This is a genomic window from Arthrobacter sp. NPDC057259 (assembly GCF_042668995.1).
Classification (GTDB): domain Bacteria; phylum Actinomycetota; class Actinomycetes; order Actinomycetales; family Micrococcaceae; genus Arthrobacter.
The window spans coordinates 333243-387036 of record NZ_JBHUYA010000003.1; the positions used below are offsets into that span (position 1 = coordinate 333243).

The 53794-nt window shown below is 69.9% G+C and carries 52 protein-coding genes and 1 pseudogene (1 of these 53 running past the window's edge); 31 read left to right on the forward strand and 22 right to left on the reverse strand.

The annotated features are described in order from the left end of the window. From ACFUCU_RS07495 to ACFUCU_RS07505, 3 genes are all read right to left on the reverse strand, one after another. On the reverse strand, positions 1-650 hold the beginning of the coding sequence (locus ACFUCU_RS07495) for an ABC transporter ATP-binding protein (protein ID WP_377971753.1). The gene continues 1168 nt to the left of window position 1, outside the view; the window shows 650 of its 1818 coding nt (coding positions 1-650); its start codon is at positions 648-650; its stop codon lies beyond the left edge, outside the window. 168 nt (positions 651-818) lie between these two features. Then, positions 819-1757 (reverse strand): metallophosphoesterase, encoded by a 939-nt coding sequence (locus ACFUCU_RS07500; RefSeq protein WP_377971831.1) that lies wholly within the window; start codon positions 1755-1757, stop codon positions 819-821. Between the two features lie 8 nt (positions 1758-1765). Beyond that, complete coding sequence (locus tag ACFUCU_RS07505) at positions 1766-4123, reverse strand: transglycosylase domain-containing protein (protein ID WP_377971754.1); 2358 nt, start codon at positions 4121-4123, stop codon at positions 1766-1768. Positions 4124-4160: 37 nt separating this feature from the next. Here ACFUCU_RS07505 and ACFUCU_RS07510 point away from each other — a divergent pair, with 37 nt between their 5' ends. Genes ACFUCU_RS07510 through ACFUCU_RS07520 form a run of 3 tightly spaced genes read left to right on the forward strand, consistent with a single transcriptional unit; the run spans position 4161 to position 5779 of the window. After that, positions 4161-4316, forward strand: a complete 156-nt coding sequence (locus ACFUCU_RS07510; protein ID WP_003797879.1) for a DUF4177 domain-containing protein — start codon at positions 4161-4163, stop codon at positions 4314-4316. 2 nt (positions 4317-4318) lie between these two features. Further along, positions 4319-4852 (forward strand): RidA family protein, encoded by a 534-nt coding sequence (locus ACFUCU_RS07515; protein WP_377971755.1) that lies wholly within the window; start codon positions 4319-4321, stop codon positions 4850-4852. 15 nt (positions 4853-4867) lie between these two features. Further along, complete coding sequence (locus ACFUCU_RS07520) at positions 4868-5779, forward strand: NUDIX hydrolase (protein ID WP_290256165.1); 912 nt, start codon at positions 4868-4870, stop codon at positions 5777-5779. Positions 5780-5858: 79 nt separating this feature from the next. Here ACFUCU_RS07520 and ACFUCU_RS07525 read toward each other — a convergent pair whose 3' ends face one another. Continuing rightward, on the reverse strand, positions 5859-6536 hold the full coding sequence (locus tag ACFUCU_RS07525) for a Crp/Fnr family transcriptional regulator (RefSeq protein WP_290256164.1): 678 nt from the start codon (positions 6534-6536) through the stop codon (positions 5859-5861). A gap of 227 nt (positions 6537-6763) precedes the next feature. Here ACFUCU_RS07525 and ACFUCU_RS07530 point away from each other — a divergent pair, with 227 nt between their 5' ends. After that, the gene (locus ACFUCU_RS07530; RefSeq protein WP_377971756.1) at positions 6764-7945 is read left to right on the forward strand and encodes a MarP family serine protease; all 1182 of its coding nucleotides are present in this window, start codon (positions 6764-6766) and stop codon (positions 7943-7945) included. Positions 7946-7948: 3 nt separating this feature from the next. Here the strand turns inward: ACFUCU_RS07530 and ACFUCU_RS07535 are convergent, their stop codons facing one another. From ACFUCU_RS07535 to acs, 4 genes are read right to left on the reverse strand one after another with little or no spacing between them, the layout of a single operon-like run. Continuing rightward, positions 7949-8989 (reverse strand): DUF2332 domain-containing protein, encoded by a 1041-nt coding sequence (locus tag ACFUCU_RS07535; RefSeq protein WP_377971758.1) that lies wholly within the window; start codon positions 8987-8989, stop codon positions 7949-7951. Position 8990: 1 nt separating this feature from the next. Beyond that, positions 8991-9491 carry a type II 3-dehydroquinate dehydratase gene (aroQ, locus tag ACFUCU_RS07540; RefSeq protein ID WP_377971760.1) on the reverse strand — a complete coding sequence of 167 codons (501 nt, stop codon included), beginning with the start codon at positions 9489-9491 and terminating at the stop codon, positions 8991-8993. Further along, positions 9488-9994 (reverse strand): SRPBCC family protein, encoded by a 507-nt coding sequence (locus ACFUCU_RS07545; protein WP_377971762.1) that lies wholly within the window; start codon positions 9992-9994, stop codon positions 9488-9490. Before ACFUCU_RS07545 ends, aroQ begins: the two co-directional genes overlap by 4 nt. Then, positions 9991-12018, reverse strand: coding sequence for an acetate--CoA ligase (acs, locus tag ACFUCU_RS07550; protein ID WP_377971764.1), 2028 nt, complete (start codon positions 12016-12018; stop codon positions 9991-9993). Before acs ends, ACFUCU_RS07545 begins: the two co-directional genes overlap by 4 nt. 434 nt (positions 12019-12452) lie before the next feature. On the opposite strand from acs, the gene ACFUCU_RS07555 reads away from it, so the two are divergent. The 3 genes from ACFUCU_RS07555 (at position 12453) to ACFUCU_RS07565 (ending at position 15341) form a co-directional block, all read left to right on the forward strand. Beyond that, the gene (locus tag ACFUCU_RS07555; RefSeq protein ID WP_377971765.1) at positions 12453-13802 is read left to right on the forward strand and encodes a hypothetical protein; all 1350 of its coding nucleotides are present in this window, start codon (positions 12453-12455) and stop codon (positions 13800-13802) included. Positions 13803-13893: 91 nt separating this feature from the next. Then, entirely contained in the window at positions 13894-14664 is a 771-nt protein-coding gene (gene nth, locus ACFUCU_RS07560; protein ID WP_364134673.1) for an endonuclease III, read from the forward strand. Continuing rightward, a complete protein-coding gene (locus ACFUCU_RS07565; protein WP_290256157.1) occupies positions 14661-15341 on the forward strand; it encodes a CoA pyrophosphatase in 681 nt (226 codons plus the stop codon). The genes nth and ACFUCU_RS07565 overlap by 4 nt, the downstream gene beginning before the upstream one ends. Here the strand turns inward: ACFUCU_RS07565 and ACFUCU_RS07570 are convergent. Together ACFUCU_RS07570 and ACFUCU_RS07575 are read right to left on the reverse strand one after the other, a co-directional pair. After that, the gene (locus tag ACFUCU_RS07570) at positions 15338-15529 is read right to left on the reverse strand and encodes a YegP family protein (protein WP_377971767.1); all 192 of its coding nucleotides are present in this window, start codon (positions 15527-15529) and stop codon (positions 15338-15340) included. The two genes, ACFUCU_RS07565 and ACFUCU_RS07570, sit on opposite strands and share 4 nt — an antisense overlap. A gap of 181 nt (positions 15530-15710) precedes the next feature. Continuing rightward, entirely contained in the window at positions 15711-17420 is a 1710-nt protein-coding gene (locus ACFUCU_RS07575) for a bifunctional 3'-5' exonuclease/DNA polymerase (RefSeq protein WP_377971768.1), read from the reverse strand. A 133-nt stretch (positions 17421-17553) separates the two neighbouring features. Between ACFUCU_RS07575 and ssd the strand changes: the two genes are divergently transcribed. The 7 genes from ssd (at position 17554) to ACFUCU_RS07610 (ending at position 22923) form a co-directional block, all read left to right on the forward strand. Then, positions 17554-18741: a septum site-determining protein Ssd gene (gene ssd / locus ACFUCU_RS07580; RefSeq protein WP_377971770.1), complete on the forward strand. Its 1188-nt coding sequence runs from the start codon at positions 17554-17556 to the stop codon at positions 18739-18741. Positions 18742-18827: 86 nt separating this feature from the next. After that, positions 18828-20048: a TadA family conjugal transfer-associated ATPase gene (locus tag ACFUCU_RS07585; RefSeq protein WP_377971833.1), complete on the forward strand. Its 1221-nt coding sequence runs from the start codon at positions 18828-18830 to the stop codon at positions 20046-20048. A gap of 215 nt (positions 20049-20263) precedes the next feature. Then, the gene (locus ACFUCU_RS07590) at positions 20264-20968 is read left to right on the forward strand and encodes a hypothetical protein (protein WP_377971772.1); all 705 of its coding nucleotides are present in this window, start codon (positions 20264-20266) and stop codon (positions 20966-20968) included. Then, positions 20965-21579, forward strand: coding sequence for a type II secretion system F family protein (locus tag ACFUCU_RS07595; RefSeq protein ID WP_377971773.1), 615 nt, complete (start codon positions 20965-20967; stop codon positions 21577-21579). The genes ACFUCU_RS07590 and ACFUCU_RS07595 overlap by 4 nt, the downstream gene beginning before the upstream one ends. 134 nt (positions 21580-21713) lie before the next feature. After that, positions 21714-22013, forward strand: coding sequence for a DUF4244 domain-containing protein (locus tag ACFUCU_RS07600; protein ID WP_377971775.1), 300 nt, complete (start codon positions 21714-21716; stop codon positions 22011-22013). Then, positions 22010-22552, forward strand: coding sequence for a TadE family type IV pilus minor pilin (locus ACFUCU_RS07605; protein ID WP_377971777.1), 543 nt, complete (start codon positions 22010-22012; stop codon positions 22550-22552). The genes ACFUCU_RS07600 and ACFUCU_RS07605 overlap by 4 nt, the downstream gene beginning before the upstream one ends. After that, positions 22549-22923: an Rv3654c family TadE-like protein gene (locus tag ACFUCU_RS07610; RefSeq protein ID WP_377971779.1), complete on the forward strand. Its 375-nt coding sequence runs from the start codon at positions 22549-22551 to the stop codon at positions 22921-22923. The genes ACFUCU_RS07605 and ACFUCU_RS07610 overlap by 4 nt, the downstream gene beginning before the upstream one ends. Positions 22924-22969: 46 nt before the next feature. Here the strand turns inward: ACFUCU_RS07610 and ACFUCU_RS07615 are convergent, their stop codons facing one another. After that, a complete protein-coding gene (locus ACFUCU_RS07615) occupies positions 22970-25408 on the reverse strand; it encodes a DEAD/DEAH box helicase (protein WP_377971780.1) in 2439 nt (812 codons plus the stop codon). A 51-nt stretch (positions 25409-25459) separates the two neighbouring features. Beyond that, the gene (locus tag ACFUCU_RS07620; protein WP_377971782.1) at positions 25460-26152 is read right to left on the reverse strand and encodes a GNAT family N-acetyltransferase; all 693 of its coding nucleotides are present in this window, start codon (positions 26150-26152) and stop codon (positions 25460-25462) included. 324 nt (positions 26153-26476) lie between these two features. Here ACFUCU_RS07620 and ACFUCU_RS07625 point away from each other — a divergent pair, with 324 nt between their 5' ends. Then, positions 26477-27370, forward strand: a complete 894-nt coding sequence (locus ACFUCU_RS07625) for a rhodanese-related sulfurtransferase (RefSeq protein WP_290256146.1) — start codon at positions 26477-26479, stop codon at positions 27368-27370. A gap of 101 nt (positions 27371-27471) precedes the next feature. Here ACFUCU_RS07625 and ACFUCU_RS07630 read toward each other — a convergent pair whose 3' ends face one another. The 5 genes from ACFUCU_RS07630 to ACFUCU_RS07650 form a co-directional block, all read right to left on the reverse strand. After that, positions 27472-28002: a hypothetical protein gene (locus ACFUCU_RS07630; protein ID WP_377971784.1), complete on the reverse strand. Its 531-nt coding sequence runs from the start codon at positions 28000-28002 to the stop codon at positions 27472-27474. Between the two features lie 74 nt (positions 28003-28076). Continuing rightward, entirely contained in the window at positions 28077-29069 is a 993-nt protein-coding gene (locus ACFUCU_RS07635; protein ID WP_377971786.1) for a putative zinc-binding metallopeptidase, read from the reverse strand. A 99-nt stretch (positions 29070-29168) separates the two neighbouring features. After that, positions 29169-30476 carry an ABC transporter permease gene (locus tag ACFUCU_RS07640; protein ID WP_377971787.1) on the reverse strand — a complete coding sequence of 436 codons (1308 nt, stop codon included), beginning with the start codon at positions 30474-30476 and terminating at the stop codon, positions 29169-29171. Next, positions 30473-31414 carry an ABC transporter ATP-binding protein gene (locus ACFUCU_RS07645; protein ID WP_377971789.1) on the reverse strand — a complete coding sequence of 314 codons (942 nt, stop codon included), beginning with the start codon at positions 31412-31414 and terminating at the stop codon, positions 30473-30475. The genes ACFUCU_RS07640 and ACFUCU_RS07645 overlap by 4 nt, the downstream gene beginning before the upstream one ends. Before the next feature lie 111 nt (positions 31415-31525). After that, positions 31526-31981, reverse strand: coding sequence for a hypothetical protein (locus tag ACFUCU_RS07650; RefSeq protein WP_377971791.1), 456 nt, complete (start codon positions 31979-31981; stop codon positions 31526-31528). A gap of 146 nt (positions 31982-32127) precedes the next feature. Here ACFUCU_RS07650 and ACFUCU_RS07655 point away from each other — a divergent pair, with 146 nt between their 5' ends. Next, positions 32128-32901 (forward strand): TipAS antibiotic-recognition domain-containing protein, encoded by a 774-nt coding sequence (locus ACFUCU_RS07655; RefSeq protein WP_377971793.1) that lies wholly within the window; start codon positions 32128-32130, stop codon positions 32899-32901. Between the two features lie 39 nt (positions 32902-32940). Next, the gene (locus tag ACFUCU_RS07660) at positions 32941-34578 is read left to right on the forward strand and encodes a methyltransferase (RefSeq protein WP_377971795.1); all 1638 of its coding nucleotides are present in this window, start codon (positions 32941-32943) and stop codon (positions 34576-34578) included. A 30-nt stretch (positions 34579-34608) separates the two neighbouring features. Here the strand turns inward: ACFUCU_RS07660 and ACFUCU_RS07665 are convergent. Next, a pseudogene (locus ACFUCU_RS07665) lies at positions 34609-35859 on the reverse strand (MFS transporter); the annotation flags it as partial. A gap of 77 nt (positions 35860-35936) precedes the next feature. Between ACFUCU_RS07665 and ACFUCU_RS07670 the strand changes: the two are divergent. From ACFUCU_RS07670 to ACFUCU_RS07700, 7 genes are all read left to right on the forward strand, one after another. Beyond that, the gene (locus tag ACFUCU_RS07670; RefSeq protein WP_377971797.1) at positions 35937-36587 is read left to right on the forward strand and encodes an ArsR/SmtB family transcription factor; all 651 of its coding nucleotides are present in this window, start codon (positions 35937-35939) and stop codon (positions 36585-36587) included. A gap of 37 nt (positions 36588-36624) precedes the next feature. Further along, a complete protein-coding gene (locus ACFUCU_RS07675; RefSeq protein ID WP_364133804.1) occupies positions 36625-37074 on the forward strand; it encodes an SRPBCC domain-containing protein in 450 nt (149 codons plus the stop codon). A 133-nt stretch (positions 37075-37207) separates the two neighbouring features. After that, on the forward strand, positions 37208-39943 hold the full coding sequence (topA, locus tag ACFUCU_RS07680) for a type I DNA topoisomerase (protein ID WP_290256136.1): 2736 nt from the start codon (positions 37208-37210) through the stop codon (positions 39941-39943). 185 nt (positions 39944-40128) lie between these two features. Next, complete coding sequence (locus ACFUCU_RS07685; RefSeq protein ID WP_290256135.1) at positions 40129-40566, forward strand: SseB family protein; 438 nt, start codon at positions 40129-40131, stop codon at positions 40564-40566. A gap of 90 nt (positions 40567-40656) precedes the next feature. Further along, the gene (locus tag ACFUCU_RS07690; protein ID WP_377971799.1) at positions 40657-41808 is read left to right on the forward strand and encodes a Ppx/GppA phosphatase family protein; all 1152 of its coding nucleotides are present in this window, start codon (positions 40657-40659) and stop codon (positions 41806-41808) included. Positions 41809-42081: 273 nt separating this feature from the next. Then, on the forward strand, positions 42082-42915 hold the full coding sequence (gene proC, locus ACFUCU_RS07695; RefSeq protein ID WP_377971801.1) for a pyrroline-5-carboxylate reductase: 834 nt from the start codon (positions 42082-42084) through the stop codon (positions 42913-42915). Positions 42916-42951: 36 nt separating this feature from the next. After that, positions 42952-43533, forward strand: coding sequence for an HhH-GPD-type base excision DNA repair protein (locus ACFUCU_RS07700; RefSeq protein ID WP_364133794.1), 582 nt, complete (start codon positions 42952-42954; stop codon positions 43531-43533). A gap of 86 nt (positions 43534-43619) precedes the next feature. Here ACFUCU_RS07700 and ACFUCU_RS07705 read toward each other — a convergent pair whose 3' ends face one another. Together ACFUCU_RS07705 and ACFUCU_RS07710 are read right to left on the reverse strand one after the other, a co-directional pair. Further along, positions 43620-44306, reverse strand: coding sequence for a TrkA family potassium uptake protein (locus ACFUCU_RS07705; protein ID WP_290256130.1), 687 nt, complete (start codon positions 44304-44306; stop codon positions 43620-43622). Further along, positions 44299-45732, reverse strand: coding sequence for a potassium transporter TrkG (locus tag ACFUCU_RS07710; RefSeq protein ID WP_364133791.1), 1434 nt, complete (start codon positions 45730-45732; stop codon positions 44299-44301). The genes ACFUCU_RS07705 and ACFUCU_RS07710 overlap by 8 nt, the downstream gene beginning before the upstream one ends. A 98-nt stretch (positions 45733-45830) precedes the next feature. On the opposite strand from ACFUCU_RS07710, the gene ACFUCU_RS07715 reads away from it, so the two are divergent. Further along, positions 45831-47054: an acetoin utilization protein AcuC gene (locus tag ACFUCU_RS07715; protein WP_377971803.1), complete on the forward strand. Its 1224-nt coding sequence runs from the start codon at positions 45831-45833 to the stop codon at positions 47052-47054. A gap of 55 nt (positions 47055-47109) precedes the next feature. Next, a complete protein-coding gene (locus ACFUCU_RS07720; RefSeq protein WP_377971805.1) occupies positions 47110-47700 on the forward strand; it encodes an ArsR/SmtB family transcription factor in 591 nt (196 codons plus the stop codon). A 104-nt stretch (positions 47701-47804) separates the two neighbouring features. Here ACFUCU_RS07720 and ACFUCU_RS07725 read toward each other — a convergent pair whose 3' ends face one another. Beyond that, the gene (locus tag ACFUCU_RS07725; RefSeq protein ID WP_377971807.1) at positions 47805-49226 is read right to left on the reverse strand and encodes an alpha-hydroxy-acid oxidizing protein; all 1422 of its coding nucleotides are present in this window, start codon (positions 49224-49226) and stop codon (positions 47805-47807) included. 387 nt (positions 49227-49613) lie between these two features. Here ACFUCU_RS07725 and ACFUCU_RS07730 point away from each other — a divergent pair, with 387 nt between their 5' ends. The 3 genes from ACFUCU_RS07730 to ACFUCU_RS07740 all read left to right on the forward strand — a co-directional run bounded on the left by ACFUCU_RS07730 (position 49614) and on the right by ACFUCU_RS07740 (position 51388). Then, positions 49614-50735 carry a 3-deoxy-7-phosphoheptulonate synthase gene (locus ACFUCU_RS07730; protein WP_377971809.1) on the forward strand — a complete coding sequence of 374 codons (1122 nt, stop codon included), beginning with the start codon at positions 49614-49616 and terminating at the stop codon, positions 50733-50735. A 148-nt stretch (positions 50736-50883) separates the two neighbouring features. After that, positions 50884-51096 (forward strand): helix-turn-helix domain-containing protein, encoded by a 213-nt coding sequence (locus tag ACFUCU_RS07735; protein ID WP_290256124.1) that lies wholly within the window; start codon positions 50884-50886, stop codon positions 51094-51096. Between the two features lie 193 nt (positions 51097-51289). Next, positions 51290-51388: a 30S ribosomal protein bS22 gene (locus tag ACFUCU_RS07740; RefSeq protein ID WP_003792170.1), complete on the forward strand. Its 99-nt coding sequence runs from the start codon at positions 51290-51292 to the stop codon at positions 51386-51388. 283 nt (positions 51389-51671) lie between these two features. Here the strand turns inward: ACFUCU_RS07740 and ACFUCU_RS07745 are convergent, their stop codons facing one another. Then, positions 51672-52490: an HAD family hydrolase gene (locus ACFUCU_RS07745; protein ID WP_377971811.1), complete on the reverse strand. Its 819-nt coding sequence runs from the start codon at positions 52488-52490 to the stop codon at positions 51672-51674. Between the two features lie 173 nt (positions 52491-52663). Between ACFUCU_RS07745 and ACFUCU_RS07750 the strand changes: the two genes are divergently transcribed. Both ACFUCU_RS07750 and ACFUCU_RS07755 read left to right on the forward strand, forming a co-directional pair. After that, positions 52664-52948, forward strand: a complete 285-nt coding sequence (locus ACFUCU_RS07750; RefSeq protein WP_364133776.1) for a glutaredoxin family protein — start codon at positions 52664-52666, stop codon at positions 52946-52948. A 96-nt stretch (positions 52949-53044) separates the two neighbouring features. Then, a complete protein-coding gene (locus ACFUCU_RS07755; protein WP_290256121.1) occupies positions 53045-53752 on the forward strand; it encodes a redox-sensing transcriptional repressor Rex in 708 nt (235 codons plus the stop codon). Positions 53753-53794 lie beyond the last annotated feature (42 nt).

A 53794-nucleotide genomic window follows, 5' to 3' on the forward strand; every position in this document is an offset into this window, starting at 1 on the left:
TTGAGCACGCGGATGCCGTGGACCGATTCCTCCACGGTGGTGGCCAGGTCACCGGCCTGGTCCTGGCTGCGGCGGGCCACCTTGGAGTACCGGGTCCGGAACCGGAAGCCGTAGATCATGATCGGCACGGCCGCGGCGAGGAAAATCAGGGCCAGCTGCCAGCTCATGGCGAACATGACCACGACGCCGATCAGCACGGTCAGCGTGGTGACCACCAGCATGATCGCGCCGAAGGCCATCCAGCGGCGGAGGAAGTTCAGGTCCGTCATGGCCCGGGACAACAGCTGCCCGGACCCCCACCGGTCGTGGAAGGCCACGGCGAGGTCCTGCAGGTGGTCGTAGAGCGAGACCCGCATCCGGGTTTCCACCGTGGTGGCGGGGTTGATCACGAATTGCCGGCGCAAGGCCACCAGCCCCGCCTCAGCGATGCCGAGAAGCAGGACGATTCCGGCGGAGATCCAGACGGCCTGGCCGCTGCCGCCGGGCTTGAGCGAATCGTTGATCAGGACCCGCAGGACCTGGGGGATGGCGAGGGCGACGACGCTGGCCATCAGGGCACTGAGCAGGCCCATGATCAGGCGCGGCAGGATCGGCCGGACGTGGGGATAGAGGCGGTTGATGGAAGTGAAGAACGGGGTCTGTGTAGCCATGCCTGCTTCTTAACTGCAACTGCGAAAGGGTTTACGCAACTGAATGTAGTTTCCGGTAGCAACTACCCTAGGCCATGGCGTGACCACGTTCACAGCATTCTGCGGCCCCCGCGAATCTGGCGCAGAAATTACGTTCCGTAATGACCGGACCGCTGCGGGCCGGTGCGTCTAGGCCTTCGCGGTGAGGGTCAGCAGAACGGCCTCGGGCTTGCAGGCGATGCGGACCGGGGCGAAGCGTGAGGTGCCGATGCCGCCGGAGACGTTCACCGGCGTCGTCCGCCCGTTGCTTTCCCAGTCGTTCAGGCCTTTGGCCCGCCAGGTGGGCAGGTCGCAGTTGGCCACCAGCGCGCCGTAGCCGGGGAGGCAGATCTGGCCGCCGTGGGTGTGCCCTGCGAGGATCAGTTCCGCCGCGTCCGCGGTGAAGTGGTCCAGGACGCGCTGGTACGGGGCGTGCGCGACGGCGATCCGCAGGTGCGGCCTGGTGTCCTGGCCACGGGTGCCGCGCGGCCAGCCGGCGTACTTTTCCAGGCGCAGGTGCGGGTCGTCCACGCCGGAGAAGTCCAGCCGGAGGCCGTCCACCACCAGGGACTGGCAGCGGTTGGTCAGGTCCACCCAGCCGGACATGCCGAAGCCGGTGCGCAGCCGGGGCCAGTCGAGGGCCACGGGGGTCTTGGGGGTGGAGGAGGGGCCGGTGAAGTACGACGCCGGGTTCTTGAACCGGGGCGCGTAGTAGTCGTTGGAGCCCGGCACGAAGACGCCCGGGAACTGGAGCAATGGCCGGAGGGCCTCCAGAACGGGGTCGATGGCGTTGATGTGGCTGACGTTGTCGCCGGTGTTGACCACCAGGTCCGGCTCTAACTCCGCCAGGGAGGCCAGCCAGTCGGCCTTCTTGCGCTGGCCGGGCACAAAGTGGATGTCGCTGAGGTGCAGCACGCGCAGCGGGCCGTAGCCCGGGGGCAGGATCGCCAGCGACTCCTCGCGCAGGACGAACTGGTTCTTCTCCCAGAGGCCGTAGCCGGTGGCGGCCGCGCCGGCCGCGGCTCCGACGGCGGTGGTGACGGCAAGGCCGCGCCCGATGCTTCGGACGCGGCTCGCCAGCGTGCTCATGTCGGGGGTCACGGCTTGCCGTTACCAGGGTTGCTCGGCGCCGGTGCGGCCGAGCTCGGCGCGGGAGCCGGCGCTGCCGGGCTGCTGGGGGCCGGGATATTCGGTGCCGGCGTCGCCTGGGTGTTCTGCCGCGTGTTCGGCACCGGGCTGGGCGTGTAGCCGTTGAGCAGGTTCGACGGCGGCTCTGGGAACGGATTCGTGCCGTAGCCCGGGGCAACGGCGGCCATGAAGTTCGAGAACTGCGGCCCGGCGAGCATGTAGCCGTCGATGCCCTTGTAGAACTGGCCGTTGATGGTGATGTTCTGGCCGGCTCGGCCCTGGGCGCCCAGCGCGTCACCGAACCAGGAGGCGGTGGCCAGGCCGGTGGTGTGGCCCACCACCCAGGTAGAACCGTTGTTGTTGGAGGTACCGGTCTTCGCGCCGATCGGGAAATCGGTCCGGGTGGAGATCCGCGGCCGGATCAGTGAGCCTGAGCCACGATTCAGGACCTCCTGCAGCGCGTAGTTCACGCCGCGGGCAACTTCGGGCTTGACCGCGTCCCGGCAGTTGGTGTTCTGGGCCGGCAACTGCGCTCCGGTGGCGTCGGTCACCGAGGTGATGGCGATCGGCTCGCAGTACTTGCCGTCGTTGGCGAAGGTCGCGAACGCACTCGCCATGGCCAGCGGCGACGTCTGGGTGGAGCCCAGCAGGTTACCCGTCGTGAACATGTTGATCTTGGGGTTCGGGTCCGCGATGTTGCCGTTGGCATCAAGGATGATCTTCTGGTCTTTGTCCCTGGCGGGGAGGCCCGAGTGCAGCCCCACGGAATCCACCATCTTCTGGATGCCGCAGAAGTCCAACTGGGCTGCGGAAGCAAAGGTCACCGTGTTGATCGAGTTATACAGGCCCTGCAGGACCGTCATGGGCTTGTAGTAGCCGTCCTCGGCATTCTGCAGGTCGTCCGCCGCACCCAGTGCCGACTCCGCCGTGTTGTAGGCGCCGGTGGTGACGCCGCAGGAGTTCTTCCACTTGAAGTTGATCGGGTACTTCCGGACCGAGCCGTCGACGATGGTGTTCATCGACTTGCCCTCGTTCAGCCACTCCGCGAACGTGAACGGCTTCATGGTCGAGCCGGGCTGCATGCCGCCGACGCCGTTGAGGTCCTGGCCCTTGCTGTCGTAGGCATCGACGTTGAAGTTCAGCTGGGTGTCGAACTTGCCATCGCCGGCCAGGAAGGAGGTGTTCTGGGCCATGTCGATGATCTTGCCGGTGCCCGGCTGCACGGAAACCAGCGAGGCTCCCCATTTGTCCGGGTTTGCCCCGGCGGTGGCGTTGACCTGGTCCTGGGCGACGGCCTGGGCCTTCGGGTCGAGGGTGGTCTTGATGGTCAGGCCGCCGCGGAAAATCTTGCGTTCGCGGGCGTCGGCGTCGGCGCCGTAGGCGGGGTTGTTCTGCATCAGGTGCATCACGTAGTCGCAGAAGTACGGCGCCATGGCGGCATTCTGACAGCCCTGCTTGGGCTGGGTGACCTTAGTTTCCACCGGGGTGGCGACGGCCGCGTCATAGTCGGCCTGCTTGATCTTGCCTTGCGTCAACATGGCCTTGAGCACCAGGTCGCGGCGGACCTTGGCGTTGTCCGGGTGGGTAATCGGGTCGTAGAAGGACGGGCTGTTGACCAGGCCGGCCAGCAGCGCGGCCTGCGGCAGCGTCAGGTCCTTGGCCGAGGTGCTGAAGAAGAACTTCGAGGCCGCCTCGATGCCGTAGGCGTCGCGGTTGAAGAAGACGATGTTGAGGTAGCCCTCGAGGATCTGCTCCTTGGAGAACTTCTTCTCCAGGGCGATCGAGAGCTTCATCTCGCGGAGCTTGTCGCCGATGCTCTTGTTGACGCCGTTGAGGAGCACCTGGTCGCTCTTGCCCTCCATCTCCAGGGAGGAGTTGATGACGTTGTTCACGTACTGCTGCGTGATGGTGGAGGCGCCCTGCTTGTTGCCGCGGGCGGTCGCCACGAGCGCGCGGAGGATACCGGTGGTGTCCACGCCGCCGTGCTCGTAGAAGCGGCTGTCCTCGATCGAGACCACGGCGTCCTTGATGTACGGAGACATCTGGTCCAGGGAGACGCGCGTGCGGTTCTCCGAGTAGACGCTGGCGATCACGCTGCCGTCGGCGGCGAGGATGGTGGTGGCCTGGCTCGGCGGGTCCACCTGGAGTTCCGCCGGGAGGGCCTCAAAGAATTTGATCGACCCGCTGGCCGTGTTGCCCGAGAGCGCCGCGGCGGGAACAAGCAGCCCCGCAACGAGCACGCCACAGACAACACTCACGCCAAGGAAAAGGATGAGCTTTCCGAGGGTGGTGGCAGTGTCGAATACAGGGTTCTTACCAGTCGCCATGTTTTCCACTTTAGCGGCAAGCACTAGGCTTTCCTTCATGACCAAATGGGAGTACGCCACGATTCCGCTCATTATTCACGCCACCAAGCAGATTCTTGATCAGTGGGGTGACGACGGCTGGGAGCTGGTGCAGGTAGTTCCGGGCCCCGACGGCAACGGCCTGGTGGCCTACCTGAAGCGGGAGAAGCAGTAACCATGAGCACGTTCGAAGCCACGACGCCGGCAGTCTCCGCGGGCGCCACGTCCGCCGTCGAACAGCGCCTCGCCGAACTCGGCCTGACGCTCCCCGAGGTGGCCGCGCCCGTGGCCGACTACGTGCCCGCCGTCGTCTCCGGCAACCACGTCTACACCTCCGGCCAGCTGCCGTTTGTCGGCGGACGCCTTGAAGAGACCGGCAAGGTCTCCTCCGGCGCCGAGGGTGCCTCCGACGAGGCAACCGTGTCCCCGGAAGACGCCCAGCGCTACGCCGCGATCTGCGCCGTGAACGCCCTCGCCGCGGTCAAGAGCGTCATCGGCGACCTGGACCGGATCACCCGGATCGTCAAGGTGGTCGGCTTCGTCTCCTCCGACCCGTCCTTCACCGGCCAGCCCGGCGTCATCAACGGCGCCTCCGAGCTGCTGGGCAAGGTCCTCGGCGACGCCGGCCAGCACGCCCGCTCCGCCGTCGGTGTCTCCGTCCTGCCGCTCGATTCCCCCGTGGAAGTCGAACTGATCGCAGAATTCGCCTAAGGCCGGTCGCTTTCCTTGCCACACCTCGCACGACGTTTGTTTGACCTTCCCCCGGACCTCGAGGGAGCGGCCCGCAGCTGGCTGGAGCACGGGGAGCGCACCCCGCGCGCCCCGCGTTTCGCCTCCTCCGTGGTGCTGCTCCGGGATTCGCCCACGGGGCTGGAAACCTGGCTCGGCTACCGGCCGGGCACCTCGCCACTGGGGGTACTCGCCTTCCCGGGCGGCTCGCTGGAGACCTCCGACGACGACGCCGTCGGCTGGCTGGGGCCGCCGCCGTCGTACTGGGCCGAGCGGATGGGTACGGCCGACGTCGGACTCGCCCGCCGGCACGTGATCGGCGCGATCCGGGAGCTGTTCGAAGAGACGGGCATCCTGCTCGCCGGCCCGGACCTGTCCTCAACCGTGGAGAACAACACCTCCCCGGAGTGGATGCGGGCCCGCGAGGCCGTCGCGGATCAGGAGAAATCCTTCACCGACGTGCTGGCCAAGCGCGGACTCTCCGTCCGCACCGACCTGCTCAAGCCGCTGGTCAACTGGCTCAGCCCCGACTTCTCGCACCGGCGCTTCAATACCCGCTACTTCGCCGCCACCGTGCCGATGAACCAGCAGCCGTCCATGCTGGCCAGCAAGGGTGTGTGGGCGCGCTGGGTCTGCGTCCGCAAGGTCATTGCCGAGCGGGACACCACCGCGTTGGGTGACGAGGTGGGCCAGCCGAACACCGTGGGTCTCCGCCTCGGCCAGCTCCTGGTTCCCGGCTCGGAGATCATGCTCGAGAAGATGGCCAGCGCCAACGGCTGCATCGCCTACCTCAGCTACAAGCGCAGCGCCCACGTCTACCAGCCGACGCTGGTGGAAGAGGACGGCGTGCTCAGGCTCGAGGTCGAGGCCGCCAAAACCGTCGCCAACGAGCCCCAGCGCGAACGCTAGCCCCGCCCGTCAACTACGCCAAAGGGCCGGCTCCGTTTCACTCGGAGCCGGCCCTTTCGCGTTTGCTGCTGGGGTGCGTTTAGCGGGAGCGCTGGCGGAGGCGCTGCATGTCCAGGATGACGACGGCGCGGGCCTCGAGCCGCAGCCAGCCGCGCTGGACGAATTCTGCCAGGGCCTTGTTGACCGTCTCGCGGGAGGCGCCGACCAGCTGCGCGAGCTCTTCCTGGGTCAGTTCGTGGGCGACCAGCACGCCGTCGGTCGCCGGACGGCCGAAGCGGTCGGCGAGGTCCAGCAGGGCCTTCGCCACGCGGCCCGGAACGTCGGAGAAGACCAGGTCGGAGAGGGAGTCGTTGGTGCGGCGCAGGCGGCGGGCCAGTGCCTGCAGCAGCTGGGCGGAAACCTCGGGGCGGCTGCGGAGCAGGGCGTTCAGGCTCTCGTTCTTCAGGCCCGCGAGGCGGGTCTCGGAGACGGCCGTCGCGGTGGCGGTGCGGGGGCTCGGGTCGAAGAGGGCCATCTCACCAAACAGCTCGCCCGGTCCGAGGATCGCCAGCAGCGACTCGCGGCCGTCGGGGGAGGTGCGGCCGAGCTTCACCTTGCCGGAGACGATGAAGTAGAGCTGGTCGCCCTGGTCGCCTTCCCGGAAGACCGAGGCACCGCGGGAAAGGTCCACCTCGGTGAGCTCGTCCGTCAGCAGACGGAAGGCCTCGTCGTCGAGCGTGGCAAAAAGGGGTGCGCGGCGCAATACCTCGATATCCATGAAAACTCCTGACTAACTGTGTCGGCTGGGGCGCTTCAGCCATTGTTTCAGAATTTTGCGGCTTCTGTGACGTACTTGGCACCGGGACGCGCCAGAAGACGCGACGGTGCCGGGCCCGGCGGGTACCCCGCAGCTGCTCCGGTGACGTTCCGGAGGCGGCCCTTGCCCCGCAAACTGTCAGGGTGCACCGGTAGAATGGGCCTCCTACCAGCCCCTAAGGAGCACCGTTGTTTGGCTTGACCATTCTGGACCTCGCGTTGATCCTGACGCTGTTGTCCTACCTGATCTACGGCCTGCGCAACGGGTTCCTGGTGACCCTCGGCGGCATCGCCGGGTTCGCCGCCGGAGCCGTGGCCGCGTTCTTCGCGGTGCCCCTCGTCAGCGACCTCGTCGGCGACCCGGGGTGGCGGCTCACCGCCATCATCGCCGCGACTGTGGCCTTGATGATGCTGGGGCACGGGCTCGGCACCATGATCGGCCGGCGCATCCGCAGCGTCGTCAAACCCAGTCCGCTGCGGTTTGTGGACCGGGTGGTCGGCGGCGGCGTCAACGTCGCCGTGTCCGCCCTGGTGATGTCCATGCTGGCCTTCAGCATCAGCGCCCTCGGCGTCCCGCTGGTCTCGCAGCAGCTTGCCGACTCCAAGGTGATCGGCTTCATCGACGGCGTCACCCCCACGCCCGTCAAGGCTTCCCTCGCGCAGCTGCGCTCCGCCGTCATCGGCGACGGTATCCCCACCCTGTTCGAGGGGATCGGTGGCCAGCCGGTCCCCGTCCCGGACGCCAGCACCGACACTCCCGCGCTGAACCGCGCCTCGGCGTCGGTCCTGAAGATCGCCGGCACTGCCTACCAGTGCGGCCAGAACCAGACCGGGACCGGGTTCGTCGTCTCAGCCGGGCGCGTGGTGACCAACGCGCACGTCGTGGCGGGCGTGTCCGAACCGGTCGTCGAGGTGCCCGGCGGCGGCGCGCTTCCCGGCCGGGTGGTCTACTTCGACAGCCAGCACGACCTGGCGGTCCTGGCCGTGGATGGCCTCCTGTCCGCACCGCTTCAGTTGAGCTCCAACCTGCCCGCCGGCAGCCAGGCCGCGTTCGCCGGGTACCCGCACGGCGGCCCGTTCCAGTCCAAGCCGGCCGCCATCCGGGACATCGCCACCGTGTTGGTGCCGGACATCTACGGCAACAACGCCGCCCCGGAGGACGTCTACCGGCTGGCGGGCGACGTCCAGCCGGGCAACTCCGGCGGCCCGCTGTTGACCACGGACGGCCAGGTTGCCGGGGTGGTCTTCGCGAAGTCGACGTCGGAAAACTCCCTAGGGTTCGCGATCACCATGAACGACCTGGCGCCCGTCGCGGCGAAGGCCTCCGGCCTGGGTGACCCGGTCTCGCCCGGGCAGTGCATCAAGAAGTAGGCCTTAGCCCGCGCCCTCGAGCCATTCCAGGCTCTGGCCGTGGGGCCCGGCCGCGGCCACGGGCACGCCGTCCTCCATCACGAGGAAGCGTCCCCGGAGCCTCGCCTCGTCCATCTCCGGAACCACACTGGACCCGTCCGGCTGCACGATGACCATGTGGCCCTCGTTCGAGATCCAGTGGCAGCCCAGGTCCGCAGCGAGGAGGGCGATGGTGTCCCGGAAGCGTTCCCGCCCGTCCGCGTTCAGGTAGGCCATCACCGCGCTGTGGAAGACCACCAGCGCGGCCTCCGGCGGGGCCTGGTCCGCGAGGCTGACCAGGTGCTCGTTCAGGTCGCCGGCCACGAGCCGCGGCGGCGTGGCGCGGGCGACGGCGATCGCCTGCCGCAGCCGCTCGCGGCGGAAGTCCTGTTCGGGCCAGACCAGCGCCTCCAGCCACGCGACGTCGTCGGGATTGTTGACGTCCAACGGGTTCAGGTCGATCCCCGCCCGCCACACCACCTCCGGCACCTTGTGCGGCAACGGGACCGGTCCCTTGGTGTCACAGCGCAGCACCGGGTAGCTGCCCGGCGCCGCATCCGGCGGGTCCAGCCGTTTCAGGGCGCCGCCGTCGACGAACTCGTACCCGTACCGGTCGGGGAACAGGCTCAGCCCGGCGGATGCGCCGACCTCCAGCAGGGCGAGGGGCCGGTCCTCGGCCTCGGCGATCCTGGCCAGGGATGGCAGCAGGGTGGCGCAGCGGCCCGCCTCGTTGGTCTGGGTGGAGCGCGCCAGGACCGTCCGGGACACCTCGTCCCAGTGCGCGTCCAGGAAGGCCCGGAACTGAGGGTACGGACCGGTCGTGGCCCCGGCGTAGCGCGCCGCGGCCAGCAGCAGGAGGGGCTGGCGCTTGGCGTGCGGCCACCGGTCGAGGCGTTCCAGCAGGGCGGCGTCCTCGGCGATCTGCAGGGACCAGTCGGCGTAGCAGGCGGAGTTGCCCGGGGCATCGACGGTGCCGAAGTGCCGGTACCAGTCGGCCGTGGCGCCGGTCCCTGCCGCCGGGGTCATGTCAGGCCCGGCCCGAGTCCAGGGCCGCCAGGTAGTCCACGGCGAACCGGTAACCGAGGACGCCTGCGCCGGCGATGACCGCCTTGCTGATGTCCGAGAGGTAGGACGTGTGCCGGAACGGTTCCCTGGCGTGCACGTTCGTGATGTGGACCTCCACCGTGGGGATCTGCACCGCGCTGATCGCGTCCCGGATGGCCACCGAGGTGTGGGTGTAGGCGCCGGCGTTCAGGACAATGCCGATGGCCTTGCCGCGGGCGGCGTGGATGGCGTCCACCAGCGCGCCCTCGTGGTTGGACTGGAAACACTCCACCGCCAGGCCATGGGCGGCGCCGGCCTCGACGGCGAGCCGTTCGACGTCGGCGAGCGTGGCCGTGCCGTACTTCTCCGGTTCCCGGGTCCCCAGCAGGTTCAGGTTGGGCCCGTTGAGGACCAGGATGGTGCCGCGCCCGGCGTCGGTGACGGCGCCGTCGGTGGCGGCCCCGGGGGAGATCGCTTCGCTCATGGTTCACAATCTAGCGCGTCGCGGGCCTCCCGTGCCGCCAGCCGGTCGATCCGGCGCAGGGCGACGGCGCAGACGAGCAGGTACGTCGGAGCCCACCATGGAACGGTGAAGGTGACACGGCATCCGCCGGGGACGGCGGCGACGCGGTGCCCGGTGGAGGCCACGCCGGCGACCGCCCAGGACCAGGCGCTACCTTTTTCATCGCACCCGTCCCGGAAGGAGCCCTCCTCGAAGGAGGTGACGATAAAGGGCAGGCTCACGCCCACCAAGGTCCGGACCCTTCCCCGGCTCCCGGCGCGGAGCAGGTGTTCCTCGCCGCCGGGGCGGTGCCCTGCCAGCTCCGCCCCGGTAATCGAAGGTCCCCAAAGCGGCCAGAACCTGATGTCGGTGAGCAGGCGCCACGCCACCGGGGCCGGCGCGGCGATGCGGCGGGAGACGCTCCACCGTCTCCCGCCCGCCACCGCAGCCCCGGGCCGGGGCTTTTCCGGCCGCCGGCCGGTCACTTCTTCAGCGAGGCCGCAATCTGCGCCATTACGGTGTTGTCCGCCAGGGTGGTGGCATCGCCCACCTCGCGGCCCTCCGCTACATCCTTGAGCAGCCGCCGCATGATCTTGCCGGATCGCGTCTTTGGCAGTTCCGGGACGATCAGGATGGTCTTGGGCTTGGCGATCGGGCCGATCTCCTTGCCCACGTGGTTGCGCAGTTCCTGCACCATCGCGTCGCCGGAATCCACGGCGTCGCCGCGCAGGATGACGAAGGCCACGACGGCCTGGCCGGTGGTCTCGTCAGCGGCGCCGACCACGGCGGCCTCGGCCACCGCCGGGTGGGACACCAGCGCGGACTCGATCTCGGCCGTCGAGAGCCGGTGGCCGGAGATGTTCATGACGTCGTCCACCCGGCCCAGCAGCCAGATGTCGCCGTCGTCGTCCTTCTTGGCGCCGTCGCCGGCGAAGTACATCGTCTCGAACCGGGACCAGTACGTGTCCTTGAATCGCTCCGGGTCACCCCAGATGCCGCGCAGCATGGAGGGCCACGGCTCGCGGATCACCAGGTAGCCACCGGCGCCATTGGGGACGGACTCGCCCGCCTCATCCACCACGTCCACGGCGATGCCGGGCAGCGGCACCTGTGCGGAGCCGGGCTTGGTGGCCGTGACCCCGGGCAGTGGGGCGATCATTTGCGCCCCGGTCTCGGTCTGCCACCAGGTGTCCACGATCGGTGCGGGATTCTCCTTCTTCTCGCCGTTGGCTCCGGCGTTGGCGCCGATGACCTCGCGGTACCACATCCACGCTTCGGGGTTGATGGGTTCGCCCACGGACCCGAGGACCCGGATGGAGGAGAGGTCGTACTTGCCGGGGATGTCTTTGCCCCACTTCATGAAGGTCCGGATGGCCGTCGGGGCGGTGTAAAGGATGGAGACCTTGTACTTCTCCACAATCTCCCACCAGCGGCCCTGGTGCGGGGAGTCGGGCGTGCCCTCGTACATCACCTGGGTGGCGCCGTTGATCAGCGGCGCGTAGGCGACGTAGGAGTGGCCGGTGATCCAGCCGACGTCGGCCGTGCACCAATACACGTCCGTCTCGGGGTGCAGGTCGAACACGGCGCGGTGGGTGTAGGCCGCCTGCGTGAGGTAGCCGCCGGTGGTGTGCAGGATGCCCTTGGGCTTCCCGGTGGTGCCGGAGGTGTAGAGGATGAACAGCGGGTGCTCGGAATCGTGGCCGACGGCGGTGTGCACGGCGGAGGCGGCGTCCACGGTGTCAGACCACCAGTGGTCCCGGCCCTCGTGCCAGTCCACATCCTGGCCGTTGCGCTTGACCACGACCACGTTCTGGACCGTGTGGCCGGTGCCGTCACCTTCGTGGGCCAAGGCCTCGTCGACGGCGGCCTTGAGCGGGCTGGGCTTGCCGCGGCGGTAGGTGCCGTCGGCGGTGACGACGAGTTTGGCCTCGGCGTCGTCGATGCGGGAGCGGAGTGCCTCGGCCGAGAAGCCGCCGAACACGACCGAGTGGATGGCGCCGATCCGGGCGCAGGCCAGCAGCGTGATGACCGCCTCGGGGATCATCGGCAGGTAGACGGCGACCCGGTCGCCCTTAGCGATGCCCAGGGACTCGAAGGCGTTCGCTGCTTTCTTTACTTCCTCGGTGAGCTGGGCATAGGTGTAGGTCCGGGTGTCGCCGGGCTCGCCCTCGAAGTGGATCGCCACCCGGTCGCCGTTGCCGGCCTCGACGTGCCGGTCCAGGGCGTTGTATGCGGCGTTGACTTCGCCGCCGACGAACCACTTGGCGAAGGGCGGATCGGACCAGTCCAGCGTCTGCGTGAAGTCCTTGTTCCAGCTCAGCAGGTTGCGGGCCTGCTTTGCCCAAAACGCCGGCCGGTCGGCGTCGGCCTCCGCGTACTCGGCTTCGGTGATCACGGCATTGGCCGCGAATTCCGCCGAGGGGGCGAACTTCCGGTTTTCCTGCGACAGGTTTTCGAAGGCGTCGCCCTGCCGGGCGGGGACGGTGGACCCGGGGGTCTGCTGGGACATGGTGAACCTCATCATTCATCGATCCGTGCTGCGCGGACGCCGTCGTCAACCGTTCCCGGTCCCGCCTGCGCGGCTCCGGGCACCGGCCGGTCACGGACGTGCCTCGTGTGCTGTTCCGAAATACACCCTAGCGCCCGGGTCTGACAGAACGTGTGCCCCGTCACATCGACCGCCGCGAACGGTGTTTATTTAGCGCCGAGCGGCGCCCCGGTACCGCGCTCCGCCGGGGACGGCGGCGCCGTGGGAGGCACCGCGAAAGACTTCGCAATCTGGTACTGGAGTGACGGCCGGTCAGCTAGTGATCGGTCCGGCACTTGGTTAGGCTGAGATGAAGTCGTGACATCCGATGGGGGCAAAGGGGACCGCTAAGGGTCCCTTTTTTGCCTGCCGTTAGGCCGCACTGTCCAGGGTGCGGCCACGCTAAGGAGAACAGAATGAACGAGCAAGGCAATGGGCAGCTCCGCGCGCCCAACCGCACCGACGGACCGGCGGAGCAGCAGTCCTCCGTGCAGGCGCCGTCCCACGGCAAGGCGGAGCAGCCGCGCTTCACCGTGGACAAGCCGAACATCAAGAACAACGAGGCTGTTGCCGGCCCGTTCACCGTCCGGGACCTCACCGTCTTCGGGTCCGTCCTGGTGCTCTTCGTCGCCTCCCTGATCCCGATGTTCGCGGTCCGGTACAACCTCTGGAACCTGGGCAGCCTGTTCTTCCTGGGCCTCGGGATCCTCCTGCCGCTGATCGTCGCCGCCCTGTTCGTCGCCCGACGGGTCAGCCCGGGCACCCGGCTCCGGGTCGGATCCCTGTCCGTTGACCAGTTCGGCTCCGTCGTCGCGAGCTTCAGCGTGGCGTTCTTCTTCCTGGCCGCCGCCGGCGCCTTCGTTCCCAGCATGCTGCTGGGCCTCATCGGCGCGCTCGGTCTCTTCACCGCCACGGTCCTTGGCCGCCTGATCCCGGCGCTCGCCGGCGACTTCCTGCACCGCGCCGAGGCCCCAGCCCATGTCGTGGCCCGCGAGGCTGCCGCCCCGGTCCGCCGCCCCCGTGCCCCCAAGGCCGCCAAGCCGGCCGCCGAAGGCTCCGCCTCCAAGCCGGGCGCAGCCCTGGCCGGCTGGGCCAAGCGGATCACCCCCTCCGGCGGCGCCGCTGCCAGCACTGCCTCAGAACCCACCCCGCGCGGGTACGAAGCCCACGACGCGGCGCGGGTAGCCCGCCCGTCCGCCGAGCCGGCCACCCAGGCTCACGGCGTCGTCGCACCGGCCGCCGGCCAGCCGGAAGCCGTGCACACCCCCGCAGCCCCCGCAGCCCCCGCAGCAGATGCCGCCACCGCCGCCCACCCGGCCCCGACCGCAACCGCGGCGGCAGCGTCGGCACCGGCCGGGTCCGGCGCATCCGCAGCCGCTGAATCCGCGGCCCCCGCCGGCAAGCCGGCCGACGCGGCCCCCGCCTCCGAGCAGACCCAGGCCGCCGCGGCGCCGGTCCCGCCCGCGGGTCACGACGCCCCGACCGCCCTCACGCCGCAGGTCCGCCAGCAGGAACCCATTGGTGCCACGGTCGACCCGGCCAGCCGTCCGGAGCAGGGAAGCACCCAGCCCGCCTACGAGGCCTTCTGGTTCGCCGTCGCCCAACCCCGCACCGCCGTCGACGAGCGAACCGGGACCCCGTCCTTCGTGGTCGAGCCCGGCGGCTGGGTGCTGGCGCTCGAAGACCGCGGCCACGAATTCCTCGTCCAGCACACGGACGGACGCGTCGGAGTGCTCCGGGACCTCAGCAACATCGAGCGCGGCTAGCCCCGCCGTGGCCAGCAGGGCGGGGAAGCAGACGGCGGCCGGGGCGGGCACCGGCGCGGCCGGTGCGCCCCCGGGTGCCTCCGGCGAAAGCATGCTGGCGCTCAAGCGCCGGGCCCGCCGCATCAACCGCGCGCTGGCCGAGCAGTACCCCTACGCCCACGCCGAACTGGACTTCCGCAGCCCGTTCGAACTCGTAGTTGCGACGGTGCTCTCCGCCCAGACCACGGACGTGACCGTCAACCAGATCACGCCGTTGCTCTTCGCCCGCTACCCGGACGCGCGCAGCCTGGCCGAGGCCGAACCGGCCGAACTGGAAGCGATCATCAAACCCACCGGATTCTTCCGGGCCAAGGCGCGGAGCCTGATGGCGCTGGGCACCAGGCTCGTCGACGAGTTCGACGGCGAGGTGCCCGGCCGGCTCGAGGACCTGGTGACGCTTCCCGGCGTCGGCCGGAAAACCGCCAACGTGGTCCTCGGAAACGCCTTCGGAATCCCCGGAATCACCGTGGATACGCACTTCGGCCGCCTGGCCCGCCGCTTCGGGTGGACCGACTCGGATGACCCCGTCAAGGTCGAATCCGACGTCGCCGAACTGTTCGAACCCCGGGACTGGACCATGCTCTCGCACCGCGTCGTCTTCCACGGCCGGCGCGTCTGCCACTCCCGCAAACCCGCATGCGGTGCCTGCGCGGTGGCCAACTGGTGCCCCAGCTACGGCGCCGGCGAAACGGATCCGGAGAAGGCCCGCAAACTCCTCAAGTATGAGCTGGCACCTGGTCAGGAAGAGCTGCTGGGGAAGCTGCTCGCCGAAACCCACCGGGCCGCGGAAATCCGGATGGAATCGCAGCGGAGGACGCCATGACGGCCCGGCAGGACCTGATCGACCTGGTAGCCGCCGTCGAGGCCGGAACCGCGCCGCCGCCGGACCCGCGCTGGCGCGAGCTCTCCGTGTCCGCGGGGGAGCGGGTGCGGCGCGCCGCGGTTTTGATGCTGTTCGGGTCCCTCGACGACGTCCCGGCCGCCTCCGTCAAACTGCTGGCCCCCGCCGACCTGGACGTCCTGCTGCTGCAGCGCGCCCAGACGCTGGATGACCACCCGGGCCAGGTGGCCTTCCCGGGCGGCGGCATCGACCCCGGCGAGACGGTGACGGAGGCCGCGCTCCGGGAGGCCGAGGAGGAGACCGGCCTGGATCCCGCCGGCGTCGAGGTCCTGGGCATCATGCCGGAGCTGGCCCTGCCGCGCGGGAACTTCCTGGTCACGCCGGTTCTGGGCTGGTGGGCTTCGCCGTCCCCGGTGCGCGTGGTGGACTACGGCGAGTCGTCGCAGGTGTTCCGGGTGCCGGTGCGGGACCTGCTGGATCCGGACAACCGGATCATGGCCACCGTCAGCCGCGCCGGGCAGACGTTCAAGAGCCCCGCCTTCGCCGTCAATGGCGTGGTGGTCTGGGGATTCACCGGGATGATCCTGAACCAGCTCTTCGATCAGCTGGGCTGGTCCGTCCCGTGGGATCGGACCCGCCTGCACGGGGTGGACGCCTAGACAGGCGTCGCGGACTTGTCCACCACCAGTCCGGTGGCGGCGTTTTCCCGCACCGCGGTGATCCCGGCGGCGGCTCCCTGCAGGCTGTTGTACAGCGGCGAAACGGCGACGACGGTGCCGTCCGGCGCAGTCAGCGTGAAGTAGTACGACTCGTTTCCTGCCGCCGCGATTTCGAATGTGCCAGCCACGTTGCTGTCCCCTCGTTTCCTGCCTGCATCACCAAGTGGTCCCTTCCGCGCGCCCGGCCGGAGGGCCGGGTGTCGACGGGGGACTTTGTGAACGTAACAAGGCCCCGACCGACGCTGCAACGCTACCGCCGGGTACGTTACGCAGCGGGTCCCGGGGGAGCGGGGCGTTGGCGTGCGGGCGTTACTTGGCGTTGTCGTAGGAGTCGACGACGGCGACGCTCACCGGGAATTCGACCGGGATCGGACCGAACAACAGGTCCTTGGCCGCGGCAGCTGATTCCTCGATGGCACGGGTGCAGGCCTCGACGGCGTTGTCCGGGCAGTGCACCATAACCTCGTCGTGCAGGAAGAAGACCAGTTCCCCTACGGGTCCGCCGCCGGCGCGCAGGGTGCGCAGCCGCCGTCGTAGTTCCGCCAGCCAGCAGGCCGCCCAGTCCGCCGCCGAGCCCTGCACGACGAAGTTGCGGGTGAACCTACCGCGGGAACGGGCCAGGGACTCGGCGCGGCGCTGCTCCTCCGCGGTGGCCGAGCGTTGGCTGCGCAGCCAACGTTCGGAAGGCGGCGGGCTGCTGCGGCCAAGGCGCGTGGTCACGGTCCGGCCCGCCTCGCCGTCGCGGGCGGCCTGTTCGACGAACCCCACCGCCTGCGGGTAGGTACGGGCCAGCTGCGGCATCAACCGGCCCGATTCGCCCGAGGTGGCCCCGTAGATGGCGCCCAGCAGGGCCACCTTCGCCTTGGCCCGGTCGCCGCCGAATCCCTGCGCCGCGATGCCCGCGTAGAGATCCTTATCCCGGGCGGCGTCGGCCATCCGGGCGTCCTGCGCGAGCGCCACCAGCACCCGCGGTTCCAGCTGGGAGGCGTCCGCGACGATCAGTTTGTGGCCCGGGTCGGCGTGGACGGCGCCGCGGATCTGCCGCGGGATCTGCAGCGCTCCGCCGCCGCGCGAGGCCCAGCGCCCGGAGACGACGCCGCCCACCACATACTCGGGCCGGAAGCGGCTGCCGGACACCCAGGCGTCCAGCCAGGCCCAGCCGTTCGCCGTGTACAGCCGGGCCAGCTTCTTGTATTCCAGCAGGGGCCCGATCGCAGGGTGCTTCGCCTCCTTCAATTCCCATTGCCGGGTGCTCTTGACCTCGATGCCGTTGCGGTGAAGGGCCCGCATGAGGTCCTGCGGAGAGTCCGGGTTCAGGGCGGGCGACTGCAGGAGGGTGCGCAGTTCGACGGTCAGGGCCTCGAGTTTGGCCGGCCGGTGGCCCGGGGCGGGACGGGGCCCCAGGAAGTCAGCGAGGATCTGTTCGTGCAGTTCCTCGCGCCAGGGCACCCCCGCGTGCTGCATTTCCGCGGCGATCATCGCGGCGGCGGATTCGGCCGCGAGGAGGAGCTGCAGGCGCTGTTTCTGCCGGTCGCCGCGGTCCGGGGCACCGGCCAGGGCTTCCTGCTGGGCGGCGTATTCGATCCGAAGCTGCTCGGGGGAATGCCGGGGCGAGGCGGCAGGCAGCAGATCATCGAAGAGGGCGCCCTGATCCGTCGGCGGGGGCGGAGGTTGCAGCATCCGGGGCGGCTGATGCTCGTCCCCATCCTGGGTAAGTTTTTCGGCCGCGCGCGCATAGGGCGTCCCGGCGGTGAATTCGGCGTGGGCGAGGATGGCCCCGCACAGGGTCAGGTCGTAGCAGCGTTCGACGTCGACGCCGGCGGCCAGCAGCGACGGGTACCAGTCTTGGGTGCGGAGCCAGATCCAGCGGGGCCGCTGCCGTTCCAGGGTGCGGACGACGCCGGGCAGGTCGGCGGCGGGCACCACGCGGATGTCGGGCGCGGCGGGATCCGGGGCGCCGTCCGGGGTGAGGCGTTGGAGGGCTGCGCCGTCGGGGTGGGCGGCGAGCAGCACATGCATGGGATCAATTCTGCCCTGTGGTCGGGCCCCGTTCGGTCACGGCGGTTTGGCCGGTTCTCCACATAGCACCCGGTTGTCCACATAAGAGCGTCCGCGGCTCTCCTTCCGCCGCGCTGGTGGGAATGGTGGACCCATGAACAGGCATGAGCTGACGAGTGTCCCTCCGGAGCGGCCGACGGCCGGGGTGCCGTTTCCCGGCCCGCCGTGGCAGGGCACCGGCGCCGGCGGCCGGAGGGCGGGTCCGGGGGAGCCCCGGTGGCTGCCGGACACGCAAGGGGCCGGCGGCGCCGCCGAAACGTTGCTGGTGACCGCGTCCGAGCCGCTGCGCCTGGAGGTCGAGCGCATCGTGGCGGTGACCGGGCGGCAGCTGACCTGCGTCGCCGGCGTCGAGGAGGCAGCGGCCTACTGGGCCGTGGCCGGAGCCGTATTGGTGGGCGGTGACATCACGGAGCTGCCCTACCGGCGGCGCGCACCCGCCGTCGTCGTTGGATTGAGCGGTGACGGTGACGGGCTCTGGCGCCTGGCCGCCGCCGTGGGAGCCGAACGCGTCGCGGTGCTCCCCGAGGGCGGCCCGTGGCTGGCCGAATACCTCAGCCGTTCCGGGAGCGAAGAGCCGGGCGGTCACGTCCTCGGCATCGTCGGCGGCTGCGGCGGCGCTGGCGCGACCACTACAGCGGTCTGGCTGGCCCAGGAAGCCGCTCGCCAGGGCGTCCGGGTACTGCTGGTCGACGGCGACCCCTGGGGCGGTGGTCTGGAGCTGGCGCTGGCCGCCGAGGAGGAACCCGGCCTCCGCTGGCCCGACCTCACGGATGCCAGCGGGAGTATCGACCCGGCCACGCTGCACAGCGCCCTGCCGGTCATTGGGGGTTTCTCCTTCCTGTCGTGGCCCGGGAACCGGCAACCGGGCCCGGCGCTCGGTCCCGCCGCGGCGGTGGTGCTGGACGCGGCCCGGCGCGGCTATGAGCTCGTGGTGGTGGATACCGGCCGCGGACGGGAGGCGCTGCGGGCGTTTGGTTGGGAGTGCGACAGGCTCCTCGTCGTCCTGCCGGCCCAGCTGCGCGCCGCCGTGGCCGCGGCCCGGCTCGTTCCCGAGCTGCCGCCGGTGGAGACCTCCCTGGTGGTCCGCAACCGTCCCGGCGTCGCCGTCGACGAGCAGCTGCTGGCGGAATGCGTCGGGCTGCCGGTGGCGGGCGTGTTGCCCGAAATCCGCGGGATCGCCGCCGCCACCGAGCTCGGCCGGCTGTTGGAGACCGGGAACCGGCGCAGCGTGCAGCGGTTTGCCGCGGCGGCCCTGGATGCTGCGAGCGCGGCGGTCCCGTGAGCGCCCACGCCGCGGCTGGTCCGGTGGACGCGCCAAGCCTTGGACAACGGCGGCAGCGGGAGGTCAGCCCCGGCCCCCATGCGGGGCTGCTCGAAGCCGTCCGGACCTCGGTCCTGGCCGACGCCGGACCGGTCACCGCTTCCCGGGTGGCGGCCGCCGTTCAGGCGAGCGGACGGTTGCTGGGCACCGCCGGCTCGTTGGCCGCCGTGGAGACCATCAGCGCGGAGCTGACCGGGCTCGGCCCGCTGCAACCGCTGGTGAGGGACCCGCTGGTGACCGACATCTTCGTGAACGGGCCGACCTCCGTCTGGTTGGACCGCGGCCGGGGCCTGGAACGCGCACCGGTGACCTTCACTGGCGAGGCACAGGTCCGTGCGCTGGCGGCGCGGCTGGTGGCTGCCGGCGGGCGACGGCTCGATGACAGTTCCCCGTGCGTCGACGTCCGCCTGGAGGGTGGCTTCCGGGTCCACGCGGTCTTGCCGCCCATTTCCACCGGTGGAACGCTGCTCAGTGTGCGGATCCGCCGGGCCACCGTGTTCTCCCTCGACGAACTGGGGCGTGCCGGCATGTTCGGGCCGCTGCTGCGGACCGTGCTGGAGCGGATCGTGGAGCGGCGGCTCAGCTTCCTGATCAGCGGCGCCACGGGCTCCGGAAAAACGACGCTGCTGGCCACTCTCCTGGGGCTCTGCAGTCCCAGGGAGCGGCTGGTGCTCATCGAGGACGCCGCGGAACTCAACCCGGTGCATCCCCACGTCGTGTGCCTAGAGTCGCGGCACACCAACATCGAGGGCGGCGGTGCCGTTGACCTGGGCGAACTGGTCCGACATGCGCTGCGGATGAGGCCCGACCGGCTCATCGTCGGAGAGTGCCGCGGGGCAGAGGTCCGGGAGTTGCTCACGGCCATGAACACCGGCCACACGGGAGCCGGCGGCACCATCCACGCGAATACCGCCGCTGCCGTGCCGGCCAGGCTCACGGCGCTCGGGGCGCTCGCCGGACTCGGTCCGGACGCCGTCCGACTGCAGGCCGCCAGTGCCCTCGACGCGGTGGTGCACCTGGACCGGACCCGTCACGGACGGCAGGTGGCGTCGGTGGGGCTGATGCGGGACGACGGTTCCGGACTCGTGGTGGCCACCGCCCTGGAATCGGGCGACGGCGCCGTGCGGGGCGGCCCGGCGTGGCCGGCGTTGGCCGCCCGGCTCGGGCTGCCGGTCACGGCGGTCACCGGCCCCTTGCCGCTGGAAGTTCCTGATGAGGGTGCGGAGGTCCAGGAGCCGGGGTTCTTCCTGCCCGGAACGACGCCGTGACTGTGTTGCTGGGTGTGGCCTTGGCGCTAGCCGTCGGGGTCCTGAGTGGTTCCGTCCGCCCGTCCCGGCGGCGGATGCGTGTGGCGCTCGCCGATCCATCGGCGCCGCCGGGACCGGGGCATCGACCGACTGTGCCCGGTACGGATAGTGGCCCGGTCCGGAACGCCCTTCGGCTCCTTCATCGGCGGCGGGACGCCGGTGCCGAGGAGGCCTCCATGACCGTCCTGGTGCAACAACTATCCGCCCTGCTCAAGGGTGGGCGGTCCGTCGGGCGTGTCTGGGACGAGCTCTGGCTCCTGCACGGGGCACGGTATGACGACGCCGGCTCGGGCGCAGACCACGCGCCCGTTCCGACGGCCCCTCATCCTGGCCCCGCACCCGGCCGCCGGGTGCGCCCGCTGACCGGAGGCCGACCGGGGATGCCCACGCTGAGCGCCGGATCGCTGGAGCTTCTGTCCGCAGCCCGGGCCGCGGCCGGACAAGGGGCTCCCATTGGCGGGGCCATCCGCCGACGGCTGGCCCGCGAGGAGGGAACCGCGGCGGGCCACCGGCAACCGGCGGGACAGTCTGCGGAGCGGGGCGTCTGGCTGGAACTGGCCGCCTGCTTCGACATTGCCGAAGCCAGCGGATGCCCACTGTCAGACATCCTGACCCGCTACGCCGCACACCTCGAAGCCGGCGACGACGCTGCCGGCGCCCGGCGGACCGCGCTGGCCGGTCCCAAGGCAACCGCTGCCATCCTGACGTGGCTGCCTTTTGCAGGCCTCGCACTCGCCATGCTGCTCGGAGTCGACGCGGCAGGGATATTGCTCGGAACTCCGCTCGGCCTGCTCTGCCTGGCGGCCGGTGCCGGCCTCGCAGCGGCCGGAAGGATCTGGTCGGGCCGCTTGGTCCGCTCCGCCGAGGGGCACCGCTGGTGACCGCGCCCGCCGGGAGCCTTGGCGTAGCCCTGTTGCTCGCCGTGGCCGCCACGGTCCTGCTCCTGGACCGGGCGATGCTGCCGCGGCGGTGGCTCGCCCGGGCGCGGCACGGAGCCGTGGGAGATCCGCTGTGCGGCCGGGATCCGGGCGGCGGGCAGCCTCCGGAACCGACGGGCGGCTTGCGGAATCCCGCCATGATGATGGAGTTGATCGGGGCCATGCTCGACGCCGGTGCCGGCCTCGGCCGGTCCCTGGAGCTTCTGGCCGGCCGAGCCGACCCCGAGTTACGCGTCCATCTGCGGCCGGTGGCTGCGGCTCTGGCCCTCGGCGCCGACTGGGACACGGCCTGGCGGGGTGCGCCGGGGCTTCCGGCGGAGCTGGAGGTCCTGCGGGAGGCGTTGCGTTTCGCGGCAGTCACCGGGGCGCCGTCGTCGGCCATGCTGTACGCGCAGGCAGCCCGGCTGCGCCGGCAGCAGTTCAGGGCCGCGGAGCGCCGCGCAGCCGCCCTCGGCGTGCGGTTGGTGGTGCCGCTGGGTCTGTGCTCCCTCCCGGCCTTCGTCTGCCTGGGCATCGTTCCGGTACTGCTGGCCATGCTTCCCTCGGGTCCCTGAAGCAGGCACCGGGCGACAGTTCCTCCACAGCCTGAGTTATCCACTTGGCCGCACGCCGGCCTGTCGAGGGGTCACCGCGGCGGGGAGATTGGAAGCAGCCGGCCGATGCGCCGGACAACTCGAGAGGACTATCCATGAGCTTCCATCCACAGATCCCCGCAGCCCCGGAGGACGCCTCCGCAGATTCAGCGTCGGCCGAGGTCCGGGAAATCTATCCCGGCGCACGGCAGGCCACTCCCGTCCGGAGCGTCTCGCCTCGCCGCAGGCGGACAAGCATCTGGCACGGTTCCGAGGCAGGAATGGCGACCGCGGAGTACGCGATCGCGACCTTGGCCGCCGTCGGCTTCGCCGGACTTCTGGTCCTGATCATGCGCAGCGACGAGGTGCGCGGATTCCTGCTCAACGTGATCCGGACCGCGCTGGCCCTGCCATGACCCTCTGGCCGGAGGGCAGGGCCCCGACGGATCGGAGGGTGCCTGCACTGCCGGGACGTCAAGGTCCGGCCGCTGCTCCCGGCGAACGTGGTGCCGTGACGGCCGAATTCGCCGTCGCGCTGCCGGCAGTGCTGCTGGTGCTGGGGCTGCTTTTGGCGGGGGCCGCAGCGGGACTGACGCAACTGAGGCTGGAGGAGGCCGCGAGGGCCGGTGCCCGGGCGTTGGCCCGCGGTGAGGACCAGGCGTCCGTATCCGCCGTGGTCCGCCAGGTGGCCGGAGACTCGGCGAGCGCGGTGGTGGCCTCCGACGGCGGGTGGCTCAGCGTCACGGTGACCGGACCGGTCCGGGGCGGCGCGGGCAGGCTCGTGCCGTGGCCATTGACGGCCAGCGCCTCGGCCCGCCAGGAGACCAGCGACGGCGCGGCGATCTCTTCGGACGTCGGAGAGCGGACCGACATGACACCCGCATCCTCGGCTTCCCGGCCGCTTGCGTGGGAGAGAGCGTCTACAAGGCCCTCGCCGGGACGGGGGGTGTCGTGACGCGGACGCGCGTCCAAGGGGCCGAGCGGGGCTCCGGTACCGTTCTGGCACTCGCACTGGTCTTCGTGCTGCTGGTGGCGGGGACTGCAGTGGGACTGCTCGCCCAGGCGGGGGTCCTCGCCTCACGGGCCGCCGCCGCGGCGGACCTCGCCGCCCTCGCGGCCGCCGATGCCGCCCGCGGACTGGCGCCGGGGGAGCCCTGCGCCGTCGCCGCGGAGGTCGCCGCCCGGAACGACGCCCGGATCAGCTCCTGCAGCATCGAGGGCGGGGACACGGTCCAGGTCGGCACCGAACTCTTCACCCGGTCACCGTTCGGGACCGCGACCGGCCTGGCCCGCGCGGGTCCTCCCGCCGGGGAACGCACCCCATGAAGCACCAGCGGCGCCTGGGCCGCCCGGCCCTGGAACCAGTCGGTTGCTACTGGACGGCCGGTGCCTGCGGGGCTCTGTCCAGATCCGCCGGAGGGGTGCTGCCCCCGGTATCGGGGGCCATCTGGTCGGTGGCGTCCGCCAGCAGCATGCCGAGCAGGCGAACGGCGCCGTCCTTGTCGAGCGGGTTGTTCTTGTTGCCGCACTTGGGCGACTGAACGCAGGACGGGCATCCGGACTCGCATTCGCAGGCCTCGATCGCATCCTTGGTGGCGGTGAGCCAGACGCGGGCCTTCTCGTAGCCGCGTTCGGCGAAGCCGGCTCCGCCCGGGTGGCCGTCGTAGACGAAGATCGTCGGCACTCCGGTGTCGGCATCGATCGCAGTGGAGACCCCGCCGATATCCCACCGGTCGCTGGAAGCCACCAGCGGCAGCAGCCCGATGGCCGCGTGCTCCGCAGCATGCAGCGACCCGGGGAACTGCGGCTCGATGAGACCGGCCCCGGTCAGGGAGCGGTTGTCCATGACAAACCAGACCGCCTTGGTGAACAGGTCCCGGGCCCCGAGTTCCAGCGGTTCCTCGCCGAGCACCTCATTCGAGATCAGGGCCTTCCGTTGAAAGGAGACCACCTGTGTCGTCACCTTCACATCGCCGAAATGCACCTCGACATCTCCCCAGCGTGTGGTTCGCTGGGTCTCCAGCACCTCGATCTGGGTTATGTCCCGGGCCGTCGTGTAGTAGTCGGGGTTGGCCCGGCGCACCACTACGCAGTGCTCGGCCTCATTCAGGTCCTCGACGACGTAGCTCTCGCCTTGATGGACGTACACCGCCCCTGTGTGCGCCTGGTAGTGCGTCTGGGGCGAATCCATGGTGCCCAGGAGCGAGCCGGTGTCGGCATCAACAATGCTCACAGGTCCGCCGCCGTCGGCCCGCAGGTTCACCATGGCGGCCGCGCTCTGCGGGTGGGTCCAGAACCAACCGGCGGGACGTTTCCGGAGATAACCCTGTGCCACCAAGCGGTCCAGGAGCCCCTCCGCCGTCGGTCCGAAGAGCGGGACCTCCGCCGGTCCGAGCGGCAGTTCGGCGGCGGCGGCGCACAAATGCGGGCCCAGGACATAGGGGTTCGACGGGTCGAAGACGGTGGCCTCAACGGAGACGTCAAAGATCGCCTCCGGGTGATTCACCAGGTAGGTATCGAGCGGGTCATCGCTGGCCACGAACGCGGCGACGGCATCCTGGCCGGCGCGGCCCGCCCTGCCGATCTGCTGGAACAGCGACGCCCTCGTCCCGGGCCAGCCCGCCACCAGGACGGCATCCAGGCCTGAGATGTCGATGCCGAGCTCCAGGGCGGATGTGCTCGAGACGCCCAGCAGCTCGCCGGACCTGAGCGACCGCTCGAGGGCGCGCCGCTCCTCCGGAAGGTACCCGGAGCGGTAGGCAGCCACGCGCTGCGGAAGGCTGGGATCGACCTCGTCGAGGAGGCGTCTCGTGATGGAAGCGATAGTTTCGGCACCGCGCCGGGACTTGATGAACGCGATCGTCCTGATCCGGGAGGAGACCAGGTTCGCCAGGAGGTCGGAGGTTTCAGCCACGGCGGTCCGCCGTGCCGGGGCCCCGTTCTCGCCGCGCTGTTCCGTCAGCGCCGGTTCCCAGAACGCCACCGTGGTCGCCCCGTGCGGCGAGCAGTCCTCGGCGACCGCTTCGACCGGCGCACCGATCAGCCGGCCGAACGAGGTCCCGGGGTCCGAGGCGGTGGCGGATGCGGCGATGAAGACCGGCCAGGACTGGCCCGTGCCGGCCCCGGCCTCCGCTCCGGAGTTGTAGTAGGCGCAGATCCGGCGGAGCCTGCGCATCAGGTTGGCGACGTGGGAGCCGAAGACCCCGCGGTAGCTGTGCGCCTCGTCCACGATCACGTAGCGGAGGCGGCGGAAGAACCGCGTCCACCAGGCGTGGTTGGGGAGGATACCGAAGTGCAGCATGTCCGGGTTGGCCAGGATCACGTTCGCGTGGTCCCGGATCCAGCGGCGGGAGGACGGGTCCGTGTCCCCGTCATAGGTCTCGGCCCGGACGGTGGAGAGCCCCAGCGACCGGATGGCGGCCAGCTGGTCCGCGGCGAGCGCCTTCGTGGGGGAGAGGTAGAGGGCGACGGCGCCGTCGTCGTGGATCTTTCCGGGATCGGCGCGCACCCGCAGCTCGGACCGGTGCACGGCGTCGAGGGCGGGGAGCTGGTACGCCAGCGACTTCCCGGAGGCGGTGCCGGTGGCGATCACCACGTGCCGGCCCCCGTGGGCGAGGTCGGCGGCCCGCACCTGATGCCGGTACGGCTCGTGGATGCCGAGCCGCCCGTAGGCTTCCACCAGATCCGGGTGCGTCCACGCCGGCCACGGCTCGTTGACGGCCTCGCGGGCGGGGATGGTCCGCACGTGCCGGAGCTGTTCCGGGTCCGCGCCGCGGCCCAGCAGCGGGATCAGGGACTCGTGCGGATTCACTCCAACATTGTTTCACCCGGGCTCAAATCGGGTCCCGGGCTCACAAGGGGCTCACCCAACCGAGAGGTCGGCCCCTTCGTGAGACGAGGAGAGCATCAGGACATGGCAGACCGTGGTCCACCCCAGATGCGAGTAGAGCTGCTGGCCGTCCAGGGACGCCAGCAGCAGCCCGGCCTCGACGTCGTGCTCAAACGCCTGCGCGGCGAGGGCCCGCATCACGAAGCTTCCCAGGCCGCGGCGTTGAAAGCCAGGTTCGGTCACGATCTTGTCGAAGACGGCGGTGTGGTCGGCGACGAAGACGCGCCCGCTCGCCGCGACCTGGTCACCGGCGTAGACGACGGCGTGGTGGACACCGCCCTCCGTCGTGGGAACCCAGCGGAGGTCGTCGTCGGGCAGCCACGGGTCCTCGGCGTCCTGGGTTTCCATGTCCACGACCATCATGGTCTGCGACTGCGAGGTCACGTTCAGCCCGTGCCGGGCGGCCAGCCTGGCGTAACGGTCCACATCGTTGGTGAGGATGGTGAGGATCCGGGCGGGGGCCTCGGCAGTCTTGGCGGCCAGGACGGAAAACTCATTGTCGGAGGGATCGTGGGCGAAATACTCCCAGTCCCCGGTCGAGTCCGCCCGGAGGACCGAGGGAAAACGGCCCTCCCGTCCGGTCTCGTAGCCGCGGCATCCTGCCCAGCCGGCGACCCAGACCTCCAGGAGGTGGGTGGTGTCTTCAACCATCGCGTCCAGACTCATGGGATGAGAGTATTCCAGCCCCGCCGCCAGCAACAGGGTCCGGCCGGGGAGCGGGTGCTTGCTTACGCAATTGTGACCCGGGTGTCGGACCGGCGCCGCGGGCGCCCCGGTCCCGGCCGCCCTGCCGCGCTGGTGGGGCTCGTCTATCAGGCGGGTCCCGGACCCCCTCCCACGCGGGTCGGGCTCACCTGCCGCGCGGTCCCGGGGACCCCCGTCACGAGGGTCCCGGACCCGCATCACGAGGGCCGCGGGGCCACTGTCACGAGGTGCGTGGACCACGCCCGGCAGGGTGGCCGCACCGCAAAGCCCAGTACGCTTAAAGGCGTGGCTCTGAACAAAATCGTCCTCTTTTACGGCTTCACCCCGGTGCTCGATCCGGAAGCAGTGCGCCTCTGGCAGCGCGCCCTCTGCGAAAAACATGGCCTCACCGGCCGCATCCTGATCTCCAAGGACGGCATCAACGCCACCGTGGGCGGCGAGATCGGGGCGGTCAAGCAGTACGTCAAGACAACCCGTGAGTACCCGGGCTTCCGCGGCATCGACGTGAAGTGGTCCGACGGCGGCGCCGAGGACTTCCCCCGGCTCAGCGTCAAGGTCCGGGACGAGATCGTCTCCTTCGGCGCGCCCGGGGAACTCACGGTGAACGAGGACGGCGTCGTCGGCGGCGGCACGCACCTGGCCCCCGAGGAACTGCACACCCTCGTGGAGGCGAAGAAACAGGCCGGCGAGGACGTGGTCTTCTTCGACGGCCGGAACGGCTTCGAGGCGGAGATCGGCCGCTTCAAGGACGCGGTGGTCCCCGACGTCGCGACCACCCACGACTTCATCCGCGAACTGGACTCCGGCAAGTACGACGCGCTCAAGGACAAGCCCGTGGTCACCTACTGCACCGGGGGGATCCGCTGCGAGGTGCTCTCCAGCCTGATGGTCAACCGCGGCTTCAAGGAGGTCTACCAGCTCGACGGCGGGATCGTCCGCTACGGGGAGGCGTTCAAGGACCGCGGCCTCTGGGAAGGCTCGCTCTACGTCTTCGACAAGCGCATGCACCTGGAATTCAGCGACGAGGCGAAGACCATCGGCCGCTGCGCAAGGTGCGAGGCGCCGACCAGCAAGTTCGAAAACTGCTCCAACCCCAGCTGCCGCACGCTGACCCTGTACTGCGCGGACTGCGCCTCGGACCCGGCCACCCTGCGCTGCCCGGACGGCTGCCCCGCCTGACCGCGGGCCCGCGAAGACGCGACGCCGACGCCGACGCGACGCCGACGCCGACGCGACGCCGACGCCGATGCGACGCCGGCGACCGCACCACGAAGCAGGCGTCACAACCGCCCCACCCGGTAGGCGAAATTCGCCGGGGCGAGCGCCTCGACCTTGACCGTCAGGACCGAGTCCGCGGCCAGTTGCACCACGGCGACCCGGGAGGAGCCGCAGCGCAGGCTCAGGTCCACCAGCGCGCTCTCCTTGTCGCTGATGGTGAAGGCCACCCGGCGGGTGCTCCGGCACGCCAGCGACAGGGCGTAGGTTCCGGCCGGGAGCCGCTCGGTGGCCTCGGTGCGGTCCGCTCCGGCGTCGAGCAGCCCGGCCCGGGACTGGAAGATCTGCGCGGTGGTGGCCGGCAGGATTTCCCGGGCCCACTGCTCAAGCTCCGCCCCCATCACCGGGCGGTTCAACGCCGGGTCACGGCTGATCGCGCCGCCGGTGGGTGTCACGGGGCCGGTCGCCGTCGTCCGGCTGCCATCGTCGTACTGGTACTCGCAGCCGCTCAGCCCGCAGGCCAGGGCCGCGGCGAGAGCGACGGCGGCGGGGCGGCCACGCGGGCGCCGCTGCGTCGGGGCCGGCGCGGTGGGCATAATCCGACTCTAAGCCCGTGAACGCCCGGCGGCCAGAGCGCGGACGCCACCCGGAAGAACGCGCCCGGAGGCCCTTACCGGGACGCCGCGGCGGAGCACACCCCGGCGATGAACTCCAGTTTCTCCAGCACCGCCGGTGACAGCACAAACGGGTACAGGTCCTCCTCGCCCATGCTCCGGTTGATTTGGTTCAGGGCGATTGCGAGCGGCAACCACTCGGTGTCCACCGTTTTTCGGAAGGACCTGCCGTCGGCCGCGGGGATGAGTCCGTATTCGCGGGCGGTGTCCAGGGTGTCGCTGATGTGCAGATAGTGCGCGAAGGTCTCGGCGAAATCCTCGTAGGGGTGCATGGTGGCGTAGCGGGAGATGAACCGTTCGTTCCACTCCTTTGGTGCGCCCTCGCTGTAGTGCCGGTCGATGGCTGCCTGGTAGTCCTCGGTGTCGTCGCCGAACAGCCGTCGGGCCGCCGCGGTGGTGTCCCGGTCGGCGAAGACCAAGACGGTCTCGAAGTAATGGCCCACCTCGTGCCGGAAGTGGCCCAGCAGGGTCCGGTACGGCTCGTCGAGTTCGTTGCGCATCCGTTCGCGGTAGCCGTCGTCGCTCTCGTCCAGGTTGATGGTGATGACGCCGTCGGCGTGGCCGGTCACCACGTGCTCGTGGGCGCTGGAGAGCAGGTCGAAGGCCAGGCCGCCGTCGGGATCATCGCTCCGGGGCACGATCGGCAGCCCCAGGGCGTCGAGTTCGGCCACCAGCTGGCGTTTGGACCGCTCCGCCTTAACGAACTGCGTGAGGCCCTTCGCGTCGTCGTCGTTGGGCCGGGTGCGGGTGAGTCCGCAGCTGAAGCACTCACCGCCGCGCTCTGCGGCGAGCCAGGTGCAGGCCGCCAGCCCGGCGTGGGCGCACGGGAACCAGTGGGTGCCGGCGTCGTCCCGGTATTCGCCCGCCGCGTCGACGGCGACGACGGCGCCGCGGGGCCGGAAGTAGGCCAGCCGGGCGCCGCAGTGCAGGCACTCCGGGTTCTCGACGTACACGGCCGAGCCGCAGGAATCACAGGAGTGTCGTTTCACCTCCCGATCCTACGCTCCGGACCGGGGCCAGGTGGTCGGGGGCCCGCGGCCCGGGGCCCGCAGTCCGGGGCCCGCGGCCCGGGGCCCGCGGCCGGAGGGCTACTTTCCGGCGGCCTGACCGCGGCGCCGGAACGTGCCCGCGATGGAGAGTTTGCCGGAGTACTGGATGGAGCCGTACCGGAACAGGTGCGCGGCCAGCCGCAGGATAAGGACGCCCACCACGAGGAGTTCCACGATGATGATCACCGACTCCAGCGGGCTGAGGGTGCCGAATGCGTTCCGCAGCAGGCCCGTGACCGGGGCGGACATCGGGAAGTAGGTGAAGACCTGCACGATCGGTGCCTGCGGGTCGGAGATGATCAGGCTGATCGCGTAGAACGGCACAAAGATCAGCGCCATCAGCGGCCCGAAGATGGTGCCGGCGTCCTTGGTGGTGGGCATGACGGCGCCGATCGCCACCAGCACGCCGGTGAAGACGGTGAAGCCGCCCAGCAGCAGGAGCGCCCCCACCACCATGGGTCCGGGTTCGAAGGTGATGGTGGACAGGTCCAGGGCCGGGAGCGCCAGCTTGTCGCGGAAGAACAGGAAGCCCACGGCCACCGGCGTCAGCAGCACCAGGATCTGTACCGCGCCCACCATGAACAGCGCGGCCACCTTGCCGATGATCAGGGTGGTGGGGTTCAGGGTGGTCAGGATCATTTCTGTGACCCGGTTTTCCTTCTCCTCCAGGGTGCTGCTGAGCATCTGATTGGAGAGCAGGATGATCGAGACGTAGAAGATGACCAGGAACATCAGCGGCGGGATCGCGGAGCCGATGCCACCGGTCAGGCGGCCGTCCTTGAAGGTCTGCGCCTCGGTTTTAACGTCGCCGCTGGCCGCCGCGGTGAGCTGCGGGGAGCCGACGGCGGCCTGCGCCGAGACGGTCAGCAGCTGCTTGGCGACGGCGTCGTACTTGCCGTTCTCGAAGACGCCCCGGTCCGCGCCGTAGATTTTCACCGTCTGGGTGGCCGGTTCGGCGGGGAACGCGAAGTAGGCGTCGCTGCGGCCCTGCTTCACGTCGCGGATGGCCGTCTCCGCGTCCGACGCCTTCGTGCCGCCGATGGCCCGGGCGATGGTGTCCGAGACCAGCCGGGAGTCATCGGTGTAGGTGAAGGAGAAGGACGCAGTCTTCTGCGCGTCGGAGCGGGCCTCGGTGGAGGAGTTGCTCAGGTAGACCAGGGCGAACACGATGGCGATGACCACCGGGATGGCCAGGGTGGCAATCCAGAAGCCGCGCTTCTTCAGCGTCCGGGTGAACTCGAACGCGATCACGGTGCGCAGGTTGTGCCTGGCGAAGGGCCGGCGCGGCGGGACCGGGGCGGGGGCGGCCTTGGCGGGCGCCTCGGGAAGGGTGCTGTGGTGCGTCATCGGGTCCGGGCCTCCGCTAGTTCGTGCTGTTCGCCGTAGACCTTGATGAAGACCTCATCCAGGGACGTCCGGGCGCTGGTGAAGGAGCGGACCGCCACTCCGTGGTCGATGAGTTCGCGCAGCACGGCCGCCTCGTCCGTCCCGCCGCGCGGCGAGAGTTCGGCGTTCCCGCCGGCGTCGCTGACGACGTCGTAGCGCGACGACGCGGGCAGGGTGCCGGAGTATCTGAGCCGGTAGCGGGTGCCGCCGAACTGTTCCTGGACCTCGGAGACGGTGCCGTAGGCGCGGGCCGTGCCGTCCTTGAGCAGGATGACCCGGTCACAGAGCCGCTCCACCTCCTCCATCTGGTGGGTGACCATTATGACGGTGGCGCCGGAGAGTTTTTGTTCGTCGATGATGTCCATCAGCAGCCGTCGGTTCACCGGGTCGAAGCCCTTGGTGGGTTCGTCCAGGATCAGCAGCTCGGGGTCGTTCATGATGGTGACGCCCAGCTGGACCTTCTGCTGCTGGCCGCCGGAGAGCTTGTCCAGCCGGGTGGCGGCCTTGTCGCCGAGGTCCACCCGGTCCAGGTACTCCCGGGACCACGTCCTGGCGCGGGACTTGTCCAGGCCCTTGAGCCGGCCGAAGTACACCATGACGTCCAGCACGGATTCCTTCTTATAGAGGCCGCGTTCCTCCGGCAGGTACCCCAGCCGGGCGCCGTCGCGCGGGCTGAAGGGTTTCCCGCCGATGTGCAAGGTGCCGGCGGTGGGCTGATAGATGCCCAGCAGGGCCCGCAGCGTGGTGGTCTTCCCACTGCCGTTGCTGCCCAGGAAGCCGAATGTTTCCCCGGCCCGGACGTCGAAGGACAGGTCACGGATGACCGTCTTCTCGCCAAAGTCCATGCGGAAGTCTTGAATATGTACCAGCGGCTCCGGTGCCGCGCCCCCCAACGTCATGCGGTCATTTTAGCCGCCGGCAGCCGACGTGAGGTGCCGCGGATTCCCCCGGCGTGGCCCGCGCGAGCCTTGCAGGCCCAAGCGTGGCCGGGCGGCCCGGCCGCCCTAGGGTCAGGCCGCGGGGGTCAGCTGGTACGCGTAGATCAGCGGTGCGTCGACGCTGGAGGCGCTGATCGCCACGGTCCCGGCGGCCGGGACCTTGATGGTGGCGGTCTCGCGACTGCCGTTGCAGGCCGCTCCAGCCTCCGCCAGCTGTTTGCCGTCCAGGCTGACGGCGAAGAATTCCTTGCCGCCACCGTCGCAGCTCATGGTCAACGTGTAGGTGCCGGCCCCGAGGGCGGCGCTCTTCACCACGGGGGTGCGGTTGAGGATCTTCCCCGCGTCCGAGAGGACGATCCCGCTGGCGGAGGGCAGTGCCGTGGCCTTCCAGGCGTTCGCATCCGTTGATTCCACCGACGTGACGGGCGCGCAGGCGGAGGCGCCGAGGACGACGGCGGCGCCGGCCGCCGCGGCGTACGCCCCGTGGAGCAGGCGGCGCGGGACAGGCATCGGGGAAGCAGTGGGCATGCTTCCAACTTACCGGGTCCGCAGCAGGGCCGATGGCCGCCGGATGGCCGCCGACCGCACCCTTGACCTTGACGCAGCGTCAAGATTTACCCTCGAAGAAACGGCCCGGCAGGGCCGTCGGGAGGGACCAAGTGGAGGCAACCGGCATGGAATGGTCCGTGCAGCAGCTGGCCAGGCTGGCCGGCACCACCAGCAGGACGCTTCGGCACTACGACGCCGTCGGCCTGCTCAAGCCCAGCCGCACCGGCGGCAACGGCTACCGCTACTACAACCACGCCGCGCTGCTCCGGTTGCAACGGATCCTGCTTCTGCGGGAACTGGGGCTCGGACTGCCGGCGATCGCCGACGCGCTGGCCCACGAACAGCAGGCCGAACGCGCGCTCGCCGGGCATCTGCGCTGGCTGGTCCAGGAACAGGACCGCCTGGCCCGCCAGATCGCCTCGGTCCGGCGCACCCTCAAGGCAGTGACAAAAGGAGAGGACATCATGGCAGAGGCAATGTTTGACGGATTCGATCACACCCGCCACCGGGCCGAGGTTGAGGAACGCTGGGGCAAGGAGGCCTACGCCCGGGCGGACGCCTGGTGGCGGGGGATGGGCGGCACGGACCGGGACGCCTGGAAGCGGGCCGCGGAACAGCTCAGCGCCGACTGGAAGGCCGCGGCGGAGTCCGGCGGGGCCCCGGACAGCCCGGCGGCCCAGGAGGTGGCCGCCCGCCATGTCCGGTGGCTTGCCGCCATCCCCGGAACCCCGGCGGCGGACGGCGGTGACGGGCTGAAGGCCTACATCCTGGGCCTGGGTGAGCTGTACGTGGCGGATCCGCGGTTCGCCGCGAACTACGGCGGTGCTGCCGGCGCGGCCTTCGTCCGGGATGCGCTGCGGGTGTTCGTGGAGGGGCAGCCTTGGCCCGGCCGGGGTTAGCTAAGCCGGAGGCTCCCGGGCCGCGCCTAAACTTGACCGGTGACCTCCTCGACTCTTTTCACGGCCGGCAACACCCCCGATGCCCCGCGCAGCGACCTCCCGGACCTGACCGGGGCCCTCGCCCGCGACCTGCTGGCCATCGGCTACACCGTCGACGGGGTCGCCGCGTTCCTCGGTGAGGCCGCCCACGCCGCCCTGGCCCGGGACCAGCTCATCCCGGCCCTGATCGCCGTCGACGACGCCGTCGCTGCCGACCCGGCCGCCGCCGCGCTCGCCGCCGTCGTCGGCCTCTGGTTGCTGGCCGAACCGCAGACCGCTGCCGCCCTCGACGCCGCCCTGCCCTCGGTGGGCGCCGCCGGCCTCGGCGAACTCGGCCTCGTGGAAGGGGCGGAGGATGACCTGGTCCGGGCCCGTGTGGACCTGCGGCCCTACGGCTGGGACCCGTCGACAGATGAGGAAGGGCAGCCGAACGGGGGCGCCGACCTCTGGGTAGCCAGCGACTTGGCCGCGCACCAGAGCCCCGGCGTGCTGCGCCGCGACCATGTGCTCGGAATCGGCCAGGCATCCACCACCCTGGTCCAGGTCACCGCCCGGCGGCACGTGGCCCGGGCCCTGGACCTCGGTACCGGCTGCGGCGTTCAGACTTTCCACCTGCTCCACCACGCCGAGCACGTCACCGCCACAGACATTTCCGACCGTGCCCTGGCCTTCACCCGCTTCAACCTGGTCCTCAACGCCCGGGAGCTGCACCTGGACCCGGAGGACCTCGGCGGCCGCGTCACCCTGCGGCGCGGGTCGCTGCTGGAACCGGTCGTTGGGGAGGAGTTCGACCTGGTGGTCTCCAACCCGCCGTTCGTGATTACCCCGCGCACCGCGGGGGAATCGACGGCGGACCAGTTCACCTACCGCGACGGTGGCCTACCCGGCGACGAGATCGTCGCCGCCCTGGTCCGGGACCTCCCCTCCGTCCTGGCGCCCGGAGGCACCGCGCAGATGCTGGGCAACTGGGAAGTCCCGGCCGGCAAGGAGTGGTCCGCCCGGCCGCAGCAGTGGGCCCCGGAGGACGCCGATGTGTGGTTCATCCAGCGCGAGCAGGTGGGTCCCGAGCAGTACGCCGAAACCTGGCTGCAGGATGCCTCCGAGGGCCGGGACCGGGACCTGTACCGCCGTTCCTACGCGGCCTACCTGGACGACTTCGCCTCCCGCGGCGTCACCGCGATCGGCTTCGGCATGATCTTCCTGCGCCGCCCTGCCGCGGAAGCAGGACCGGTGCTGCGCCGCTTCGAGGAGATCACCTACCCGATCGAGCAGCCCGTGGGGCCGCACCTCGGGGCGGCGGTGGAACGTGCCGACTGGCTCGCCGGCCACGACGTCGAGGCGGCGCACCTGCTCGTGGCCGACGACGTCACGGAGGAACGGCACCAGCGGCCCGGCGCCGAGCACCCCGGCGTGATCCTGCTGCGCCAGGGTGCCGGCCTCCGCCGCACCAACCTGTTGAGCACGGAACTGGCCGGCTTCGTCTCAGCGTGCGACGGCGAGCTCACCGCCGGGCAGATCGCCGGGGCGCTCGATGCCCTCCTGGGCGGGTATGAGGGCCACGACAGCGGCGCCTTCCGGCAAAGGCTGCTCGACGACGTCGCCAACCTGGTCCGGGACGGCTTCCTGGTCTCTGCCTGATTGGGGCCCGCCTGATTGGGTCGCGACTGATTGTTCCGTGCCCGGGATGCGCAGGACCACCACCGCCACGGCCGCCGCGACCAGCACTCCCGCGGTGCCCGTGGCGAAGAAGCTGGTGCGGACCGGCAGCGCCGCACCGAGGAGGCCGCCGAGGGCCAGCGCCGCTATTGACACTGCCCGCGTCATCCCGCCAAGGATCGCCATCGCCTGACCGCGCCCGGTCTCCGGAATCCGGAGGATGGTGATCGCCCCGAAGCAGGCGTTCAGGACGCCGCACGCCGCGCCGGTCGCGGTGTAGGCGGCAAACAGCCACGCCACCGTGGGCACCAGGGCCGTCGCCCCAAGGAGGGTCGAGGTCAGCACCATCGCCGCCAGCAGCGCCCGGAGCCGGTTCCGTCCGTTCCCGATCCGGCCGGCGACGGCCGCGCCGGCGGCCATGCCCAGCCCGAAGGCCGCGGCCAGCAGCCCGTACTCCGCCTCGCTGGCGCCCAGTTCGCCGCGGGCCAGGAACACTTCGAGGACGTTGGTGGCCTCGCCGGCGACGATGAAGAACATGGCGCCGAGCACCAGCGCCCACACCAGGACGTCCCGCCGGAGCAGGCGCAGCCCGTCGAGCAGGGCCGGGGCAGGCCGCCCCGCGCGTTCGGCGGCCGTGCCGCGCCGGGTGCGGATCAGCAGGGCACCGGCTCCCATTGCGAGGTAGCAGCCGCCGGCCACCGCCACCACCAGCCCGGGGCCGCCCCAGCCGGTCAGCAGGCCGCCCGCGGCCGGCCCCGCCATGCCGGCGATCATGGTGGTGGCCTGCATGGTGCCCACGGCCTTGGGCGTGCGCTCCTCGCCAACAATCCGGGGCAATAGGGCCTGCCAGGTGGGGCCCGCCACGGCCTGAGCCGCGTCCAGCAGGAAGGTCATGGCAAACAGCAGCGGAAGGTTCAGGGCACCCTCCCGCAGCCCGAAGGCCATCCCCGCCACCGCCGCGGCGCTGGCCAGGGATGCCGCCGTCGCCAGCGTGCGTGAATCCCGGGTGTCTGCGAGCCGCCCGGCCCAGGGGGCCAGGATGACCAGGGGCAGGGCGGAGCAGGCCAGGTAGGCGGCCACCAGCCACGGCCCGGCGCCGGGACCGTTGCCCGCGGACTCCGCCTGGAGCCGAAGCATGACGGTGACGACGACGGCGCCCATGCCGGCGGCAGCGAAGAAGCGGGAGCCACCGGCGAGCAGGAAGTCGTGGTTGCGCCACAAGGGGGCGGCCGGCCCGGAGGCCTTATGAAGTGTTTCTTTCATAACTGGACCATAGGTCAGCGCTCAGCAAGTGTCAAGCATTCCTTTCATAGTTTGGAAACCGTCGCTAGACTGGGTGAGTGAAGACAGAGAACCCGCCGGCGGATTCCGCCGAGGCGCCGGCCGGCAAGCGCAGGCCGCGACCGGAACAGAAGGTGGAGATCACCGACCCCAAGGCCATCCGGGCCCTGGCCCACGCCGCACGGCTGGAAGTGATCTCGGAGCTGTACTCCACCCAGGTCAGCCGCACCGCCACGGAGCTTGCGGCACAGACCGGGCTGACCCCCAGCGCCATGAGCTACCACCTGCGGGCCCTGCAGAAATGGGGGATCGTGGTGCCCGCGGCCACCGCCGGGGACGCACGCGAGCGCCGCTGGAAGGCCGCCGGAACGGACTTCACCATCAAATCCGGCGGCGGACCGGCCAGTCCGGAATTCGCCGTCCTGGACCTGGAACTGGACGCCTACCGCCGACGGGTCAAGGCACACGCCGAGGCCCGGGATGAGCAGCGGCGGCGCGGCGAATCCGGGGAACCGCCCGCCTCGGTAGTGCTGGCCAGCAACCTGCTCTATCTCACGCCGGCCCAGCGTACCGAGCTGACGGAGCGCATCTTCGGGCTGCTGCGCGACTACGAACTCGAGGCGCCGGACGCGATCCCGGACGGGGCCGTCCGGATGGCCACCATGTGGTCGATGATCCCGGACGACCGCGGCGGCCCCGCGGCCGTCTGAAAACTCCCTGACAGCCCCTACGAACTGGAGAGTGCACGTGACTGCACCGCTTGCCCCCATCCACGTGGACGAATACCTGCCGCACCCGCCGGCGGCCGTCTGGCGCGCCCTGACCGAGCCGCCCCTGATCGCCGACTGGCTCATGGACAACAATTTCGAACCGGTCGTCGGGCACGACTACATCATGCGGGGGACCCCGGTCCCGGCCGTCGGCTTCAGCGGCCTGGTCGCCAGCCGTGTCCTGGATGTCCGGGACGGGCGCCTGCTCCGGATCTCATGGCGGGACGCTGAAGCGGGGAACGACCTGCAAAGCACCGTCACCTGGACCCTCGCCCCGGAGGGAACGGGGACGCGGCTGGCTATGGTCCACGAGGGATTCGACCCCGCGGAGCCCAGCCACGCCGTCGCCCACCGCATCATGGCCGGAGGCTGGCAAGGCCACCTGCTGACACGGCTGAAGGAGACCCTCGGCCGCATCGCAGCCTAGCCTCACAGCAGCGTCGGCACGGGTCCGACGCCGCCGCGCATTTGTGCATCAATGCGCGGTATTCCGCAAAATATGGTGAACTAGGCGGATATGGGCGGTTCTGCCCGAGCAACCTTTTTTCTGTAGGAGCACCGTGCCAAGCAAGGCCCCCACCGGCAAGAAACTCGTGATTGTGGAGTCTCCGGCCAAGAGCAAGACCATCGCCAAGTACCTGGGCGAGGGCTTCATTGTCGAGGCCTCCATCGGTCACATCCGTGACCTCCCGCAGCCCTCGGAGCTCCCCGCGGAACTGAAAAAGACGTCGGTGGGCAAGTTCGCCGTCGACGTCGACCACGACTTCAAGCCCTACTACGTGGTCTCCCCGGACAAGAAGAAAAAGGTCGCCGAACTCAAGGCCCAGCTCAAGGGCGCCGACGCGCTCTACCTCGCAACCGATGGGGACCGCGAGGGCGAGGCCATCGCGTGGCACCTGCTGGAGGTCCTCAAGCCCAAGGTCCCGGTGTACCGGATGACCTTCGGTGAAATCACCAAGGAAGCCATCCACCGCGCCATGGACAACCTGCGCGACGTGGACCAGGACCTGGTGGATGCCCAGGAAACGCGCCGCGTGCTGGACCGGCTCTACGGCTACGAGATCTCCCCGGTGCTCTGGCGCAAGGTGGCCCGCGGGCTCTCCGCCGGCCGCGTGCAGTCCGTCGTGACCCGCATGGTGGTGGACCGGGAACGCGAGCGGATGGCCTTCAAGGCCGCCTCCTACTGGGACCTGACGGGACAGTTCGGCACCGACGCCGGAACGGCTTCCTCGTTCAAAGCAAAGCTGGCGTCCGTGGACGGCTCGAAGGTCGCCAGCGGCCGGGACTTCAACGACGACGGCGAACTCACCGCCCGCGGCGTGGTCCACCTGAACCAGGAACTCGCCCTGTCCCTGGCCTCCGGCCTGCAGGAGGCGGAATTCCGCGTCCGCTCCGTCGACACCAAGCCCTACACCCGCCGACCCACCGCGCCGTTCACCACCTCCACGCTGCAGCAGGAGGCTGGCCGCAAGCTGCGCTTCTCCTCAAAGAGCACCATGCAGGTGGCCCAGCGGCTGTACGAAAACGGCTACATCACCTATATGCGTACCGACTCGAACGCGCTGAGCAACGAGGCCATCACGGCCGCGCGGCGCCAGGCGTCCGAACTGTACGGCCCCGAGTACGTCCCGGCCTCGCCCCGCGTGTACAGCGGCAAGGCCGCCAACGCCCAGGAGGCGCACGAGGCCATCCGTCCTGCCGGCGACTCCTTCCGCACCCCGGCGCAGGTGGCCAAGCAGCTCTCCGGCGACGAGTTCCGCCTCTACGAGCTGATCTGGAAGCGCACCGTCGCTTCCCAGATGGCCGACGCCAAGGGTTCGACGGCGACCATCCGCCTCGGCGCGATCGCCACCGACGGCCGGGATGCCGAATTCTCCGCCTCCGGCACCGTCATCACCTTCCCCGGCTTCCTCGCCGCCTACGAGGAAGGCAAGGACGAGAGCCGCGGCGACGACGACTCGGACGAGGCCCGCCGGTTGCCGAACGTGGCCAAGGACGACGTCCTCACCGCCGCCGACATCACCGCCGTCGGCCACGAGACCTCGCCGCCGCCGCGCTTCACCGAAGCGTCGCTGACCGCCGAGCTGGAGAAGAAGGGCATCGGCCGCCCGTCGACCTACGCCTCCACCATCTCCACCATCCAGGACCGCGGCTACGTCCGGAAGCAGGGCTCCGCGCTGGTTCCGAGCTGGATCGCGTTCTCCGTGGTCCGGCTGCTGGAGCAACACTTCCATGACTACGTGGACTACGACTTCACCGCCGACATGGAAGCGGACCTGGACAAGATCGCCAACGGCCAGGAGGCCGGCCCGTCGTGGCTGAAGCACTTCTACTTCGGCGCCGACGCCAAGCCGGGCCTGCTCAGCATCGTGAACAACCTGGGCGAGATCGACGCCCGGGAGATCAACTCCATTCCGATTACGGACGGCATCACCCTGCGCGTGGGCAAGTTCGGTCCGTACCTGGAAAGCTCCGTCCCCACCGTGGACCCGAAGACTGGCGAGGTGGTCGAGTCGGCCCGGGCCAACGTCCCCGAGGACCTGGCCCCGGATGAGCTCACCGCCGCCAAGGCCGTGGAGCTGATGGAGACCGCCGCCCCCGAGGAACGCGTCCTCGGCGTGGACCCGCACACCGGCCACACGGTGGTGGCCAAGAACGGCCGCTACGGCGCCTACGTCACCGAGATCATCCCCGAGATGACCGAGGAACAGCTGGCCAGCCTGCCGGTGGAGTATTACAAGAACGGCAAGCCGAAGCCGCCGAAGAAGCCGGTCAAGGCCAAGCCGCGCACCGGTTCGCTCTTCGCCTCGATGACCGTGGACTCCGTGACCCTGGACGAGGCGCTGCAACTGATGAGCCTGCCGCGCGTCGTGGGCCAGGACGCCGAGGGCACCCCCATCACGGTGCAGAACGGCCGGTTCGGCCCATACCTGAAGAAGGGCACGGACTCCCGCTCGATCGGCTCCGAGGAGGAGATCTTCACGATCACCCTCGAGCAGGCGCTGGAGATCTACTCCCAGCCCAAGCAGCGCGGCGCCCGTGCCGCGGTGCCGCCGCTGGCCGAGTTCGGCCCGGACCCGGTCTCGGAGAAGAACATCGTGGTGAAGGAAGGCCGGTTCGGCCCGTACATCACCGACGGCGTCACCAACATCACCGTCCCGCGGAGCACCTCCGTCGAGGAGCTCACCCGGGAACAGGCCGTGGAACTGCTGGCCGAGAAGCGCGCCAAGGGCCCGGTCAAGCGTAAGCCCGCCGCCCGCAAGGCACCGGCCCGGAAGGCCGCAGCCAAGAAGTAGGCGCCGGGCGTTCCGGGCGTCGCGTCCGGCGTCCGGCGCGCGGGTTCGGTGCAGGCCCGCCGTCTGGAAACAGCGACGGCGGGCCGAACCTGCGAGCGGAACGCAGGCCCCGGCGGGGCCTGCCGGGGCCGTGGCCGCCGTCGTCGGGAATTGCGCCCCGGGCCGCAAAGTGATCGAGTGGGACAATGACTGAACAGCCCACACCCATGGATTCACAGCCGCTCAACGACCTCGAGGAGAAGCTCGCCCGGGGGGAACAGCCGGATGCCAACCCGGTGGATGTCATCCTGTCTTTCCTCAACAATGAGGTCTACATCGTCAGTTCGGACACTCTGGAGGGCCCCGACTCGCAGGTGGAGCCGCTGGTGCTGGCCAACGCCTCCGGCAACCCCGTGCTGGCCGTCTTCTCCCACCCCAGCCGCGTCACGGAGCAGTACCTTGCCGCCGCGCCGAACATCCTGGGAACCCAGGGCGCCGCGATCCTCGGCAACCTCGGCGACGAGCTCGGCATGGTCATCAACCCCGGCGCCGCCTACGGCTTCGAGATCGACCCGGAGGGTGTGGCCAACATTCGCCGCGACTTCAAGCCCGCCGACGAGGACGAGGCCGGAACCGAGGCCTAAGACCCGGCACCCACCAGCGCCTGCGGACCAGCAGTGGTCCGCGGGCGCGGCTCTTTAGGCGGCCGGTACCCGCCGGGCAATAATGTGCCTATGCGACTAGGCGTACTCGACATAGGGTCCAACACCGTCCACCTTCTCCTCGTGGACGCCCATCCCGGCGCCCGGCCGGTGGCCTTCGCCTCGCACAAGCGCTCCCTCTCCCTGGTCCAGCATCTGGATGGCGACGGCAACATCAGCGACGACGGCCAGAACGAGCTCGTGGAGTTCGTCCTCGAGGCCTGGGAATTTGCCGCCAAGCACAAGGCCGAGGACCTGCTGGCGTTCTGTACCTCCGCCATCCGCGAGGCCACCAACGGCAGCGAGGTCCTGGCCCGCGTCAAGCACGAGACCACCGTGACGCTGCGCGAACTCAGCGGCAGCGAGGAGGCGTCCATGACCTTCTTCGCCGTGCGCCGTTGGTACGGGTGGGGTGCCGGGCCCATGCTCAACCTGGACATCGGCGGCGGCTCCTTCGAAATGGCCTACGGCGAGGACGAGTTGCCGGAGCTGGCCATGTCCGTCCCGCTCGGCGCCAGCCGCCTGACCCGCGACTGGCTGCCCGAGGACCCGCCCTCCGCCAAGAGCGTCAAGGACCTGCGCGGTTACATCCGGGAGACCCTGAAACCCGTCGTCAAGGAGTTCCAGAGCCTGGGCCGGGCCAATCACGTGGCCGGCACCTCCAAGACGTTCCGGTCGCTGGCCCGGATAGCCGGCGCGGCCCCGAGCGGCGCTGGCGACTACGTCAAGCGTGAGCTCTACGCCACGGACCTGGGGCTTTGGGCGCAGCGCATCTCGGCCATGGAGATCGAGGACCGCCTGCACCTGCCCGCCGTCTCCGAGGCCCGGGCGCCCCAGTTGCTCGCCGGCGCGCTCGTGGCGGAGGCCGCCCTGGAAATGTTCGAGTTCCCCAGCCTGGAGATCTGCCCCTGGGCGCTGCGCGAGGGCCTGATCCTTCGCCGGCTGGATCAGTTGGTCACCGAGGGGCCCCTGGAGCCACCGCCCCACGTGGCCCTGGCCAGCCAGCCCGCCGAGTTGCAGGCCCCGGACGACGACGAGAAGGACGAGGGCGACGACTCGGACGACGACGACAAGAAGAAGGACGCCGCCAAGAAGGACAAGGATCAAGACGCCGAGGACGCCGACGAGAAGAAGGACAAGGATCAAGACGCCGAGAGAAACGGCAAGAAGGACAAGAAACACTAGCCGGGCTGTCCCCGCTCGGGAGGGCGCCGGGACGCCGTCATCGACGGCTCCGCTCCGAACCGTTCGTTAACGCGAAAGCACCGGCCGTCGTTCGCGGGAAAATGGGGGAAACCCGCTGCTGACGACCGGTGCCGGGGCAGGCATCCGCATGCCTGCTGCATCACTCGCACCCTCTTGATGAGGTACTAACTACGGTAGGGGCCGAGGATGGGAGCAAGCTGGCTCGAGGTTGTGAGCTGGCTGTGAATCGGGGCCGACTGCAATGATGGGGGCATGAGCAACCGAATCGCCTTTCTGGGCTGTGGGTCAATGAACGAGGCAATCCTGGGCGGACTGATCGCCGGCGGGACCGATCCCGCGGACATCGTGGCCACCGTGCGGAGGGCCGGGCGGGCCGCGGAACTGGCAGAGCGGCACGCTGGCATCACCGCGATCGCCGGTGAAGAGGAACCCGAGAACAATGTGCAGGCCGCCACCGGTGCCGATGTCGTGATCTTGGGCGTCAAGCCCGTGGGAACCGCGGCGCTGGCCCGGGAGATCAGCGGGGCGCTCTCGCCGGACACGCTGGTGGTCAGCGTCGCCGCGGCCGTGTCCCTGGAGCAGCTGGAGGCAGCGCTGCCGGCCGGGCAGCCGGTGATCCGCACCATGCCCAACACGCCCGCCCGCCTGGGCCGCGGCGTGGTCTCCGTCTCCGGTGGGACGCACTGCTCGGCGGAACAGCTGCAGCAGGCCAAGGACATCTTCGCCGCCGTCGGCACCGTCGTCGAGATCCCGGAATCCCAGGTGGACGCGCTCTCCGCGGTCAGCGGCTCCGGCCCGGCGTACGCCTTCTACCTCGCCGAGGCGATGGCCGCCGCCGGCGTCGAGCTGGGCCTGGAGCCGGAGCTGGCCAAGCTGCTGGCCAGGGAGACCGTGGCCGGTGCCGGCCTGATGCTCGCCGAACCCGGCGCCGACCCCACTACCCTGCGGATCGCGGTGACCAGCCCGAACGGGACGACCGAACGCGCGATCGCTACCTTCGACGAGCAGGGGCTGCCCGGCATCATCGCCGCCGGCGCCCGGGCCGCCGCGGAGCGCGCCGCCGAGATCACCAAACAGCTGGGCTGACACCCAACCCACCCGCACACGGACAGGACAGCACGCATGGAACTGCACATCACCGGCGACGCCGCCGCGGACAAGCTCCTCAGCGACGACGCCTTCGCCCTGCTCACCGGCATGCTGCTGGACCAGCAGGTGACCATGGAGTCCGCCTTCGCCGGGCCGGAGAAGATCCGCACCCGGATCGGATCGTTGGAGCCCGGCACCATCGCAGGCTACGACCCGCAAGACTTCGTCGAGGTCTTCAAGGAAAAGCCCGCCGTGCACCGGTTCCCCGGCTCCATGGCCGGCCGGGTCCAGGCGCTGGCCGAGACCGTGGACAAGGAGTGGGGCGGGGACGCCACCGCGATCTGGACCCAGGGCGAGCCCGACGGCGCCGAGGTGCTCCGCCGGCTCAAGGCCCTCCCGGGTTTCGGCGAGCAGAAGGCGAAGATCTTCCTGGCGCTGCTGGGCAAGCAGTGCGGCCTCAAGGCCGAGGGCTGGCGCGAGGCCGCCGGGCACTACGGCCAGGCGGACGCCTACCTGTCCGTGGCGGACATCGTCGACCCCGATTCCCTGGTCAAGGTTCGGGCCAGCAAGCAGGCCGCGAAGGCCGCGGCGAAGGCGGCCAAGGGCGCGGAATGACGGGCGGCGCCGACGTCGTCCGACGTCGACGCGCCTCGCCGTCGTAGGGCGGAGCGGCCGTCGTCGTCGAACTCCGCCTTCGGCCCCTACGGCCGGGCGGCGAACCGTTCCAGCAGGTCCACGTGGCCGGAGACGATCAGCATGTCCCGGGCGGAAACCTTGGTCTCCGGCCGGGCGTAGGTGAAGTCCTCGCCGGGGGACTTCACGCCCACGATCGTCACGCCGTACTTGGACCGGACCTTGGATTCCTCCAGGGTGAAGCCCACGGTCTCCCGCGGCGGGTACATCTTGACGATCGCGAAGTCGTCGTCGAACTCGATGAAGTCCAGCATCCGGCCGGAGACCAGGTGCGCCGCGCGGACGCCGGCGTCGGCCTCCGGGTAGATCACGTGGTTGGCGCCGATCCGGGTGAGGATCTTGCCGTGCGAGGGCGTGATCGCCTTGACCCAGAGGTGCTCGATCCCGAGGTCCACCAGGTTGACGGTGATCAGCACGGAGGATTCGATCGAGGTGCCCACGCCGACGACGGCGGAGCTGAACTCCTGCGCACCGAGCTGGCGGAGGGCGTCGATGTTGGTGGCGTCGGCCTCCACCACGTGGGTGAGGACGCTGGACCACTTCTGCACCAGGGTGCGGTCGCGTTCGATCGCCAGCACCTCGCGGCCCTGCTTGACGAGCTGTTCGGCGGTGGACGCGCCGAAGCGGCCCAGCCCGATCACCAGGACCGGGGCATTGTGGGCGGGGCGGTTGACGGCGCCTGAGGAACTAGCCAATGATCGGTCTCTCTTCCGGGTAGTGGTACAGCTGGCTTCGCTGGCGCAGTGCCAGCCCGGCCGCGAGCGTGACGGTCCCGACGCGGCCGGCGAACATCAGCACGGTGAGGACATAGACGCCGGCCGGCGGCAGTTCGGCGCTGAGGTTGGTGCTCAGGCCCACCGTGGCGAAGGCGGAAATCGTTTCGAACAGGACCCGGTCCAGGGTGGCACCGCTGATCTGCAGCAGCAGGAGCGCGGACACGGCCACCAGGGTGGCACCGGCGACGATCACCGAGATGGCCACCCGCATGGTGCCCTCCGGGATGGTGCGGCCGTAAATTTTCACGTCGGCGTCGCCGCGGGCCTCGGCCACGATGGCCAGGAACATTACGGCGATGGTGGTGACCTTAATGCCGCCCGCCGTCGACGCCGAGCCGCCGCCGGCGAACATCAGGGCGTCGCTGAGCAGCATGGTGGCCGAATCCATGTGGTTCTGGTCCACCAGGTTGAAGCCGCCGGAGCGGGTCATGACGGAGGCGAACAGCGAGTGCGTGATCTTGTCGCCCACGCTCATGCTGCCGATGGTGCGGACGTTGTTCCACTCCAGCAGGCCCCACAGGACGGCGCCGGCGGCCAGGAGGATCAGCGAGACCTGGATGGTCAGCTTGGTGTGCAGGTTCCATTTCTTCCAGTTCAGGCCGTTCTGCTGCAGGACCATCACCACCGGGAAGCCCAGGCTGCCAAGGAAGACGCCCAGCATCAGCGGAACCAGGATCCACAGGTCCGTCTCGTAGGGCACGATCCCGTCCGAGTGCGGCGTGAACCCGGCGTTGTTGAAGGCGGAAATGGAGTAGAAGATCCCGTGCCAGAGGGACTGTCCGAAGCTCTCACCCAGGGACAGGAACCGCGGCACCAGCGCGGCGGCGAGGACCGCCTCGATCACCACGGAGGTGACGATCACGATCCGCAGCAGGGTGCCCACCTCACCGAGCCGGCCGGCGTTGTTCATGGCCTCCTGGGCGATGAGCTTGCCGCGGACGCCGAGTTTCTTGCTCACCACCAGAGCGAGCAGGGACGCCAGGGTCAGTGTGCCGAGACCGCCGACGAAGATCCCCACCAGGATCACGAGCTGCCCGAAAAAGGACCAGTGCACGGCCGTGGACACCACGGTCAGGCCGGTCACGCACACCGCGGAGACGGCCGTGAATAGGGCTTGGTGCAGCGGGGTGGCCTGGCCTGTGGCGGAGGAAACGGGCAGCGAGAGCAGGGCGGTGAAGACGAGGACGACGACGGCGAACGCGGTGACCGCCAGCCGTGCCGGGGACGTGTTCGCGATGTCGTCCACGAAGTCGCGCAGCCGGGTGAGGATCCACAACCCTTCCCGCTCCGGCTGGCCGGGGTGCCAGCTGGCCGGGTGGGGTGACCTCGACTGGCTTTGCTTCATGTGCGGTTTGTCCTCGGTTGAAACGGCGTCCACAGTAGTAAACCACTATATTCCGCGGCAGGTCGGGGGAGGGGGTGCGCTCCGGTAGCCTGTGAGGGATGACTTTCCTGCCCGGACTCGCCCAGGCCGCATTACCAACGACGGTGGTGTGGGACTCCGCTATGACGGCGTACAACTTCGGCCACAGTCACCCGATGGCGCCGGAGCGGATGGAACTGACTGCCCGGCTGTCCCGGAGCCTCGGCCTGCTGGACCTTGACCACGTCACGGTGGCCGCCCCGGAGGTCGCCAACGACGCCGAACTCGCCGCCGTGCACAGCGTCGACTACATCGCCGCCGTCCGCCGCGTCAGCACCGACCCCGCTACGCCGGATGAGAAGCGGGGCCTCGGAACCGAGGACGACCCCGCCTTCGCCGGGATGCACGAGGCGAGCGCGCGTCTGGCGGGCGGATCGCTGCTGGCGGCCGGCGCCATTCTGGACGGCAGCGCGGTCCGTGCTGTGAACTTCGGCGGCGGCATGCACCACGCGTCCCGTGAGCGGGCCAGCGGCTTCTGCATTTACAACGACGCAGCCCTCGCCATCCAGCGGCTGCTTGACGGCGGCGTGCAACGGGTGGCGTACGTCGACGTCGACGCCCACCACGGCGACGGGACCCAGAGCATCTTCTGGGACGACCCGCGGGTACTCACCATTTCGCTGCACGAGACCGGGCTGACCTTGTTCCCCGGCACCGGGTTCGCCAACGAGATCGGCGGCCCCAACGCCCAGGGCAGCGCCGTGAACGTGGCCCTCCCGGCCGGGACGGGCGACGCCGGCTGGCTGCGCGCCTTCCACGCCGTCGTGCCGCAGCTGGTCGGGGCGTTCGAACCCGAGGTGATCGTCAGCCAGCACGGCTGCGACTCGCACAGGCTGGACCCGCTGACGCACCTGAACATCAGCGTGGACGGCCAGCGGGAGGCGGCCTCCGCCGTCGCCGGCCTCGCCGCCCGCTACTGCGACAATCGGTGGATCGCCACCGGCGGCGGCGGGTACAACGTCATAACCGTGGTGCCCCGTTCCTGGAGCCACCTGGTGGCGATCGCCGCCGGCCGCCCGGTGCCGCTACGCACCCCCGTTCCGGAGGACTGGCGCCAGCACGTCAAGGACACGTACGGGGCGAAGTACGGCGTGGAGCCGCCCACGGTGATGGGCGACGACGTCGATCTCTGGTGGCGCTCCTGGGAGGTCGGCTTCGATCCCAACGACGCCGTGGACCGCACCGTCATGGCCACCCGCAAGGAAGTTTTCCCGCTCTACGGCCTGGACCCCTGGTTCGACTGAACCCGGCCCCGCCCGGTGGATGCCATCCGGCGTATATGTCGCTAGGGTGGAGGGCATGGTGACAGACGACGTATTTGCCGTCATTGCAGAGTCCACCCGCCGGGAGATCCTGATGGCCCTCCGCGACGGAGACAAGGCCGTGGGGGAGCTGGTGCAGGAACTCGAGGCCAGCCAGCCCACCATCTCCAAGCACCTCAAGGTTCTGCGCGAGGCTGACCTGGTCAGCATGCGGGCGCAGGGCCAGAAACGCTTCTACGCGCTGAACCCCGGGCCGCTCGCCGACGTCGCCTCGTGGCTGGGCACGTTCGACGGCGTCGCTCCCGCCGAACCCGCGGCTACCGCGCCTGCGTCCTCCGCCGCGCCGGTCGATGCCGCGTCCGCCGCGTCGCCGGCCGAGGCACCCGGGACCCTGGCCGAGGCCGTCACCGGAACCCCGGCCGGCAACGGCCGTCAGGAACTCCCGGCGGAGAGCTCGCTGAGCCCCGCCGTCGCGCTCCCGGTCGGCACCCTGCCCGACGGAACACTTGCCCCGGGCGCCGTGGCCGAGGACCGGCGGCCGCAGCAGATCGGCCGGACCGTGGGCCGCGCCGCAACCCGCGCCGCGGACCTGCTGGCCAACCTGCCGAAGTTCGGCCGCAAGAAGTAACCCGCGACCGCAAGACTCAGGCTGCAAGACTCTGACAGCACGACTCAGGCCGCCATGAATGTTCATGGCGGCCTGATCTGTGTGTCCTCTGGGGCGGGCGGTACCTACCCCTGCAGCAGGTGCACGTGGTCCGGGGTCAGGTCCGCGATGTGGCTCACGCCCAGGAGCGCCATGGTGCGGCGCATGTCGGTGGCCAGAATCTCGATCGCCCGCTCCACGCCGGCCTGGCCGCCCGCCATCAGCCCGTAGAGGTAGGCCCGTCCGATCAGCGTGAAGTCCGCCCCCATCGCCAGTGCCGCGATGATGTCCGCACCGCTCATGATGCCGGTGTCCAGGATGACGGCCGCGTCACTGTTGTCGGAACGGAGCGCCGCCGTGACCTCCGGCAGGAGGTGGAAGGGGATCGGGGCGCGGTCCAGCTGCCGGCCGCCGTGGTTGGAGAGCACGACGCCGTCGGCCCCGTGGTCGACGACCTTGCGGGCGTCGTCGACGGTCTGGATGCCCTTGACCACCAGCTTGCCCTTCCAGGTTTCCCGGAGCCAGTCCAGGTCATCGAAGGTCAGGGTGGGGTCGAACATCGAGTTGATCAGGTCGGCCACCGTGCCGGTGTACCGGGAGAGTGAAGCGAACGTGAGCGGCTCGTGGGTGAGGAAGTTGAACCACCATTCCGGCCGGTAGGAGGCGTCCAGGACCGTCTTCAGCGTCAGGGCCGGCGGGATGGTCATGCCGTTGCGGACGTCGCGCAGCCGGGCCCCGGCGACGGCTGTGTCCACGGTGACCATGAGGGTGTCGTTCCCGGCCTTCGCCGCTCGGTCGATCAGTTCCAGCGAGCGGTCCCGGTCCGTCCAGAGGTAGAGCTGGAACCAGTTGCGGCCCTCTGGCGCGGCGGCCGCCACGTCCTCGATGGAGGCGGTGCCCATGGTGGAGAGGGTGTAGGGAATGCCTGCCGCGGCGGCCGCCCGGGAACCGGCGTACTCGCCCTCGGACTGCATCATCCGGGTGAAGCCGGTGGGGGCGATGCCAAACGGCAGCCGCGAGGCCTTGCCCAGGATGTCCGTGCCCAGGTCAACGGCCGAGACGTTACGGAGAACGCCCGGACGGAACTCGATGTCCTGGAAGGCCTGCCGGGCGCGGTTCAGGGTGATCTCCGCCTCGGCGGCGCCGTCCGTGTAGTCGAACGGGGCCTTGGGCGTCCGCCGCTTGGCGATGGCGCGGAGGTCCCAGATGGTGCTGGCGCGGCGGAGGCGGGCGGCACGGCCGAGTTCCGGCTTCTTGAACTGCATCAGTGGCGCCAGGTCCGCGTACTTCGGGATCCTGCGCCGCAGGGCATCCGGCAGGGAATCCGGCAGGGCCGGCGCCTGGGGACCCGCCGGCTGGGGACCCGCCGGCCGGGACGCCGGCTGGGCGGCCGGTGTGCCGGAGCCCGCGCCGGCACCGCCGGGGAAGGTGCCCGAAGCGTCATCCGCTCCGGTGTCCTGCGGGGTGGTCGGCGCCTCGGGGTTGGTGGTCCCTACGGGTTGCGTCATTGCTGCCTCCGGGTCTGTCAGGCTGTGGATTGCGGTGTCGGTCGTTGGAATTCGCTGCATGCCATGGTCCATGGATCACGGGAAGCAGGCCCGGGATCATGTGGTCTAACCACACTGTAGGACGGCGCGGCTTACAGTTCAACCATCGTCCGCCCGGGCGAATGTTACGGGCTGCTTTTGCGGGGAGTCCGGCCGCGGCGCTATGGTCATTGCCATGACTAGCCGTTGGTATGCGTATTTTTCGTTGGCTCTGGAGGGGCCCGCGTCTAACTGACACGCATCCAACTTTCCTTCAGAGCCAACAGGGCAGAGATCATTCTCTGCCCTTCGCCATTTCTCCGGCGGGTTCTGATCAGGGCCCGCTCCCCATCCGGAACAGGACCCATCATGAGCATCGAAGCAGCCCCGGCCCGCCAGCAGTCCACCTCTGACCTGCGGATCAACGACTTCACCCCGCTGCCCACCCCGCAGGCGATGATTGCCGACCTGCCGCTCGACGAGCGTTGCGCCGACGTCGTCGCCCGCGGCCGGGACGAGGTACGCGCGGTGATGGACGGCGTCGACGACCGGCTCCTGGTGATCGTGGGCCCCTGCTCGATCCACGACCCCAAGGCCGGCCTGGAGTACGCCCGCCGGCTGATCAGCCAGGCCGAGAAGCACCGCGGGGACCTGCTGATCGTGATGCGCACCTACTTCGAGAAGCCGCGGACCACGGTGGGCTGGAAGGGCCTGATCAACGATCCGGGGCTCGACGGCGGCCACGACATCGCGGGCGGCCTGCGGGCCGCGCGGCAGTTCCTGCGCCAGGTCACCGCCCTGGGACTGCCCACCGCCACGGAGTTCCTGGAGCCGATCAGCCCGCAGTACATGGCCGACCTGGTGTCCTGGGGTGCCATCGGCGCCCGCACCACCGAGAGCCAGATCCACCGCCAGCTCGCCTCGGGCCTGTCCATGCCAATCGGGTTCAAGAACGGCACCGACGGCGGCCTGCAGGTGGCGCTCGACGCGTGCAGCGCGGCCGGTGCCGCCCAGGCGTTCCTCGGCATTGACGGCGAGGGCCGGGCCGCCATGGTCAGCACCGCCGGCAACCCGGACACGCATGTCATTCTGCGCGGCGGCAGCGGCGGCCCGAACTACGCAGCCGCCGACGTCGAGGACGCCTCCGCCAAGCTGGCCGGACGGCAGCTGAACCCGCGCCTGATCGTGGACGCCAGCCACGCCAACAGCGGCAAGAACCACCACCGGCAGGCCGAGGTGGCCCTGGAAATCGGCGCTCAGCTGGAGAACGGCGGGGCGTCCGCGGCGGCGATCGGCGGCGTGATGCTGGAGAGCTTCCTAGTGGGCGGGGCGCAGGCCCTCGACGTCGAGGCGCACGCCGCCGGGACCGACGACCTGACCTACGGCCAGAGCGTGACGGACGCGTGCATGGACTGGGACGTCACGGCGTCCGTGCTCGACCAGCTGGCGGCTTCGGCCCGGGCCCGCCGGGACCGGCTTACGGCGGAATAGTCCTGCCCAATTCCTGAGGAACTCTTTCACATTGGCACCAGAAACCCCTAGAGTATCTAGCACATGGTTGTTTGATGGCTCAGCATCGGCACACCGCCATGTCGTTCAGACGGGGCAGCCGTTCGCTTGAGCAAAAGGAATAAGGTAAATGTCTTCGGAGGCCAACTTCTCCAACGCGCGCTTTCTCACTGTGGCCGAGGTCGCGGAGGTCATGCGCGTATCCAAGATGACCGTGTATCGCCTGGTGCACTCCGGTGAAATGCCGGCGGTGCGTTTTGGCCGCTCCTACCGGGTTCCGGAAAGCGCCGTCGAACAGTACCTCAAGGGTGCTGTGGTCGACGGGCACACCGAAACGGCCTGAGCCCGCCGCCGTTCAGCCCGGGCCGTGCTCCACCCCTGCCCGGGCCGCGGTCGTGGTGCGGGCCGCGGAGGCGGTACCCTGTTAAGGAACGTTTAACGTCATTGTAAGAACCTGTCAGTTGTTTCAGTCTGCTGCTAAGCCCGCGGACACTTCCCAACGGGCAGGTACTGCATCTAGCCGGTAAGGAACTTTCGTGGGTTCAGTTATTAAGAAGCGTCGCAAGCGTATGGCCAAGAAGAAGCACCGCAAGCTGCTTCGCAAGACCCGCCACCAGCGCCGCAACAAGAAGTAGAGATACTTCGTTCAGCGTGAAATGCCCGTTGCCTTCCGGCAGCGGGCATTTTCTTTGCCCGGATGAGGGTCAACCGGGGCGGTGTGCTTTGAGGCTTGGGCGCGGAATCCGCGGCGCTAGCGGAAATCCGCACCGATTTCGGACCAGCGCATACCGGACCAGAGGTGCGCCGGTCCGAATCCGCCGCCTCCGTCCGGAACCGTAGCGGAAACGGTGACGCCGGGGCTGTCCCATCCGGGGGAGCGCCGCCTCGGTCCGGAACCGCAGCGGAAACCGGGCGAGCTTAGGCGGTGGGGCCGCGGAAACGGGAGTAGCTGCGCCAGAGGCCGTAGATGGCGCCGCCAACCGTGGCCGCCTTCAGGCCCAGGGTCGCGGCGCGGCGGCCGGACCGGAAATCGTAGACCGGCCAGTTGTTCTCTCGGGCGTGGCGGCGCAGCCGGGCGTCAGGATTGATCGCCACCGGGTGGCCCACCATGCTCAGCAGGGGAATGTCGTTGTGCGAGTCGCTGTAAGCCCAGCAACGGGACAGGTCCAGGCCCTGCTCCTCGGCGATGCGGCGGACGGCGACGGCCTTGGCCGGACCGTGCAGGATGTCGCCCACCAGCCGCCCGGTGTAGGAGCCCTCGTGGATTTCGCCCACGGTGCCGAGTGCGCCGGTAAGGCCCAGCCGGGTGGAGATCACCGTGGCCACCTCGATCGGCGTCGCGGTGACGAGCCAGACCGGGCGGTCCATCCGCAGGTGCTGTTCGGCGAGGGCCTTGGTGCCGGGCCAGATCCGGGACTCGATCATCTCGTCGTAGACCTCTTCGCCGAGGGCCTCGATGTCCTTGACGGTGAAACCGGAGGCCAGGCTGAGGGCGGTATCCCGGACGGCGTGGACGTCCTCCAGGTTCTCACCGCGGCAGACGAACATCAGCTGTTTCCAGCCAAACCCTGCGGCCTGGCGGAGGGTGAACGCCCCGCGCTGGTGCATTTTGCGTGCCACGTGGAAGAGGCTGGCGCCGCGCATCAGCGTGTTGTCGACGTCGAAGAAGGCAGCTTCGCCGTGCTTCGGTGACGCTGCCGTCCGCGCGGCGACGGCGACGATCTTCTCCTCGGGCATGCCACGAGTCTAGTCAATGCGGCAGGCATCCCCGTGATCGGAGCCGTCCGCCGCACCGTAGGAGCGGGCCGAAAAGCCCTGCAAACCTTGCGGGAGAGAGGGGCACGGCACCTTCGTCGGGCCGGACCAGGGCTGCGTCGACGACGGCGCCGGCGCCCGGCTACCGTTAAACCATGGCCAGCACCGACCCGCACCAGGCGCCCAGTCCCGCCGTCGTCCTCATCACCAAGCCGAACTGCCACCTGTGCGAGGACGCGCGAGACGCCGTGACCCGGGTGACCGCCGCGCTGGGCCTTGAGTGGTCCGAGCAGTCGATCGACGACGACGCGGCCCTGCGTGAGCGTTTCGCCGAGGAGATTCCGGTGGTGCTGGTGGACGGCGTGCAGCGCGACTTCTGGCGGATCGACGAGGCGCGGCTGACGCGGACCCTTACCCGCGCGCTCGGCACCGGCCACTGAGCAGGTCACTCAGCCTGGCGCTGATAGGCCGTTCGGCTGCCGCTGCTTTGTGGGCCGAAGTCGCCCGGCCCTAGAGTGGGAAGACAACAAGACTCGATGGAGCAGATAGTGACCTCGCTGGACCCCACACCCGGCGCCTTGGCCGCGGGTGCCGGCGCAGCCGCCAAGCAGATTCCGCCCGCGGCCGTGGCGCGGCTGACCCTCTATCTGCGCGCCCTGACCACGCTCCTGTCCGAGGGAGTGGACCGCGTCTCCTCCGAATCGCTCGCCGAGGCCTCCGGAGTCAGCTCCTCCACCCTCCGCAAGGACCTGTCCTACGTCGGCTCCTACGGCACCCGCGGCGTCGGCTATGAGGTGCAGTACCTGAACCAGCACATTGCCGCGGCCCTGGGACTCACCCGGGACTGGAAGGTCGCGATCGTCGGCGCCGGCAACCTGGGCAAGGCGCTGGCCCGGTACGGCGGGTTCGAATCCCGCGGCTTCGACATCGTCGCAATCCTCGACGCCGACCAGATGGTGATCGGCAGCGAGGTGGGCTGGCTGCGGGTCAGCGACGCCGCCGACCTCGAAGCGGTCCTGCACCGCACCGGCGCCAACATGGTGGTCCTGGCGCTGCCCGCCGCCGTCGCCCAAAGCGTCTGCGACCGGGTGGTGGCCGCCGGGGTACGCAGCATCCTCAGCTTCGCCCCGGTGATGCTTCAGGTCCCGGACGGGGTGAACCTGCGGAAGGTGGACATGGCCACCGAACTGCAGATCCTCGCCTACCACGCACAAAGGGCGCAGGACCCGGACGACGCCGACTGATCAGTCGGCGTCGTCCGGGTCCCGCGCCCGGCGCGTGAACGC

Excerpts from the sequence above, each read along its gene's own strand:
- ACFUCU_RS07525 (WP_290256164.1), bottom strand. The coding sequence starts at position 6,536 with ATGGATATCGAGGTATTGCGCCGCGCACCCCTTTTTGCCACGCTCGAC.
- ACFUCU_RS07720 (WP_377971805.1), top strand. The coding sequence starts at position 47,110 with ATGGTGACAGACGACGTATTTGCCGTCATTGCAGAGTCCACCCGCCGG.
- ACFUCU_RS07655 (WP_377971793.1), top strand. The coding sequence starts at position 32,128 with ATGGAATGGTCCGTGCAGCAGCTGGCCAGGCTGGCCGGCACCACCAGC.
- ACFUCU_RS07745 (WP_377971811.1), bottom strand. The coding sequence starts at position 52,490 with ATGCCCGAGGAGAAGATCGTCGCCGTCGCCGCGCGGACGGCAGCGTCA.
- ACFUCU_RS07600 (WP_377971775.1), top strand. The coding sequence starts at position 21,714 with ATGAGCTTCCATCCACAGATCCCCGCAGCCCCGGAGGACGCCTCCGCA.
- ACFUCU_RS07555 (WP_377971765.1), top strand. The coding sequence starts at position 12,453 with ATGAACGAGCAAGGCAATGGGCAGCTCCGCGCGCCCAACCGCACCGAC.
- ACFUCU_RS07690 (WP_377971799.1), top strand. The coding sequence starts at position 40,657 with ATGCGACTAGGCGTACTCGACATAGGGTCCAACACCGTCCACCTTCTC.
- ACFUCU_RS07510 (WP_003797879.1), top strand. The coding sequence starts at position 4,161 with ATGACCAAATGGGAGTACGCCACGATTCCGCTCATTATTCACGCCACC.
- ACFUCU_RS07750 (WP_364133776.1), top strand. The coding sequence starts at position 52,664 with ATGGCCAGCACCGACCCGCACCAGGCGCCCAGTCCCGCCGTCGTCCTC.
- ACFUCU_RS07620 (WP_377971782.1), bottom strand. The coding sequence starts at position 26,152 with ATGAGTCTGGACGCGATGGTTGAAGACACCACCCACCTCCTGGAGGTC.
- ACFUCU_RS07710 (WP_364133791.1), bottom strand. The coding sequence starts at position 45,732 with ATGAAGCAAAGCCAGTCGAGGTCACCCCACCCGGCCAGCTGGCACCCC.
- aroQ (WP_377971760.1), bottom strand. The coding sequence starts at position 9,491 with ATGAGCGAAGCGATCTCCCCCGGGGCCGCCACCGACGGCGCCGTCACC.
- nth (WP_364134673.1), top strand. The coding sequence starts at position 13,894 with ATGCTGGCGCTCAAGCGCCGGGCCCGCCGCATCAACCGCGCGCTGGCC.
- ACFUCU_RS07735 (WP_290256124.1), top strand. The coding sequence starts at position 50,884 with ATGTCTTCGGAGGCCAACTTCTCCAACGCGCGCTTTCTCACTGTGGCC.
- ACFUCU_RS07565 (WP_290256157.1), top strand. The coding sequence starts at position 14,661 with ATGACGGCCCGGCAGGACCTGATCGACCTGGTAGCCGCCGTCGAGGCC.
- ACFUCU_RS07715 (WP_377971803.1), top strand. The coding sequence starts at position 45,831 with ATGACTTTCCTGCCCGGACTCGCCCAGGCCGCATTACCAACGACGGTG.
- ACFUCU_RS07645 (WP_377971789.1), bottom strand. The coding sequence starts at position 31,414 with ATGACGTTGGGGGGCGCGGCACCGGAGCCGCTGGTACATATTCAAGAC.
- ACFUCU_RS07730 (WP_377971809.1), top strand. The coding sequence starts at position 49,614 with ATGAGCATCGAAGCAGCCCCGGCCCGCCAGCAGTCCACCTCTGACCTG.
- ACFUCU_RS07535 (WP_377971758.1), bottom strand. The coding sequence starts at position 8,989 with ATGACCCCGGCGGCAGGGACCGGCGCCACGGCCGACTGGTACCGGCAC.
- ACFUCU_RS07700 (WP_364133794.1), top strand. The coding sequence starts at position 42,952 with ATGGAACTGCACATCACCGGCGACGCCGCCGCGGACAAGCTCCTCAGC.
- ACFUCU_RS07640 (WP_377971787.1), bottom strand. The coding sequence starts at position 30,476 with ATGACGCACCACAGCACCCTTCCCGAGGCGCCCGCCAAGGCCGCCCCC.
- ACFUCU_RS07755 (WP_290256121.1), top strand. The coding sequence starts at position 53,045 with ATGGAGCAGATAGTGACCTCGCTGGACCCCACACCCGGCGCCTTGGCC.
- ACFUCU_RS07650 (WP_377971791.1), bottom strand. The coding sequence starts at position 31,981 with ATGCCCACTGCTTCCCCGATGCCTGTCCCGCGCCGCCTGCTCCACGGG.
- ACFUCU_RS07590 (WP_377971772.1), top strand. The coding sequence starts at position 20,264 with ATGACCGTCCTGGTGCAACAACTATCCGCCCTGCTCAAGGGTGGGCGG.
- ACFUCU_RS07505 (WP_377971754.1), bottom strand. The coding sequence starts at position 4,123 with ATGGCGACTGGTAAGAACCCTGTATTCGACACTGCCACCACCCTCGGA.
- proC (WP_377971801.1), top strand. The coding sequence starts at position 42,082 with ATGAGCAACCGAATCGCCTTTCTGGGCTGTGGGTCAATGAACGAGGCA.
- ACFUCU_RS07500 (WP_377971831.1), bottom strand. The coding sequence starts at position 1,757 with ATGAGCACGCTGGCGAGCCGCGTCCGAAGCATCGGGCGCGGCCTTGCC.
- ssd (WP_377971770.1), top strand. The coding sequence starts at position 17,554 with ATGAACAGGCATGAGCTGACGAGTGTCCCTCCGGAGCGGCCGACGGCC.
- ACFUCU_RS07725 (WP_377971807.1), bottom strand. The coding sequence starts at position 49,226 with ATGACGCAACCCGTAGGGACCACCAACCCCGAGGCGCCGACCACCCCG.
- acs (WP_377971764.1), bottom strand. The coding sequence starts at position 12,018 with ATGTCCCAGCAGACCCCCGGGTCCACCGTCCCCGCCCGGCAGGGCGAC.
- ACFUCU_RS07685 (WP_290256135.1), top strand. The coding sequence starts at position 40,129 with ATGACTGAACAGCCCACACCCATGGATTCACAGCCGCTCAACGACCTC.
- ACFUCU_RS07630 (WP_377971784.1), bottom strand. The coding sequence starts at position 28,002 with ATGCCCACCGCGCCGGCCCCGACGCAGCGGCGCCCGCGTGGCCGCCCC.
- ACFUCU_RS07605 (WP_377971777.1), top strand. The coding sequence starts at position 22,010 with ATGACCCTCTGGCCGGAGGGCAGGGCCCCGACGGATCGGAGGGTGCCT.
- ACFUCU_RS07515 (WP_377971755.1), top strand. The coding sequence starts at position 4,319 with ATGAGCACGTTCGAAGCCACGACGCCGGCAGTCTCCGCGGGCGCCACG.
- ACFUCU_RS07575 (WP_377971768.1), bottom strand. The coding sequence starts at position 17,420 with ATGCATGTGCTGCTCGCCGCCCACCCCGACGGCGCAGCCCTCCAACGC.